The organism is Arthrobacter sp. MSA 4-2, from assembly GCF_016405885.1.
Taxonomy (GTDB): Bacteria; Actinomycetota; Actinomycetes; order Actinomycetales; family Micrococcaceae; genus Arthrobacter_D.
Genome location: NZ_JAEKGC010000004.1, coordinates 110562 through 166099, shown reverse-complemented (window position 1 = coordinate 166099; position 55538 = coordinate 110562). Strand labels below are relative to the sequence as shown.

General features: G+C 67.3%; 58 protein-coding genes and 1 pseudogene (2 of these 59 cut by a window edge). 18 read left to right on the top strand and 41 right to left on the bottom strand.

The annotated features are described in order from the left end of the window. Positions 1–64, bottom strand: a pseudogene (locus I6N91_RS06045) (DUF4386 family protein); its annotated part reaches 245 nt to the left of the window's first position; the annotation flags it as partial. A gap of 281 nt (positions 65–345) precedes the next feature. Between I6N91_RS06045 and I6N91_RS06040 the strand changes: the two are divergent. Next, complete coding sequence (locus I6N91_RS06040) at positions 346–1023, top strand: TetR/AcrR family transcriptional regulator (RefSeq protein WP_198811580.1); 678 nt, start codon at positions 346–348, stop codon at positions 1021–1023. Positions 1024–1104: 81 nt separating this feature from the next. On the opposite strand, the gene I6N91_RS06035 is transcribed toward I6N91_RS06040, so the two are convergent. From I6N91_RS06035 to I6N91_RS06025, 3 genes are read right to left on the bottom strand one after another with little or no spacing between them, the layout of a single operon-like run. Next, positions 1105–2250 (bottom strand): mannitol-1-phosphate 5-dehydrogenase, encoded by a 1146-nt coding sequence (locus I6N91_RS06035; protein ID WP_198811578.1) that lies wholly within the window; start codon positions 2248–2250, stop codon positions 1105–1107. Further along, the gene (locus I6N91_RS06030) at positions 2250–4223 is read right to left on the bottom strand and encodes a PTS mannitol transporter subunit IICBA (RefSeq protein ID WP_198811576.1); all 1974 of its coding nucleotides are present in this window, start codon (positions 4221–4223) and stop codon (positions 2250–2252) included. Before I6N91_RS06030 ends, I6N91_RS06035 begins: the two co-directional genes overlap by 1 nt. 58 nt (positions 4224–4281) lie before the next feature. Further along, the gene (locus tag I6N91_RS06025) at positions 4282–5007 is read right to left on the bottom strand and encodes a TetR/AcrR family transcriptional regulator (protein ID WP_198811574.1); all 726 of its coding nucleotides are present in this window, start codon (positions 5005–5007) and stop codon (positions 4282–4284) included. A gap of 124 nt (positions 5008–5131) precedes the next feature. Between I6N91_RS06025 and ptsP the strand changes: the two genes are divergently transcribed. After that, the gene (ptsP, locus tag I6N91_RS06020; RefSeq protein WP_198811572.1) at positions 5132–6817 is read left to right on the top strand and encodes a phosphoenolpyruvate--protein phosphotransferase; all 1686 of its coding nucleotides are present in this window, start codon (positions 5132–5134) and stop codon (positions 6815–6817) included. Between the two features lie 23 nt (positions 6818–6840). On the opposite strand, the gene tsaD is transcribed toward ptsP, so the two are convergent. From tsaD to I6N91_RS05990, 6 genes are read right to left on the bottom strand one after another with little or no spacing between them, the layout of a single operon-like run. Beyond that, positions 6841–7917, bottom strand: a complete 1077-nt coding sequence (gene tsaD, locus I6N91_RS06015; protein ID WP_198811570.1) for a tRNA (adenosine(37)-N6)-threonylcarbamoyltransferase complex transferase subunit TsaD — start codon at positions 7915–7917, stop codon at positions 6841–6843. Next, positions 7914–8489, bottom strand: a complete 576-nt coding sequence (rimI, locus tag I6N91_RS06010; RefSeq protein ID WP_198811568.1) for a ribosomal protein S18-alanine N-acetyltransferase — start codon at positions 8487–8489, stop codon at positions 7914–7916. The genes tsaD and rimI overlap by 4 nt, the downstream gene beginning before the upstream one ends. After that, a complete protein-coding gene (gene tsaB / locus I6N91_RS06005; protein WP_198811566.1) occupies positions 8486–9157 on the bottom strand; it encodes a tRNA (adenosine(37)-N6)-threonylcarbamoyltransferase complex dimerization subunit type 1 TsaB in 672 nt (223 codons plus the stop codon). Before tsaB ends, rimI begins: the two co-directional genes overlap by 4 nt. Positions 9158–9166: 9 nt before the next feature. After that, positions 9167–9712 carry a tRNA (adenosine(37)-N6)-threonylcarbamoyltransferase complex ATPase subunit type 1 TsaE gene (tsaE, locus tag I6N91_RS06000; RefSeq protein WP_307843254.1) on the bottom strand — a complete coding sequence of 182 codons (546 nt, stop codon included), beginning with the start codon at positions 9710–9712 and terminating at the stop codon, positions 9167–9169. Beyond that, positions 9705–10910: an alanine racemase gene (gene alr, locus I6N91_RS05995; RefSeq protein ID WP_198811555.1), complete on the bottom strand. Its 1206-nt coding sequence runs from the start codon at positions 10908–10910 to the stop codon at positions 9705–9707. Before alr ends, tsaE begins: the two co-directional genes overlap by 8 nt. After that, entirely contained in the window at positions 10903–11988 is a 1086-nt protein-coding gene (locus I6N91_RS05990) for a carbohydrate kinase family protein (protein WP_198811553.1), read from the bottom strand. The genes alr and I6N91_RS05990 overlap by 8 nt, the downstream gene beginning before the upstream one ends. Before the next feature lie 136 nt (positions 11989–12124). Here I6N91_RS05990 and I6N91_RS05985 point away from each other — a divergent pair, with 136 nt between their 5' ends. Next, positions 12125–13483 (top strand): 6-phospho-beta-glucosidase, encoded by a 1359-nt coding sequence (locus tag I6N91_RS05985; protein ID WP_198811551.1) that lies wholly within the window; start codon positions 12125–12127, stop codon positions 13481–13483. A gap of 86 nt (positions 13484–13569) precedes the next feature. Here the strand turns inward: I6N91_RS05985 and mgrA are convergent, their stop codons facing one another. The 8 genes from mgrA to glmS all read right to left on the bottom strand — a co-directional run bounded on the left by mgrA (position 13570) and on the right by glmS (position 26669). Next, a complete protein-coding gene (gene mgrA / locus I6N91_RS05980; protein WP_198811549.1) occupies positions 13570–14616 on the bottom strand; it encodes an L-glyceraldehyde 3-phosphate reductase in 1047 nt (348 codons plus the stop codon). 47 nt (positions 14617–14663) lie between these two features. Next, positions 14664–16214, bottom strand: a complete 1551-nt coding sequence (locus I6N91_RS05975; RefSeq protein WP_198811547.1) for an FAD-dependent monooxygenase — start codon at positions 16212–16214, stop codon at positions 14664–14666. Positions 16215–16216: 2 nt separating this feature from the next. Then, positions 16217–17968 carry a malto-oligosyltrehalose trehalohydrolase gene (gene treZ / locus I6N91_RS05970; protein WP_198811545.1) on the bottom strand — a complete coding sequence of 584 codons (1752 nt, stop codon included), beginning with the start codon at positions 17966–17968 and terminating at the stop codon, positions 16217–16219. Next, positions 17965–20283 (bottom strand): malto-oligosyltrehalose synthase, encoded by a 2319-nt coding sequence (treY, locus tag I6N91_RS05965; RefSeq protein WP_198811543.1) that lies wholly within the window; start codon positions 20281–20283, stop codon positions 17965–17967. The genes treZ and treY overlap by 4 nt, the downstream gene beginning before the upstream one ends. Positions 20284–20376: 93 nt before the next feature. Further along, positions 20377–22563 (bottom strand): glycogen debranching protein GlgX, encoded by a 2187-nt coding sequence (gene glgX, locus I6N91_RS05960; RefSeq protein ID WP_198811541.1) that lies wholly within the window; start codon positions 22561–22563, stop codon positions 20377–20379. A 185-nt stretch (positions 22564–22748) separates the two neighbouring features. Next, positions 22749–24299, bottom strand: a complete 1551-nt coding sequence (locus I6N91_RS05955) for an NAD(P)H-hydrate epimerase (RefSeq protein WP_198811539.1) — start codon at positions 24297–24299, stop codon at positions 22749–22751. A gap of 48 nt (positions 24300–24347) precedes the next feature. After that, positions 24348–24704 carry a holo-ACP synthase gene (locus I6N91_RS05950; protein WP_198811537.1) on the bottom strand — a complete coding sequence of 119 codons (357 nt, stop codon included), beginning with the start codon at positions 24702–24704 and terminating at the stop codon, positions 24348–24350. Between the two features lie 21 nt (positions 24705–24725). After that, entirely contained in the window at positions 24726–26669 is a 1944-nt protein-coding gene (gene glmS / locus I6N91_RS05945; protein WP_198811535.1) for a glutamine--fructose-6-phosphate transaminase (isomerizing), read from the bottom strand. 63 nt (positions 26670–26732) lie between these two features. Here glmS and coaA point away from each other — a divergent pair, with 63 nt between their 5' ends. The 4 genes from coaA (at position 26733) to I6N91_RS05925 (ending at position 30001) form a co-directional block, all read left to right on the top strand. After that, positions 26733–27710, top strand: a complete 978-nt coding sequence (gene coaA / locus I6N91_RS05940; protein ID WP_198811533.1) for a type I pantothenate kinase — start codon at positions 26733–26735, stop codon at positions 27708–27710. Beyond that, complete coding sequence (locus I6N91_RS05935) at positions 27707–28564, top strand: M15 family metallopeptidase (protein WP_307843252.1); 858 nt, start codon at positions 27707–27709, stop codon at positions 28562–28564. The genes coaA and I6N91_RS05935 overlap by 4 nt, the downstream gene beginning before the upstream one ends. 104 nt (positions 28565–28668) lie before the next feature. Then, the gene (locus I6N91_RS05930; protein ID WP_198811531.1) at positions 28669–29526 is read left to right on the top strand and encodes a hypothetical protein; all 858 of its coding nucleotides are present in this window, start codon (positions 28669–28671) and stop codon (positions 29524–29526) included. A gap of 79 nt (positions 29527–29605) precedes the next feature. Further along, positions 29606–30001: a hypothetical protein gene (locus I6N91_RS05925; protein ID WP_198811529.1), complete on the top strand. Its 396-nt coding sequence runs from the start codon at positions 29606–29608 to the stop codon at positions 29999–30001. Positions 30002–30127: 126 nt separating this feature from the next. Here I6N91_RS05925 and glmM read toward each other — a convergent pair whose 3' ends face one another. The 3 genes from glmM to rplM form a co-directional block, all read right to left on the bottom strand. Then, entirely contained in the window at positions 30128–31492 is a 1365-nt protein-coding gene (gene glmM / locus I6N91_RS05920; protein ID WP_198811527.1) for a phosphoglucosamine mutase, read from the bottom strand. Between the two features lie 125 nt (positions 31493–31617). Continuing rightward, positions 31618–32115 (bottom strand): 30S ribosomal protein S9, encoded by a 498-nt coding sequence (rpsI, locus tag I6N91_RS05915; protein WP_159801003.1) that lies wholly within the window; start codon positions 32113–32115, stop codon positions 31618–31620. A 41-nt stretch (positions 32116–32156) separates the two neighbouring features. Next, entirely contained in the window at positions 32157–32600 is a 444-nt protein-coding gene (gene rplM, locus I6N91_RS05910; RefSeq protein WP_159617642.1) for a 50S ribosomal protein L13, read from the bottom strand. Positions 32601–33098: 498 nt separating this feature from the next. Here rplM and I6N91_RS05905 point away from each other — a divergent pair, with 498 nt between their 5' ends. The 10 genes from I6N91_RS05905 (at position 33099) to I6N91_RS05860 (ending at position 41959) form a co-directional block, all read left to right on the top strand. Then, positions 33099–33293 carry a Flp family type IVb pilin gene (locus I6N91_RS05905; RefSeq protein ID WP_198811525.1) on the top strand — a complete coding sequence of 65 codons (195 nt, stop codon included), beginning with the start codon at positions 33099–33101 and terminating at the stop codon, positions 33291–33293. Positions 33294–33373: 80 nt separating this feature from the next. Then, positions 33374–33787: a pilus assembly protein gene (locus I6N91_RS05900; protein ID WP_307843251.1), complete on the top strand. Its 414-nt coding sequence runs from the start codon at positions 33374–33376 to the stop codon at positions 33785–33787. Continuing rightward, positions 33775–34842, top strand: a complete 1068-nt coding sequence (locus I6N91_RS05895) for a TadE/TadG family type IV pilus assembly protein (RefSeq protein ID WP_198811521.1) — start codon at positions 33775–33777, stop codon at positions 34840–34842. The genes I6N91_RS05900 and I6N91_RS05895 overlap by 13 nt, the downstream gene beginning before the upstream one ends. 67 nt (positions 34843–34909) lie before the next feature. Then, positions 34910–35674, top strand: coding sequence for a Flp pilus assembly protein CpaB (locus I6N91_RS05890; RefSeq protein WP_198811520.1), 765 nt, complete (start codon positions 34910–34912; stop codon positions 35672–35674). Further along, positions 35671–36870: an AAA family ATPase gene (locus tag I6N91_RS05885; protein WP_198811518.1), complete on the top strand. Its 1200-nt coding sequence runs from the start codon at positions 35671–35673 to the stop codon at positions 36868–36870. The genes I6N91_RS05890 and I6N91_RS05885 overlap by 4 nt, the downstream gene beginning before the upstream one ends. Positions 36871–36920: 50 nt before the next feature. Further along, entirely contained in the window at positions 36921–38339 is a 1419-nt protein-coding gene (locus I6N91_RS05880; RefSeq protein ID WP_198811799.1) for a CpaF family protein, read from the top strand. Positions 38340–38341: 2 nt separating this feature from the next. After that, positions 38342–39298: a type II secretion system F family protein gene (locus I6N91_RS05875; protein ID WP_307843250.1), complete on the top strand. Its 957-nt coding sequence runs from the start codon at positions 38342–38344 to the stop codon at positions 39296–39298. A gap of 7 nt (positions 39299–39305) precedes the next feature. Then, entirely contained in the window at positions 39306–40184 is an 879-nt protein-coding gene (locus tag I6N91_RS05870) for a type II secretion system F family protein (RefSeq protein ID WP_198811516.1), read from the top strand. Between the two features lie 110 nt (positions 40185–40294). After that, positions 40295–40753 (top strand): Hpt domain-containing protein, encoded by a 459-nt coding sequence (locus I6N91_RS05865; protein WP_198811514.1) that lies wholly within the window; start codon positions 40295–40297, stop codon positions 40751–40753. 183 nt (positions 40754–40936) lie between these two features. Beyond that, on the top strand, positions 40937–41959 hold the full coding sequence (locus tag I6N91_RS05860; protein WP_198811511.1) for a DUF808 domain-containing protein: 1023 nt from the start codon (positions 40937–40939) through the stop codon (positions 41957–41959). An 88-nt stretch (positions 41960–42047) separates the two neighbouring features. Here the strand turns inward: I6N91_RS05860 and I6N91_RS05855 are convergent, their stop codons facing one another. Both I6N91_RS05855 and I6N91_RS05850 read right to left on the bottom strand, forming a co-directional pair. After that, positions 42048–42629, bottom strand: a complete 582-nt coding sequence (locus I6N91_RS05855; RefSeq protein WP_198811509.1) for a dihydrofolate reductase family protein — start codon at positions 42627–42629, stop codon at positions 42048–42050. A 75-nt stretch (positions 42630–42704) separates the two neighbouring features. After that, positions 42705–43496 carry a response regulator transcription factor gene (locus I6N91_RS05850; protein WP_198811507.1) on the bottom strand — a complete coding sequence of 264 codons (792 nt, stop codon included), beginning with the start codon at positions 43494–43496 and terminating at the stop codon, positions 42705–42707. A 223-nt stretch (positions 43497–43719) separates the two neighbouring features. Between I6N91_RS05850 and I6N91_RS05845 the strand changes: the two genes are divergently transcribed. Continuing rightward, entirely contained in the window at positions 43720–44388 is a 669-nt protein-coding gene (locus I6N91_RS05845) for an A24 family peptidase (protein WP_198811505.1), read from the top strand. Here I6N91_RS05845 and truA read toward each other — a convergent pair. The 18 genes from truA to rplX all read right to left on the bottom strand — a co-directional run. Continuing rightward, positions 44385–45338 carry a tRNA pseudouridine(38-40) synthase TruA gene (truA, locus tag I6N91_RS05840; RefSeq protein WP_198811503.1) on the bottom strand — a complete coding sequence of 318 codons (954 nt, stop codon included), beginning with the start codon at positions 45336–45338 and terminating at the stop codon, positions 44385–44387. The genes I6N91_RS05845 and truA overlap by 4 nt on opposite strands. Before the next feature lie 27 nt (positions 45339–45365). Continuing rightward, a complete protein-coding gene (gene rplQ / locus I6N91_RS05835; protein ID WP_198811501.1) occupies positions 45366–46034 on the bottom strand; it encodes a 50S ribosomal protein L17 in 669 nt (222 codons plus the stop codon). Between the two features lie 60 nt (positions 46035–46094). Further along, entirely contained in the window at positions 46095–47105 is a 1011-nt protein-coding gene (locus tag I6N91_RS05830; RefSeq protein WP_120165531.1) for a DNA-directed RNA polymerase subunit alpha, read from the bottom strand. A gap of 155 nt (positions 47106–47260) precedes the next feature. Beyond that, positions 47261–47662 (bottom strand): 30S ribosomal protein S11, encoded by a 402-nt coding sequence (rpsK, locus tag I6N91_RS05825; protein WP_120164773.1) that lies wholly within the window; start codon positions 47660–47662, stop codon positions 47261–47263. A gap of 119 nt (positions 47663–47781) precedes the next feature. After that, positions 47782–48159, bottom strand: a complete 378-nt coding sequence (rpsM, locus tag I6N91_RS05820; protein WP_120164771.1) for a 30S ribosomal protein S13 — start codon at positions 48157–48159, stop codon at positions 47782–47784. Positions 48160–48324: 165 nt separating this feature from the next. Further along, entirely contained in the window at positions 48325–48438 is a 114-nt protein-coding gene (gene rpmJ, locus I6N91_RS05815) for a 50S ribosomal protein L36 (protein ID WP_043440658.1), read from the bottom strand. Positions 48439–48459: 21 nt separating this feature from the next. Beyond that, positions 48460–48681, bottom strand: a complete 222-nt coding sequence (gene infA, locus I6N91_RS05810) for a translation initiation factor IF-1 (protein ID WP_019481515.1) — start codon at positions 48679–48681, stop codon at positions 48460–48462. 206 nt (positions 48682–48887) lie between these two features. Then, a complete protein-coding gene (gene map / locus I6N91_RS05805; protein WP_269823059.1) occupies positions 48888–49712 on the bottom strand; it encodes a type I methionyl aminopeptidase in 825 nt (274 codons plus the stop codon). A gap of 13 nt (positions 49713–49725) precedes the next feature. Further along, entirely contained in the window at positions 49726–50298 is a 573-nt protein-coding gene (locus I6N91_RS05800) for an adenylate kinase (RefSeq protein WP_198811499.1), read from the bottom strand. Next, positions 50295–51608, bottom strand: a complete 1314-nt coding sequence (secY, locus tag I6N91_RS05795) for a preprotein translocase subunit SecY (protein WP_120164766.1) — start codon at positions 51606–51608, stop codon at positions 50295–50297. Before secY ends, I6N91_RS05800 begins: the two co-directional genes overlap by 4 nt. A 202-nt stretch (positions 51609–51810) precedes the next feature. After that, positions 51811–52302: a 50S ribosomal protein L15 gene (gene rplO / locus I6N91_RS05790; protein WP_120164765.1), complete on the bottom strand. Its 492-nt coding sequence runs from the start codon at positions 52300–52302 to the stop codon at positions 51811–51813. Next, complete coding sequence (gene rpmD, locus I6N91_RS05785) at positions 52302–52520, bottom strand: 50S ribosomal protein L30 (RefSeq protein ID WP_120164763.1); 219 nt, start codon at positions 52518–52520, stop codon at positions 52302–52304. Before rpmD ends, rplO begins: the two co-directional genes overlap by 1 nt. After that, positions 52520–53257, bottom strand: coding sequence for a 30S ribosomal protein S5 (gene rpsE / locus I6N91_RS05780; protein ID WP_120164761.1), 738 nt, complete (start codon positions 53255–53257; stop codon positions 52520–52522). Before rpsE ends, rpmD begins: the two co-directional genes overlap by 1 nt. Beyond that, positions 53254–53637: a 50S ribosomal protein L18 gene (rplR, locus tag I6N91_RS05775; protein WP_198811497.1), complete on the bottom strand. Its 384-nt coding sequence runs from the start codon at positions 53635–53637 to the stop codon at positions 53254–53256. Before rplR ends, rpsE begins: the two co-directional genes overlap by 4 nt. A 2-nt stretch (positions 53638–53639) precedes the next feature. Then, a complete protein-coding gene (rplF, locus tag I6N91_RS05770) occupies positions 53640–54176 on the bottom strand; it encodes a 50S ribosomal protein L6 (protein ID WP_198811496.1) in 537 nt (178 codons plus the stop codon). A gap of 17 nt (positions 54177–54193) precedes the next feature. Next, positions 54194–54592: a 30S ribosomal protein S8 gene (gene rpsH / locus I6N91_RS05765; protein ID WP_043440638.1), complete on the bottom strand. Its 399-nt coding sequence runs from the start codon at positions 54590–54592 to the stop codon at positions 54194–54196. A 96-nt stretch (positions 54593–54688) separates the two neighbouring features. Beyond that, positions 54689–55264, bottom strand: a complete 576-nt coding sequence (rplE, locus tag I6N91_RS05760) for a 50S ribosomal protein L5 (RefSeq protein ID WP_120164756.1) — start codon at positions 55262–55264, stop codon at positions 54689–54691. Beyond that, on the bottom strand, positions 55264–55538 hold the 3' portion of the coding sequence (rplX, locus tag I6N91_RS05755) for a 50S ribosomal protein L24 (protein WP_120164755.1). 103 nt of this gene lie beyond the right edge of the window; the window shows 275 of its 378 coding nt (coding positions 104–378); the start codon falls outside the window, past its right edge — the gene reads right to left on this strand; it ends in the stop codon at positions 55264–55266. The genes rplE and rplX overlap by 1 nt, the downstream gene beginning before the upstream one ends.

Below are 55538 nucleotides of genomic sequence, written 5' to 3'. Positions count from 1 at the left end.
AGACGCTGCCGAGCCCCAGTCCGGCCATCGCCACCTGGTAGGAGAGGAAGCTGCCGTTGACCGCGAGGGCTGCAAGCGTCCCGTAGTAGCCGGCATCGAGGGTGCCTGCTGCCCTTCACCGGGCCACGGCGCGGCCTCCAACCTGCCTCAGGACTCCGGCCGGCACCCCGGCAGTACTGCAGGGGAGGCCCCGGAGAGTGTGCCCTCTTAGGAGGAGGGGTTCTTTAGTGGCCGCGCCGCCGTACCTAACGGTGTAAGGTACGAAACTGCCTTCACCATACGCCGTAAGGTAGGCTTTGGGAAGAGCGGCGAAAACCGGCTGCAGGAATTCACGGAGGGACAGCGATGGCATCGACACGAGGGCCGGAGGCCCCCCGGGATCCCGTCTCCCGGGACCGGGCGGTCCGCGTGGCCGTGGACCTCGCCGATGCCGGCGGCCTCGAGTCCCTGAGCATGCGCAGGCTCGCCCAGGCGCTGGGGGTGGAGGCCATGTCGCTCTACTACCACGTGAAGAACAAGGACGACATCATCGACGGCATGGTCGATCTGGTGTTCGACGAAATTGCCCTGCCCTCGACGGATACCCCCTGGCGGACGGCGATGGAGGACCGCGCGCACTCCGCCCGCGCCGCCTGGGCCCGGCACCCGTGGGCGATCAGCCTGATGCGCTCCACACCGGGCGCTGCAACGCTGAGGCACCTCGACGCCGTGATCGCCTGCCTGCGCGGCGCCGGATTCTCAATGACGCTCACCGCGCACGCAATGTCGCTGCTCGACAGCTACGTCGACGGCTTCGCCCTCCAGGAGGCCTCCCTGCCGCTCAGCGAGGCCGGGGACGTCAACACGGCAACCGAAAGCTTTCTGGCCCAGCAGCACATGATGTCCGGTGCCTTCCCCCACCTCGCCGAAATGGCGCAGACCCATATCCTCCAGCCCGGGTACGCCTACGGGGATGAATTCGCGTTCGGGCTCGGACTCATCCTCGACGGAATCGAGGCCGCTCACCGGGGCGCTTCCGGCTGATCCCTGCGCCCCAACGCGGAAGTGCTCCCCCTCCGGCCCGGAGAGGGAGCACTTCCGCGTCAGTCTGCCTGCCGACCCTGCCTACACCGTTGCGCGGGCCTTCACGAGGTCAAGGACCGAGGGGAACAGTACGTGCCCCGCGTCCAGGCCCGTGATCCGGGTGACGGCCTCCTCCGCCGGGTTGCTACCGATGATGCGGGCGAGTTCCTCGACTTCGGGATCTGCCGGATCATCGAAGGCCAGGGCTGCTTCCATCGCCGCCAGCAGGGCGGCCGGATGGGTGCCGCCCTCGGCGAGTTCTGCCGCGGGGCCGACGAAGCGTTCGTGGCGTCCCAGCTTTCGCAGCGGTGCCCGTCCGACCCGCACCACCGTGTCCGGCAGGTGCGGGTTGGAGAACCGGCGCAGGATCTTCTGCACGTACGCCTCCTGCTCGTCGGCGGCGAAACCGTGCTTGGTGACCAGCAGCTGCTTCGTCTCCTCCAGCACGGCCCGCACCCGGCGCGCCACTTCGGAATCCGCCATGGCATCGGAGATCTTTTCGGCCCCGGCCGCGTAGCCGAAGTAGGCGCAGGCGGCGTGCCCGGTGTTGACCGTGAACAGCTTGCGCTCGATGTACGGGGCGAGGTCGTCCACGTAGGTGGCCCCGGGAATCCGCGGCTCGCTGCCCCCGAACGGGGTCCGGTCGATGACCCACTCATAGAAGGTCTCCACCGTTACGTCGAGGCCCTGCCCGGGCGCCTGGTTCGGCACGATCCGGTCAACCGCGGTATTCGCGAAGACCGCCCGTGTGTCCAGCCCGCTCCGGTCCCCCGAGTACGCGTCCACCACGGCCAGTCGGAGCAGGTCGGTGGCGTTGATCGCGTTCTCGCACGCCATCACCTGCAGCGGCTGTGCCTCCGGTGACCGCTGCGCGATGGCCGACGCGATCACTGGAGCCAGGAACTTCAGCACCCCCGGTCCGACGGCGGTGGTGACCATGTCGGCGGTGGTGATTTCCTCGATCACCGCACCTTCCTCGGCGCGCGAGTTCAGGGCCCGGTAGTTGTCCACGGTCTTGTCGGTGGGCTCCTCTCCGACCTCGTGGACCGTATAGGAGGGCGTGGCGGCGAGCTGGTCGATCAGCGCCTCGGCCACATCGGCGAACACCACCTCGTAGCCGGCTTCGTGGAGCAGCAACCCCACGAAGCCGCGGCCGATGTTCCCCGCCCCGAAGTGCACGGCCTTCACTAGGCATTCACCTTCCCGAAGAGCCCGAGAACCTCGTCGACGGTTTCGGCCCGGTCGAGGCGCGCCACCTGCTCCTTGTCCGAGAAGACGCGGGCGATGGCCGAAAGGATCGAGAGGTGCTCGTTGTTTACCCCGGCCACGCCGACGACGAACTTCACCTGCTTGCCGTTCCAGTCGATGCCCTCGGGGTAGCGCACGATCGAGACGGCCGAGCGCTTGATGTATTCCTTGGCGGCGTTTGTGCCGTGCGGAATGGCGAGGAAGTTGCCCATGTAGGTCGGCACCGACTGCTCGCGTTCATGCATGGCCGCGATGTAGCTCGGGTCGACGGCGCCGCGGTCGACCAGGAGTTGGCCGGCCTCGTTGATGGCATCGGCCTGGTTGGTCGCGCTTCCCTGCAGGACGACGCTCCTCTCAGCGAGCACTTCCCCGCCGGCGGGCTGGGCCTGCTCCGAGATGTCGGGCGCCCCGCTGTCGGGTGCCGGTGTGCCGTCCCCTTCGCGCTGGCTGCGGGCCAGGTCGACGATCTCGTCGTACCGCGGGCTGTTCATGAAGTTGTCCACGGAGACGTGCGTTGCTGCGGCGGTCAGCGGCCGGGCCCGCTCCGTCAGGTCCTGGTGAGTGACCACCAGGTCGTAGGAGTCGGTGAGGTTCGCAATCGAGGAGTTCGTGACCGTGACATCCGTCAGGCCGGCTGCCTTGAACTTGTTCCGCAGCACTGAGGCTCCCATGGCGCTTGAGCCCATGCCGGCGTCGCAGGCGAAGACAACATTGCGGATCGGGCCGGCGGGCGCCTCTCCCTTGGCACCGATCAGACCGGAGACCGAGCTCTTGCGGCCTTTGAGGCCTTCCATGCGGGCGGTGGCGTTGCTGAGGCTGCCGTCGTCGTCGGCCGGGTTCCGGGTGGTCTTGAGGATCACCGAACCGATCAGGAAGGACACTGCGGTGGCGAGCAGCACCGAGAGGGTGACCCCGATGTAGCTGTCGGAGGCCGTCGCGGCGTAGACGGCGATGATGCTGCCCGGGGCGGCCGGCGAGCGCAGCCCGGCTCCGGTGATCACGAGGGTGAGGATGCCGGCCATGCCGCCGCCGATCGCGGCGAGGATCATGATGGGCTTCATCAGCACGTAGGGGAAGTAGATTTCGTGGATGCCGCCGACGAAGTGGATGAGCGCTGCGCCGGGAGCGGACGCCTTGGCGATGCCCCGGCCAAACAGCATGTACGCGAGGAGAATTCCGAAGCCGGGGCCGGGGTTGGCCTCGAGGAGGAACAGGATCGACTTGCCGTTCTCAAGGGACTGCTCGGTGGCCAGCGGCGTGAGGATGCCGTGGTTGATGGCGTTGTTGAGGAACAGCACCTTGGCCGGTTCGATCAGGATGCTCGTGAAGGGCAGCAGTCCGTTGGTGACGAGGAAGTCGACGACGGCGCCGGCCGCGTTGCTGAAGGCGGTCACCAGGGGTCCGACGGCGAGCAGGCCGAAGATCGCCATGGCGGCGGCGACGATACCGGCGGAGAAGTTGTCGACGAGCATCTCGAAGCCGGGCTTGATCTTTCCGGCCCAGAGTCCGTCGAGCTTCTTCATGATGAGGGCGGTGAGGGGGCCCATGATCATCGCGCCGATGAACATGGGGATGTCGGTTCCGACAATCACGCCCATCGTGGCCGCCGCTCCCACGACGCCGCCGCGGAGCCCGTGGACCATGCGCCCGCCGGTGTAGCCGATGAGCAGCGGGAGCAGGTAGGTGATCATCGGACCGACGAGCCCGACGTTCGGCTCTCCTGCCGCGTTCTCACCGAAACCGCCAAGGACGCCCACCGGGGTGAATCCCTTCTCGATGAAGAGCGCGGTGATGATGCCCCATGCAATGAAGGCCCCGATGTTGGGCATGATCATTCCGGACAGGAAGGTCCCGAATTTTTGGACGCGGACCCGCGCACTGGTGCGGGGCGCCGCTTCTGCTTGTGTTGCCACGTGCGTTCCTAACCGTTGTCCCTGCGTCAGTGCGGGGAATGGATAAATTGGTTGCGTGTCAGCCCGTCCGGGTGGAAATCCGTTGGAGCCACTCGAGGAAGAGCTTCAGCTCGGAGCTGGAGAGCTGGTCGGGGTGCGATGCCTGCAGCGCGGCATTCAGCGCAATGGCCGCGACCACCACCGAAGGGGTGCCCTCGGTGTCGATGACCGGGTCCGAGTCGGAATCGGTCGCGATGGCGGAGATGACAGCCTCGCGTGTCATCACTGACAGTTCGAGGCTGCGGTTGGAGGCGGGCTCGGCGATCAGCATGAGGGTCACGCCGATGTTCGCCGCGAGCAGGCTTCGGGCCGCCTCGGCAGGCGGCACGACCAGGCGGGCCGCTGCGGCCGCCCGCTTCAGGACTTCTCCAAGGAATGCCTCGGCCTCGGCCACCATCGAGGGCCGGCGTTCCGGACGGATATTGCCGAACATGACCAGGTACAGGTGGGGATGGTCGAGACCGAACTGCACATGGTTGTCCCAATGACGGCGCAGGTCCTCCACCGGCTGCCCCGAGCTGGGGAGATTGCGCTCCCCCTCGAGGTATTCAGTGAAACCCTCGGCCACGACGGCGTCAAAAAGGCCCTCCTTGTCCCCAAAGTGGTGGTACAGGGTGGGAGCGGTGACCCGGGCAAGCCGGGTCACCTGGCGCGTTGATACGGGTGACCCGCCGGACTCGGCCAGCAGCGATGCGGCTGCCCTGAGCAGCCTGATCTTCGGCGCGGGCTCGCCAGCGGTATCCATGCCTGCTACCGTAACACCTATAGCGCTGATATATGAAGTGGGTCACACACTTCGATGCCGCACCCCGGCCCGGGCGGGTACGGTGGAAGTCTCTGCGCACACGGCAAGGAAACGAGGACGTTCAATGCGGAATTTCTCAGGAGTAGGCGTCAGCCCGGGGCGGGTCATCGGAACCATCCGCCAGATGCCGAAGCCCGTGAGCGAGCCCCCCAACGGCGAGCGGCTCCGGGAGGGCGTAACCCCCGAGGATGCCGCAGCGGCCCTGCGGTCGGCGACGAAGGCCGTCCAGTCCGAGTTGAAGCAGCGCTCGGAGACGGCCAGCGGCGACGCGCGTGCCGTGCTCGAGGCGACCGCCATGATGGCCACCGACCCCATGCTTGTCAAGAACGCCGTCAAACTCATCAATGCCGGCAGCTCCGCCGAGCGCGCGGCCTGGGACGCCGGCGCCTCGGTCGCCGAAATGCTCCACAACCTCGGCGGGTACATGGCCGAACGCGCCACCGACGTCCTCGATGTCCGGGCCCGGATCGTGGCCGAACTGCGCGGGCTGTCCGCGCCGGGCATCCCCTCCTCGGAGGCCCCGTTCATCCTGATCGCCGAGGACCTCGCACCCGCCGACACCGCCACCCTCGACCCCGAGAAGGTCCTGGCCCTGGTCACCTCCGGCGGCGGACCGCAGTCCCACACCGCCATCATCGCCCGCTCCCTGGGCCTGCCGGCCGTGGTCGCCGCGGTGGGCGTCGACGAGCTCGAATCCGGTGCACGCGTCTACGTCGACGGCGCCGCCGGAACCATCAGCGTGGACCCCGGCGCCGAGGAGGAAGCCGCGGCCGAGGCCTATGCCGCCGCCGCGGCGGCCCTCACCGAATTCGACGGCACCGGCAGGACCTCGGACGGCCACGAGGTGCCGCTGCTGGCCAATGTCGGAGGGGCCAAGGACGCCCGCGGAGCGGCGGAGGCCCGGGCGCAGGGCGTGGGCCTCCTTCGTACCGAATTCTGTTTCCTGGGCCGGGACAGCGAACCGACGCACGACGAGCAGGTCGAGGCCTACAAGGGGGTGTTCGACGCGTTCCCCGGCAAGAAGGTCGTGGTCCGGACCCTCGACGCCGGCGCGGACAAGCCCCTTCCCTTCCTCACCGACACCACCGAGCCGAACCCCGCCCTCGGCGTCCGCGGCTACCGTACGGACCTCACCAGCCCCGGCGTGCTGGCACGGCAGCTGAAGGCCATCGCCGACGCCGAAGCCCAGTCCTCCGCCGAGGTCTGGGTGATGGCGCCGATGATCTCCACCGCCGAGGAGGCCGCCGACTTCGCGGCAATGACCACCGAGGCGGGCCTGAAGAAGCCCGGGGTGATGGTCGAGGTGCCCTCGGCCGCGCTGATGAGCGAATCGATCCTCACCGAAGTGGGGTTCGCCAGCATCGGCACCAACGACCTCACCCAGTACGCCATGGCCGCCGACCGGCAGCTCGGCTCCCTCGCGGCGCTGAACAACGCCTGGCAGCCGGCCGTCCTGCGCCTGATCGGGCTCACGGTGGAGGGCTCGGTCGCCGAGGGCAATGCCAAGCCCGTGGGGGTGTGCGGGGAGGCCGCCGCCGACCCCGCGCTCGCCGTCGTGCTCGTCGGCCTGGGCGTCTCCACGCTGTCAATGACCCCCCGGGCGCTGGCCGGCGTCGGGGCGGTGCTGAACAGCGTCAGCCTCGACGAGGCGCGCAAGCTTGCCGAGATCGCGGTGAAGGCGCCCAGCGCGGTGGAGGCCCGCGCACGCGTCCGCGCGGAGCTGCCCGTCCTTGAGTCCCTCGGCCTCTGAGCCTCCCGGCGCCCGCCGGGGTCCTAGAGGAGGATGCTCGAGACCGGCAGCGCCGAGTCCGTGGCGAAGGAGAGGCCGCTGGGCGTTCCGCCATTGAGGACGATCTGCGCGCCCAGCGAGGCGACCATCGCCCCGTTGTCGGTACACAGCGACGGCGGCGGCACGGTGAGCTCGATGCCCGCCGCGGCGCACCGCTCGGCGGTCAGGGTGCGCAGGCGCGAGTTCGCTGCCACTCCCCCGCCCAGCAGCAGGCTGGTGATGCCGTTCTCCGTGCACGCCAGGGCGGCCTTGGCGGTGATGACGTCGACGACCGCCTCCTGGAAGGACGCGGCGATGTCGGCCACTGGGACCGGCTCCCCGTTGGCCTCGAACTGTTCGACGCTGCGCGCCACCGCCGTCTTCAGTCCGCTGAAGGACCAGTCGTAGCGGTGCGGTCCGGGCTTCTCGGCGGTTCCCATGTACTTGGGCTGGGTCAGGCCGCGGGGGAACCGGAAGGCCCGCGGGTCGCCCTGCGCGGCGATGCGGTCGATGGCCGGACCGCCGGGGTAGCCGAGGCCGAGGATGCGCGCCGTCTTGTCGTACGCCTCCCCGGCGGCGTCGTCGATGGTCGAGCCCAGCAGCGTCACGTCCGAGGCGATGCTTCCCACCTTGAGGATTTCGGTGTGGCCGCCGGATACGAGCAGCGCGCCCAGGTCCGCGGGGATCCCGTCGGCGAACGTGCCTCCGAGCATGCCGACGCCCACGTGGGCCACCAGGTGGTTCACCGCGTAGAGGGGCTTCCCGGTGGCCACGGCCAGCGCCTTGGCCGCGGCTACCCCCACCATGAGCGCCCCGGACAGTCCGGGCCCGGTGGTGACGGCGATCGCGTCGATGTCCTCGAGGCCCACCCCCGCCTCGGTGAGGGCCTGCTGCAGGGTGGGCACGAACGCGTCGAGGTGGGCGCGGGAGGCGATCTCGGGGATCACCCCGCCGAAGCGCACGTGTTCGTCCATGGAGGAGGAGACGACATTGGCGAGCAGCCGGGTGCCCGCGACGACGCCGACGCCGGTCTCGTCGCAGGAGGATTCGATGCCGAGCACCAGCGGTGCGCTGCGGTTCATGGCCGGTCTCCTTCGGTGCCGCTGCTGTTCTCGGCGGTGTGTTCGACGACGTTCTTGTCGGTCTTTTCGGTGCCGTCGCCGCCCTTCGGGCCGGATTCCGGGCCGGCGTCCGCGGGGGCGCCTTCGGGCGGCAGTTCCAGTCGCATCACCCAGGCGTCGACGCCGTCGCGGTAATACCGGCGGCGGGTCGAGATTTTCGTGAACCCGGTGCGGGTATAGAGCAGCTGGGCGCGGGGGTTGTCCGCGCGGACCTCCAGTAGGACCTCCCGGGCGCCGCGCCGGGCGCCCTCGGCCAGCAGCTCGTGCAGCAGAGCCGTGCCGATGCCGCGGCCCTCGTGGTCCGGGAGGACGGCGATGGTCTGGATGTCGGCCGTGGTGTCGATGATCATCACCCCGGCATAGCCGACGATCGCCCCGTCAACCTCGGCCACGATGTAGCGGCGGGTGTCGGGGCGGAAGAACTCCTCGTAGAACATCTGCAGGGGCCAGGCGTCGACGGGGAAGAGCTCCTGCTCCAGAGCGCCGACGGTCTTGATGTCCTCGTAGTCGAGGTCCCGCAGGCTGAAGCTCATGACCCGACCTTCTTCCGGGCCCCGGGAACCTTCGCGTCGGATTCCCTCAGGTACAGCGGGGTGGTGTCCAGCAGCGCCATGCCGGCGGCGAGCCGTGCCGAGGCGGTCCGGCCCAGCGCCGCAGCGTGCGGCAGTGCCGAGGAGAAGGCGTCGACGGCGTTCAGCTCCTCCCGGTACAGCCCGGCCCCTGCGCCGAAGACCGGAAGCTCCGGCAGCTGGGCCGCCGGGCCCACGTGCGGGCCGTCGACCAGGACCGGAAGCCCGTGCGGGGCCTCCGGGCCCCGGAAGCGGGCCCAGTACACCTCGTGCCGGCGGGCGTCGGTGGCGACGAGGAACTCGCCCTCGGCCGCAGGATCCCCAGCGGCCTCAAAGGCGAGGGCATCGAGGCTCATGACCCCGTGCAGTGGCACGCCCCAGACGAACGCGAGGGTGCGTGCGGTGGCCAGGCCGGCCCGCAGGCCGGTGAACGGTCCGGGACCGACTCCGGCGGCGATGGCTCCGAGATCCGTGCCGGCCACGTGGGCATCGCGGAGCAGGTTCTGGACCGCGGGCGCGAGGACCTCCGAGTGGGAGCGCGTGTCGGCGCTCGCGAACCGGCCGATGACGGTGTCCCCGTCAAGGAGCGCGGCGCTGGCGGCGGCTGAGGTGTCCAGGGCAAGAAGAAGCACCGTAACAGCCTAGTCGAGCAGCCCGGGAGGCGGCCCTGCCGACCAGCGGGGGCCGAAGCCGGCGACACGCACTTCCCGCTCTTCGTCCACGTCGTCGCTGAAGTCGGTGGTGATCCCCGCGCCCCCCGCCGCGGCTCCGGCGCCGATGGGCCGGGTGATGGTGATCTCAAGCCGGCTGTCGGAGAGGTGTTCGGCGCGCCCTGCCCCCCATTCGATGACCGTCACGCTGGAGTCGAGGGAGGCCTCAAGGTCGAGGTCGTCGACTTCCTCCGTCCCTTCCAGCCGGTACGCGTCGACGTGCACCAGGCCCGGGCCGCCGGTGAGGGAGGGGTGATTGCGGACCAGGATGAAGGTGGGGGAAATCACGGTGCCGCGCACCCCGAGGCCCCGGCCCAGGCCCTGGGTGAACGTCGTCTTTCCCGCACCGAGCCCGCCGGTGAGGATCAGCAGGTCCCCTCCCTGCAGCGCCGGCCCCAGATCCTTGGCCACGGCCTGGAGCTCGGCGGCGGAATGGACGAACCGGCTGCGCAGCCAGTGGTGAGCCGGCTCAGTCACCGGCCGGATCCTCATTGAGGTAGGTCCGCGGAACGCGGCCGCTGATGCGGGTGACGATTTCGTAGTTGATCGTCCCGGAGGCGGCAGCCCATTCCTCGACGGGCGGGTCGCCGGCGCCCCCGAAGAGGACCGCACGGCGGCCCAGCGGGCTGCGTTCGGTACCGACCAGGCCCTGCGTGCCGAAGTCGACGACCAGTTGGTCCATCGCAATCCGGCCGACGGCGGGATAGGTGCGCCCGTCGATGCGCACCGGTCCCCCGGTGGCGATGCGCGGAACGCCGTCGCCGTAGCCGGTGGGGATCAGGCCGAGCGTGGTGGGCCGCTCCGTGCGGTAGGACAGCCCGTAGGAGACCCCCTGACCGGCGGGGACCTCCTTGCAGCCCGCGACGACGGTGGCGAAGGTCATGGCCGGGCGCAGGCCAAGGTCCTCCGCGCTCTGGTCGGAGAAGGGTGAGAGCCCGTACATGCCCAGGCCCACCCGCACCATGTCGAAGTGGCAGTCGGGGCGGGAGAGGGTGCCCGGCGTGTTGGCCAGGTGGCGCACCTCGAGGTCCGCGCCGGCGTCCTCGGCGACGGCCACGGCGTCCCGGAAGCGGCGCAGCTGCTCGTCGGTCTCGGGGCGGTGCGGTTCGTCGGCGACGGCGAGGTGGGAGAACACCCCCACCACCCGCAGCAGGCCCTCCTCCTGGTGTTCGAGCGCCCGGTCCAGCAGGTCTTCCCACAACTCCGGGGGGCAGCCGTTGCGGCCCAGCCCGGTGTCGATCTTCAGGTGCACGCGTGCGGGCCGCTCGAGCCGGCGGGCCGCCGCCACCACGTGGTCGAGTTCCCAGCCGGAAATCCCGATGTCGATGCCTTGCTCGACGCCTCCCTCGAAATCACTCTCCGGGGTGTGGAGCCAGGCCAGCACCGGGGCGTCAAGGCCTGCGCGCCTCAGGTCCAGCGCCTCCGAGATGTGTGCCGTGCCCAGCCAGGAGGCTCCTGCCTCAAGCGCCGCCTTCGCGACGGCGACCGCGCCGTGGCCGTATCCGTCCGCTTTGACGACCGCCATGACCCGTGCCGGACTGGCCACCTCGAGCAGGTGACGGAGGTTGTGCCGGATAGCCTCAAGGTCAACTTCAACGGTGCGTTCGGTGGGGGCGGAAGAAAAACTCACTTGCCCTATTCTGCCACCGTCGCCGGTAGGGTCCCCCTCAGGCATCGGAATGCCGGGCGATGGTCGCCGACGCGCGGCGCACCGCCTCCACGGGCACATCGGAGACGAGGTGCTCCAGGAACCCGTAGCGGCGCACCCACTGGCGGCGGACGCCGTCGCGGCTTGAACTGGTCCGGTGCCACCAGTCGGCAATGTCGCCCCAGCCGGGGGCCGCGAGGGAGCCGCCGACCTCCTGCACCGACAGGGACGCGCACAGGTTGGCGAAGCTCAGCCGGTCCGCCAGGGAGAATCCGGCGAGGTCGGCCATGACGAACGCCGCACCGAAACAGTCACCGGCGCCGGTCGGATCGTAGGCGGTGACCGGCAGTGCGGGCACCCACTCCTCCTCGCCGGTGAGGGAGTCGATGGCCATGGCGCCCTGCTGCCCCACGGTGACGACGGCCACCGGAACATGGTCGGCGAGCGCGTAGAGGGCCGCCCAGGGGTCCTCGGTGCGCGTGTACGCCATCGCTTCGACGTCGTTGGGCATGAACGCGTAGAAGTGGCCGAGCGTGGCGAGGACCTGCGGGGCCCATTCTCCGCGGGGATCCCAGCCCACATCCCCGTAGAGCCGGGTGCCGTTGGCCGTCGCGGCAGCCGCCCACGGCTCAAGCTCCCCGCCGACGCTGACGATGGCTGCCCGGCAGCTCGGTGGGACACCGATGAGTTCGGAGGCGCTCAGCGGCGGGGCGTGCCCGTGGGTCACCAGCGAGCGGTCCCGCTCCACCGAGAGGGAGACGGTCACCGGGGAGTGCCAGTTCTTGAAGACCTGGGAGCGTGAGAGGTCGACGTGCTCCTGGTCCTTGAGGATGTCCCAGTTGAACTGTCCGTAGCCGTCGTCGGAGAATGCGGCGGCGAGGGTGGTGTGGAGGCCGAGGCGGGCCGCGGCGATGGCCTGGTTGGCGATCCCGCCGGGGCTGGAGCCCATCCCGTCGGTCCACACCTCGGTGCCGGGGCGCGGGAGCTGATCCAGCCCGGTGAAGGTGATGTCGAAGAAGACCTGGCCGGCCAGCAGGAGGTCGAATTCGGGGTCATCCGGTGACCGCCGCCCGGCGAGGGGGTCGAAGCGGTGCTGCTTAGCCATGTAGGGCACAATACTCGCTGCCCCCGACCGATAGGAGCCGATGTCGGTGAACGGCGGGCCAGAGCCGAGCGCGGTGTGCTTGAATCTGCGTAGTGGCGCCGTCCCGTCTGGGACCGACGGGATGTTGAGGAGGACCATGAAGCTTGTGATTGTCGGCGGCGGGGGCTTCCGCGTTCCCCTGGTCTACCGCGCGCTGGGCTCCGGCCGGTTCGCGGGCCTTATCGACTCCCTCACCCTCGTCGACGCCGAACCCGGACGGGCCCGCGCGGTGGTCAGGGTCCTGGCGGCCATGCCCTCCGGGGCCGAAGGCCCCACCCGGTCCCCCGCCGTCACCGTCGAGCCCGACCTCGACACGGCCCTGCGGGGGGCCGACATTGTCTTTGCCGCGATCCGAAGCGGCGGCACGGCCGGGCGGGTCCTCGATGAGCGGGTCGCGCTGGCCGAAGGGCTGCTGGGCCAGGAGACCGTCGGGGCGGGTGGGATCTCCTACGGGCTGCGGTCCATTCCGGCCATGTTGGACCTGGCGCGGAGGATGGCCGGGAAGTGCCCGCAGGCGTGGCTGGTCAACTTCACCAATCCCGCCGGCATGGTGACCGAGGCGCTGCAGCCGGTGCTGGGCCACCGGGTGATCGGCATCTGCGACTCCGCCTCGGGGCTGGTGGCCCGGGCCGCGGCCGCCGCCGGGGTCCCCGCCGTCCCCGGCTCGCTGGCCGGCGTCGACTACCTCGGGCTGAACCACCTCGGCTGGCTGCGGGGCCTGCACGCCGGCGGCGAGGACCGCCTGCCCGCCCTGCTGGCCGATCCGGTGCGCCTTTCCTCCTTCGAGGAAGGGCGGATCTTCGGTCCGGACCTGCTGCGGGTCCTCGGTGCCCTGCCCAACGAGTACCTCTTCTACTACTACTTCCACCGGGAGGCCCTGCGGGCCGTACGCTCGGCGGACCGGACCCGCGGCGAGGTGCTCCTCGACCAGCAGCAACGGCTCTACGCGGACCTCGGGGGGTCCGGGGACCCCTATCGGGTGTGGGAGGCGGCCCGGCTCGAGCGGGAAAGCGGCTACCTCGCGGAGGCGCGGGGCGCCGGAGAGGAACGCGACGAGGCCGACCTCGCCGGAGGAGGCTACGAGCGCATCGCCCTGCACCTGATGCATGCCCTGTTGACGGGGAATCCGGCCGAACTGATCCTCAACGTCCGCAACGGCGGCACGGTGCAGGGCCTGCCCGCGGACGCCGTCGTCGAAGTGCCGGCCCGGGTGTCTGCGGCCGGGGCCGAGCCGCTCCCCGCGGCCGGCCCGCCGACCGGGCACCAGCTGGGCCTGATGAGCGCCGTTAAGGCGGTCGAGCAGGAGACGGTGCGGGCCGCCGTGCACGGGGACCGCGACGCCGCGCTGCGCGCGTTCAGCCTGCACCCGCTGGTCGACTCGGCGCACGCCGCGGCTGCGGTGCTCGCCGGCTACGAGCAGGTGTTTCCCGCCCTGCCGGCCGGCTGGCGGAGCTGACCGGCCCGGCTACCGTCCCCGGCCGGAAACGGCGGAGCCCGCGTCCCGCCGGAGCGGCACGCGGGCTCCGGCCCGGCGGAACGGTGTCAGTCCTGCAGGGCCTCGGCCCACAGGTTGATCTCGGACTCGACGGCGAACTCGTCGATCGCGCGCAGTTCCTCGTTCGTGAACTCGAGGTTGGCAACCGCGCCGACGCTGCTCTCGAGCTGGGCGACGCTTGAGGCGCCGACCAGGGCAGAGGTGATCGGGGTGCCCTTTGCCTGCGGCCGCAGGATCCACGCGATCGCCATCTGGGCCAGGCTCTGCCCGCGGTTTGCCGCGATCTCGTTGAGTCCCCGGACCCGGCGCAGGTTGTCCTCGGAGAGGTGTTCACCGGAGAGCGACTTGTCCGCGGCGGCCCGCGAATCCGAGGGAACCCCGTTGAGGTAGCGGTCGGTCAGCAGGCCCTGGGCCAGCGGCGAGAACGCGATGGAACCGGCGCCCACCGTCTCGAGGGCCTCCGGGAGGTTCGGGCTGCCGTTCTCGACCCAGCGGTTGAGCATCGAGTAGGAGGGCTGGTGGATCAGCAGCGGCGTGCCGAGGTCGCGCAGGATCGCGGCGGCCTCGATCGTCTTCTCGGGCGAGTAGGAGGAGATGCCCGCGTAGAGCGCACGGCCGGAGCGCACGGCGGTGTCCAGGGCGCCCATGGTCTCCTCGAGCGGGGTTTCCGGGTCGGGGCGGTGGCTGTAGAAGATGTCGACGTAGTCGAGGCCCATGCGGTTCAGGGACTGGTCGAGGCTGGCCAGCAGGTACTTGCGGGAGCCGAAGTTGCCGTAGGGCCCGGGCCACATGTCGTAGCCGGCCTTGCTGGAGATGATGAGCTCGTCCCGGAACGGCCGAAAGTCGTCGGCGAAGTGGCGCCCGAAGTTGGTCTCGGCGCTGCCGTAGGGGGGCCCGTAGTTGTTCGCCAGGTCGAAGTGGGTGATGCCAAGGTCGAAGGCGCGCCGCAGGATGGCACGCTGCGTGTCGAAGGGCTTGTCGTCCCCGAAGTTGTGCCACAGCCCGAGGGACACGGCCGGCAGGTGCAGCCCGCTGCGGCCGACGCGGCGGTAGGGCATGGAGTCGTAACGGTCTTCTGCGGGGGAATAGGTCATGAAACCATCCTATGCGGACGCCCCGGCGCGGCCCCGCGCCCGGGCGGTCAGGCGCGGGCTTCGGGGGTGGGCGTCCACCCCGCCGGAAGGGCCTCCCGGATCGCGGAGACTCCGCGGTGGGCGGGGGCCTCGGCGGCGACGAACCCGTCGGGGCGCACCAGGTAGAACCGGTCCGGGCGCAGGCCCGCGGCTGGCGCCGCGGGAAACTGATGCACCGGCAGGCCGAGGGCCTGGCCGAGTGCGTCGGCGAGCTCGGCGTCGGTGTCGCCGTAGCTGTGGACCTGCCAGACGGCGTCGGCGAGCGGGGCGAAATTGGGGCCCGTCCACGGCAGGCGGCGCCCGACCACCCGGCCCCTGCGGCCGCGGGCCGCGGCCTTGGCCCCTTCGCTCATCCAGTAGTGGATGCGGATCTGCCCGAGGTACCCGGCGAACCGGGGGGCGATGGGCGCGGCCGGCAGCAGGCGGACGGCGACCGGCCCGGCGAGGCGCGGAAGGATCCGCCGCAGCGTCCGGGCGGTGGTGACACCGGAGGTGACGCCGGCGAAGACCCGATCGGTGACGCTGACCAGGCGCAGGGCGACGGGGCGCCGCTCCGCGTTGTAGCGGTCGAGCAGTTCCTCGCCCACCCGTCCGGCGAGGACGTCGGCCAGCTTGAACGCAAGGTTGTGGGCGTCCTGGAGCCCGGTGTTCATGCCCTGGGCGCCCACGGGTGAGTGGATATGACCGGCGTCACCGGCCAGGAACACGGGGCCGGCGCGGAAGGCCGCAGCCACCCGGTGGTGCACCCGGTAGGTGGAGAACCAGCGCGACGTGCCGTAGGTGACGCCGAAGAGCTCGCTCAGCCGCCCCCGTGCCACGTCCTCGACGATGTCGGCGGTGCCGGTGCTGCGCAGCACCCCGATCAGCCGGTGGTTCGTCTGTCCCTCCTCCGTCGCCTTCAGCGGGAAGGCGAGCAGGAAGTCGTCGCCGCTGAGCCGCAGTTCAACCGTGGCCGCCGAGAGGCCCTGGACGTCGAGGGCATCGGCCACGTAGAAGACGTATTCGTTGGTGACCCCCTCGAAGGGGATGCCGCTCATGGTCCGCACCGCGGAGGACCCGCCGTCGCAGCCCACCACGTAGCGTGCCGTGACGGTGAGGGGTCCCTCGGGGCCGGAGAACTCCGCCGTGGCACCGCCGGGGCGGGCGCTGAGCCCGGTCAGCCGCCGGTTCCACAGCACGTCCCCTCCCCTGCGCTGCAGTTCGGCCAGGAGGATCCGCTCGTTCTTGCTCTGTTCGAGGAAGTGAAGCCCCGGATGCGGGGTCAGTCCCTCCCCGAGGACCGCCAGGGGAATCTCCCCGAAGGACCGCCGGCCGTAGCCGGGCTTGATGCTGAAGGCCTTCTGGGCCTGGTCGAGCACCGGGCCGATCACCCCCAGCTGGTCGTAGATCTCCATGGTGCGCGACTGGATCCCGAGCGCCCGGGACTCCCGGGTGGGTTCGCCCTTGCCGTCGGCGAGGACAGCGTCCACGCCGAGCCTGCGCAGCCAGGCAGCGAGCATCAGTCCGGTGGGTCCGGCACCGACGATCAGGACGTCGGTGCTCACCTCGGAGGCGGCCATGGTCAGCCGGCCGCGAGCGAGAGGATGAGGGACGCGTGGCCCGGCAGGGTCACCGCGTCGGTCCCGGTGCGGACGCCGTCAACCGTGGAGAGAAGCACCTGCGCCCCGTCGGCGGCCAGCGGGACCTCGCACTCGGCGGCGCCGAAGTTCAGGAGCACCGCGGTTCGTCCGCGTCGAAGCAGCAGCCAGCGGGCCGCCTCGTCGAACTCCACCTCGATCGAGCGGAAGTCGCGGGTGTTCAGGTCCGGTTCGGTGGCCCGCAGCCGGATCAGCTCCCGGTAGGTGTCAAGCAGCTGCCGGTGTTCGGGCTTTTCGCTTTCGGCCCAGTCGAGCTTGGCCGACTCGAAGGTCGCCGGATCCTGCGGGTTGGGCACCGTATCAGGGTCCCACCCCATGCGCTCGAACTCGCGAAGCCGTCCCTCGGCCGTGGCCTTGCCCAGTTCCGGCTCGGGATGGGAGGTGAAGAACGGCCACGGCGTGGTGGCGCCGTACTCCTCGCCCATGAACAGCATCGGAGTGAAGGGCCCGGCGATGGTCAGCACCGCGGCCTGCGCGAGCTGGGCGGGGTTCAGGGCGGCGCTGATCCGGTCACCGGCGGCCCGGTTGCCGATCTGGTCGTGGTTCTGGGCGCAGACGACCAGCTGGAGCGGGGACACCCGGTCGGCGTCGAGGCGCCGGCCGTGGCTGCGCTCCCGGAAGGAGGAGTGGGTCCCGTTGTGAAAGAACCCCTCCTTCAGGACCTTGGCGAGGGCACCGACGGAGTTGAAGTCGGCGTAGTAGCCCTCGGTCTCGCCGGTGAGGTTCACATGCACGGCGTGGTGGAAGTCGTCGCTCCACTGCCCGGCGAGCCCGTAGCCGTTCACGCTGCGGGCCTCGATGAGGCGCGGATTGTTGAGGTCGGACTCAGCGATGAGGAACAGGGGCTTGCCGAGTTCCGCCGCGCACGCGTCGGTCTCGGCGGCGAATTCCTCGAGGATGTGCACGGCGCGTTCGTCGTGCAGCGCGTGGACGGCATCCAGCCGCAGCCCGTCGACGTGGTAGTCGCGGAACCACATGAGCAGGTTCTCGACGACGTAGCGCCGGACCTCGTCGGAGGCCGGGCCGTCGAGGTTCAGGGAGTCTCCCCAGGTGTTGCTCAGGCCCTCGGTGAGGTAGGGGCCGAACTGGCCGAGGTAGTTGCCGCTGGGCCCCAGGTGGTTGTAGACGACGTCCTGGATGACGCCGAGGCCGCGCTGGTGGGCGGCGTCGACGAAGCGCTGGTATGCCGCCGGGCCGCCGTAGGTTTCCTGGACGGCGTACCAGAGCACCCCGTCGTAGCCCCAGTTGTGCGTTCCGTTGAACGCGTTGACCGGGAGGAGCTCGACGTACCGGACGCCGAGGTCGACGAGGTAGTCGAGCCGTTCGATGGCGGCGTCGAGGGTCCCTTCCCGGGTGAAGGTGCCAAGGTGCATCTCATAGATCACCCCGCCGTCCATCCCGGGTGAGGACCAGCCAGCGTCCTGCCAGTCGTGCGCGGCCGGGTCGAAGGTCCGGGACAGGGCGTGGACGCCGTCGGGCTGGCGGCGCGAGCGCGGGTCCGGCACGGCGGTGGATGACCCGTTCACCTTGTACCCGTAGTCGATACCGGGCCCGGAGGGGGCGTCCGCCGGGGCGCTCCACCAGCCGCCGGTGGAGGCGCTCATGGGGTAGTCGGTGCCGTTAATGGTCAGGACCAGGGACTCCGCGCGGGGGGCCCAGACGTCGAACGTGCTCATGCTGCATCCTCCTTGGTGAGAAGCGCTACGGGTAGGGCTGAGAAGAGGTCGGCGACCGGGACGGTGCCGCCGTCGAACGTTTCGCCGGTGAGGGCGGAGGTGTAGCGGCCTTCGGGAAGCTCAATGCTGGTGCCGTTCCAGCCACCGGCCTGCTCGAGTCCGGCGGGCAGGCGGGTGACGAATGTCAGGGCGCCGCCGCGGTCGAAGGCAAAGAGGTGGTCCGCTGCGGGCCCGGAGGCGTGGACCGCCTCGTAGCCGGCGAACAGCTCCGGCCGGTCCCGCCGGAGCCGCAGCGCGCGGGAGACGACGAGCAGCTTGGCCCGCCCGTCCTCGCCCACCGCGGGCTGGGCGCCGAAGTCGAGGTCGGTGAGTGCCTGTTTCCGGGCCCCGTAGTCGACCTCGCGGCGGTTGTCGGGGTCGACGAGGGAGGCGTCCCAGAACTCGGTGCCCTGGTAGACGTCCGGCACGCCGGGCATGGTGAGCTGCAGCAGCTTCATCGCCAGCGAGTTGGACCAGCCGGGGCGCTGGAGGCGCTCCACCAGCGCGGTGATGATGCCGATCACGCGCTCGTCGTCGAAGGCGGCATCGACGGCGGCGTGCATCGCCGTTTCGAACTCCTCGTCCGGGGCGGTCCAGTGGGTGCTGGCGTCGGCCTCGCGGGCGGCCTTTTCGGCGTAGGCGTGGGCGCGTTCCCGGCTGAGCGGCCAGGCCCCGATGAGGGACTGCCACAGCAGCGGCGCGAACGAGGCGTCGCCGATCGGCGCGGCCTCGTCGAGAGCGGCCAGGGCCGAGGCCCACTCCCCGGGCAGTTCGGAGAGGACGGTGATGCGCGCCCGGGTGTCCTCGCTGCGCTTGGTGTCGTGGGTGCTGAGCGTGGTCATCGACAGCGGGTTGCCGGTGGAGCGTCCGAGCAGGCGCCGGTGCATCTCCAGCGGGTCGAGCGCGAAGATCGACGGGTCCGCGCCCACCTCGTTGAGCGAGACGAGCCGGTTGTAGCGGTAGAAGGCGGTGTCCTCGACGCCCTTGGCCATCACCATGCCGGAGGTCTGCTGGAACCTGCGGGCCAGTTCGGTGAGTGCGGCGTCGGGCCCGCCCTCGAGGAAGGGGTCGAGGAGCGGGTGGAGGGTCTTGACGGCGGCGGCCAGGTCGGGGCGGCGCACCGAGGCGTCCCGCACGGCGTCGGCGAGGTAGTCGGCGCCGTCGGGCAGGTAGCTGCGGTAGACGGGGAAGCAGGTCAGCAGCTCGGCCAGGGCGTCGGCGGCCTCGGCCGGGTCGAGGCCGGCGTCGCCGGGGACGAGCCGGGCCAGCCGCAGCACCTCCGAGCGCAGGATCCCGTCGGTGATCCCCCGCTTGGTGCCGTGGATCATCTCGTGGAACGGCTCGACGGGCACCAGGGAGGTGAGCTCGTGTTCCCCGGCCGGGTCGGTGAACAGCCGGTCAATTTCGGCGAGCGCGTCGTAGCCGGTGGTACCCTCGCAGGCCCAGCCCTCCGGGAGCTCCTCCCCGGGTTCGAGGATCTTCTCCACCAGGACGTAGGCGCCGCCGGTGAGCCGGCGCAGGTCCGCCAGGTAGCCGACGGGGTCGGCGAGTCCGTCGGGGTGGTCGATGCGCAGCCCGTCCACGAGCGCGTCATCAAACCAGCTGCGGACCTGGCTGTGGCTTTCCTCGAAGACCCAGGGCTCCTCGACGCGCAGGCCGGCGAGGGTGTTCACGGCGAAGAAGCGCCGGTAGTTCAGTTCGCTGTCGGCGCGGCGCCAATTCACCAGCTCGTAGTGCTGGCGGGCGTGGACCTCGGCCGCGGTGTCACCGGGCCCGAAGGACCCCTCGGCGAGGGGGAAGCGGTGGTCGTAGTAGCGAAGTTCGCCGTCGACGACCTCCAGGGCGGACTCCTCGTCCGGGCCGTCCCCGAGCACCGGGATCCGGACCCGGCCCCCACCGGCGTCCCAGTCGACGTCGAACGCCTCCGCCATGCGCGAGTCCATGCCCCCGCGCAGCAGTTCCCACCACCAGGGGTTGTCGGCAGGCGTCTCGATGCCCATGTGGTTCGGGACGATGTCAACGAGCACGCCCATGCCGGCTGCCCGGGCGGCGGCGGAAAGCTCGGTGAGAGCCTCCCGTCCGCCGCGGGCCGGGTCGACCGTGGCGGGGTCGGTGACGTCGTACCCGTGGCCGGAGCCCTTCTCCGCCGTCAGGATCGGCGACAGGTACACCCAGTCCACTCCGAGGTCGTGCAGGTACGGCACCAGGGCCGCGGCTTCGCGCAGGTCGAACTCGCTTCGAATCTGCAGCCGGTAGGTCGATTTCGGTGTCTTCACGCATTTCCTCCTGGAGGGCTGGGGTGCTGCTGGCCGCCGGGCCCGGATGGGCCCGGCGAACCGGATGATGCAGTGCTGCGAACGCGGTGCCGTTTAGGCGGTACCGGTCTTCGACGTAACCTCGTTGGCGAGAATCGCCAGCGACGCCGCCACCGAGTGGTCGTGGTCCTCGGCTTCGGTGTGCGACCTCAGCACGACCATCGACTTGGCCTCGACGGAGATCGTCGTTCCGGCCGGAATGGCCTCGGTGTCCGCGTACTTGCCCGCGGTGTCGATGACCTCGTCCCATGACGGCGCGTACTCCTCGGCCGGGATGGTGAAGTCGACGGCCTCGTCGTGGGCGTTGAAGTACATCAGGAAGTTGGCGTCGGTGATGCGCTGGCCGCGCGCGTCACGTCCCCGGATTCCCTGCCCGTTGAGGAAGACTCCGATCGAGCGGCCGAAGCCGCTGTCCCAGTCCTCGGGCGCCATGAGCTCGCCGGAAGTGTCGAGCCACACGATGTCCGGCAGCGCCTCGCCCTCGCCCCGGCGGACCGGACGGCCGTCGAAGAAGCGGCGGCGGCGGAAGGTCGGGTGCTCCGACCGCAGACGGTTCACGGCGGCGGTGAACTCGAGCAGGGGCTGGTCCATCTTGTCCCAGTGCACCCAGGCAATCTCGGAGTCCTGGGCGTAGGTGTTGTTGTTGCCGTCCTGGGTGCGCCCGAGTTCGTCGCCGTGCAGGAGCATGGGGACGCCCTGGGAGAGCAGGAGGGTGGCGATGAAGTTGCGCTGCTGGCGGGCGCGCAGCCCCAGCACATTCGGGTCGTCGGTGGGACCTTCGACGCCGCTATTCCAGGACCGGTTGTGCGATTCGCCGTCGTTGTTGTTCTCGCCGTTGGCCTCGTTGTGCTTCTCGTTGTAGGAGACGAGGTCGCGCAGGGTGAAGCCGTCGTGGGCGGTGACGAAGTTGATCGAGGCCACGGGCCGGCGGGCGGAGTGCTCGTAGAGGTCGGCCGAGCCGGTGAGGCGCGAGGCGAACTCGCCGATGCTCGAGGGCTCGCCGCGCCAGAAGTCGCGCACGGTATCGCGGTACTTGCCGTTCCACTCGGTCCACTGCGGCGGGAAGTTGCCCACCTGGTAACCGCCGGGTCCGACGTCCCACGGCTCGGCGATCAGCTTCACCTGGGAGACCACCGGGTCCTGCTGGACGAGTTCGAAGAACGCCGAGAGCCGGTCGACCTCGTAGAACTCGCGGGCCAGGGCGGAGGCGAGGTCGAAGCGGAAGCCGTCGACGTGCATCTCGGTCACCCAGTAGCGCAGGGAGTCCATGAGCAGCTGCAGCGAGTGGGGGTTGCCGACGTTCAGGGAGTTGCCCGTGCCCGTGTAGTCCATGTAGTACTGCTTGTCGTCTTCAACCAGCCGGTAGTAGGCCGAGTTGTCGATGCCGCGCATGGAGAGGGTCGGGCCGAGGTGGTTGCCCTCCGCCGTGTGGTTGTAGACGACGTCGAGGATCACTTCGATGCCGGCGAGGTGGAGTTCCTTGACCATCGCCTTGAACTCCTGGACCTGCTCGCCCTGGTCTCCTGCGGAGCCGTAGCTGTTGTGCGGGGCGAAGAACCCAATGGTGTTGTAGCCCCAGTAGTTGGAGAGCCCCTTTTCCTGCAGGGTGCTGTCGTTGACGAACTGGTGCACCGGCATGAGCTCGATGGCGGTGACGCCGAGCTTCTGCAGGTGGGCCACCACGGCCGGGTGCGCCACGCCGGCGTAGGTGCCGCGCTGCTCCTCGGGGATCTCGGGGTGCAGCTGGGTCAGGCCCTTGACGTGCGCCTCGTAGATGACCGACTGGTGGTAGGGGGTGCGCGGCATGCGGTCACCATCCCAGTCGAAGAAGGGGTTGACCACGACGCCGAGCATCATGTGCGGGGCGGAGTCGTCGTTGTTGACCGAGTTCTCGTCCCCGAAGTTGTAGCCGAAGAGCGCCTGGTCCCAGTCGATCTGTCCGTGGACGGCCTTGGCGTACGGGTCGAGCAGCAGCTTGTTCGGGTTGCAGCGGTGCCCCTCGGCGGGGTTGTTCGGGCCGTGGACCCGGTAGCCGTACTTCTGTCCCGGGGCGACCTGCGGCAGGTAGCCGTGCCAGACGTAGCCGTCGACTTCCTTCAGAGGGATCTGCGTCTCGGTGCCGTCATCGTTAAACAGGCAGAGCACGACGGACTCCGCAATTTCACTGTATAGCGCGAAGTTCGTCCCCGTACCGTCATAGGTCGCCCCCAGGGGATACGCTTCGCCGGGCCATAGTTCCATGTTTGTGCTCCTTGGTGTGTTCATCGAAAGTTCGTTGGTGGGGGAAAAAGATCAGGGTGGGCCGGGGCTGCCGGTGCGGGGCCCGGGATCGGCGGTCCGTGCCGGCAGGCGGCGCGGACGGCAGCCGGCGCCGGGGCGCCTTCCCTTGGTGTACCTCACGCGGGTAACGGGCACGTGAACACCGGTCAATCCGGTACCGCCAGCAGGCCGGCGACAACCGCGCCGATCTCCCCCGGGAGTTCCGAGACGATCACGGGACCCCGCCGCGCCGCCCGCTGCCCGGCCCGGCCGTGGATCAGCGCCGCGGCCGCGGCCACGGCGGCCCACTTCGCGCCCTCGGGCACGCCGGCCCGCGCGGCGGCAGGGCCGTCCTCGGCGGCAGCGGCGGCGAGGGCGCCGAGGATGCCCGCGAGGGTGTCCCCCGCCCCTGCGGTCGCCAGCCACGGGGTGGCGTCGGCCTGGCTGAAGACCTCCCCGGTCGGCGCTGCGGTCACCGTGGTGTAGCCCTTGAGCAGCACGGTGGCCCCGGTGAGGCGCGCCGTCTCCAGCGCGTACTCGGCCGGCGACGCCTCGATGGCTTCGCGGGTGACCTGGCGGCCGCGGCCGGCGAGGAAGGCGACGAGCTCGCCGGCGTGCGGGGTGAGGATGACCTGGGGGCCCACCGTCCGGGGCACCTCGGCGAGCGCTCCGGCGTCGACGACGACGGGCAGCCCGCTGGTGATCGCGTCCCGCGCGCGGCGAGCCTGCTCGGGGTCCCCGACCGCTCCGGGCCCGACGAGCCAGGCCTGGGACCGCGCCTCGGCGACGCCCCCGGTGGAGCACACCGCCTCGGGGTGAACGCTGTTGATGAGGGAGCCGACGCTGCGCGGCCCGAGGTAGCGGACCATGCCGACGCCAGTGGCGAGGGCGGCGCCGGTGGCCAGGACCGCGGCCCCCGGGTACTGCTCGGAGCCGGCGGCAATGCCGAGGACCCCGCGGGTGTACTTGTGGTCGGTGGTCCGGGGCCTGCGGTAGAGCGCGGCGGCGTCGGCGAGTTCGAGGCGGCGGACCGCAGGTGCGGGCGCGGCGCCGTTGGCGAGCCCCAGGCCGATGTCGATGACGTTGAGTTCTCCGGCCGCGTGTGCTCCGGCTCCGGTGAGCAGCCCGGCCTTGGCGGCACCGAAGGTTGCCGTGGCGTCGGCGCGCAGAACCGGGCCCTCGACCCGCCCGGAGTCCAGGTCGACCCCGCTGGGTCCGTCACAGGCCAGCACGTGCGGCCTGCGGTCACCCCGCGGGCCGGCCTTGGCGTTGACGGCGTCGATCAGGTCCGCCACCGGGCCGCGGAGGGCTCCGCTGGCTCCGGTGCCGATGACGCCGTCGATGATCAGGTCCGCTGCGGCGCACCGTGCGGCCAGCGCGTCCGTGGTGTCGGCGGTGAGCCGCTCGAGGCGGCCACCGGCCGCGGTGAAGGCGGCTAGGGCGTCGGGGTGGATCCGTTCGGAAACGGCGACGGCGGTGGCGCCCATGCCGCGCCGGGCCAGCCGGGCCGCGGCGTAGAGGGCGTCGCCGCCGTTGTTGCCGGCGCCGGCCAGCACCACGACCGTCCGCCCGTACAGGCCTCCGGAGTCCCGGAGCATTCCGGCCGCCACAGCGAAGAGCCCGTGCGCGGCCTTCTGCATCAGCGCAGCGCCCTGCCCGGCAGCGAGGAGGGGTTCCTCGGCTGCGCGGACCTGGCCGGCGGTGAAGGCTTGAAGCATATGTACGAGCTTAGCGGCCAGCTCCAAATTAGTCAGTCTGGTTACTATTTACCCCGGCGCCTCGGCGACGACCATGGCGCTCGCCAGGCCCCCGTCGTGGCTCATCGACAGGTGCCAGGAGGCGATGCCCTTTCGCCGGGCGGCCTCGTCCACGGTGCCCGTGAGCACAATGGACGGCGCGCCGGCCTCGTCGACGCGCACCTCGCAGTCCTGCCAGTTCATGCCGGCGGGTGCCCCGAGGGCCTTCGCCACGGCCTCCTTGGCGGCGAACCGCGCGGCCAGGGAGCGGATGTGCAGCCCGCGCTCCGCGGGGACGAACAGCCGCTCGATCAGCCCCGGGGTGCGCTCGACCTGACGCCGGAACCGGTCGACGTCGACGACGTCGACCCCGATTCCGACGATCACGGCCGGGCCCGTCCCGGGGTGCTACTCAACGGTGACCGACTTGGCCAGGTTGCGCGGCTGGTCGACGTCGTAGCCCTTCGCCGAGGCCAGGGCCAGGGCGAAGATCTGCAGCGGGACGGTGGTCAGCAGCGGTGCCAGCAGGGTGGGGCTGGCCGGCACGTAGAACACGTGCTCGGAGTACGCCTCGACCGAGGTGTCACCCTCCTCGGCGATCACGATGGTGATGGCGCCGCGGGCGCGGATTTCCTGGACGTTGGAGACCACCTTGGCGTGGAGCGAGTTCGGCGCCGAGGACGAGGGCATGACGACGACGACCGGCTGGCCCTCCTCGATCAGGGCGATCGGGCCGTGCTTCAGCTCGCCGGCGGCGAAGCCTTCGGCGTGGATGTAGGCCAGTTCCTTGAGCTTCAGGGCGCCTTCCATGGCGACCGGGAACCCGACGTGGCGGCCCAGGAAGAGCACCGACTTGGCCCCGGACATGTCCCGGCCGAGCTGCTTGATCTTGTCGGCGTCGTCGAGGATGGCCTGGATCTTCGCCGGCACCGCGGCGAGGTCCTCCATCACTTCGGCGATCTCGTCGCGGAACTTGTTGCCGCGCAGCTGCGCCAGGTACAGGCCCAGCAGGTAGGCGGCGGTGATCTGCGCCAGGAACGCCTTGGTCGAGGCGACAGCGATCTCGGGCCCGGCATGGGTATAGAGCACGGCGTCGGACTCACGCGGGATGGTCGAACCGTTGGTGTTGCAGATGGCCACCACCTTGGCGCCCTGCTCGCGGGCGTAACGCACCGCCATCAGGGTGTCCATGGTCTCCCCCGACTGGGAGATGGCCACGACGAGGGTCTTCTCGTTCACGATGGGGTCGCGGTAGCGGAACTCGTGGGACAGTTCGACCTCGGTGGGGATCCGGCACCAGTGTTCGATGGCGTACTTGGCGACTTGGCCGGCGTAGGCGGAGGTGCCGCACGCCAGGACGACGATCTTGTCCACGGTGCGCAGGATGGACTCGCTGATCCGCAGCTCGTCGAGCACCAGGTTGCCGGCGGCGTCGGAGCGGCCCAGCAGGGTCTGGCCCACGGCGTCGGGCTGGTCGTTGATCTCCTTCTCCATGAAGGAGTCGTAGCCGCCCTTTTCGGCCGCGGCGGCGTCCCAGTTGACGTGGAACTCGCGGCCTTCGGCGGGTGCGCCGAAGAAGTCGGTGATGGTGACCTCGTCGGGGGTGATGGTGACGATCTGGTCCTGGCCGAGTTCGACGGCGCGGCGGGTGAAGTCGATGAAGCCCGAGACGTCCGAGCCGAGGAAGTTCTCGCCGTCGCCGAGTCCGACGACGAGCGGGGAGTTCCGGCGGCCGGCGACGACGACGCCGGGCTGGTCCTCGTGGATGGCGAGCAGGGTGAAGGCGCCCTCGAGGCGCTGGCAGGCCTCCTGCATGGCCTGCGTCAGCAGGTCGCCGGAGGCGCCGCTGTCCACCAGCCCGCGGTAGATGGAGCCGATCAGGCCGGCGGCCACCTCGGTGTCGGTGTCGGAGAGGAATTCGATGCCGGTGGCTGACAGTTCGGCCTTGAGCTCGGCGAAGTTTTCGATGATGCCGTTGTGGATCACGGCGAGCCGGCCCTTGTCGGCGAGGTGCGGGTGGGCGTTCTGGTCGTTGGGGCCGCCGTGGGTGGCCCAGCGGGTGTGGCCGATGCCGGTCAGCGAGCGCGGCAGCGGGGCGGCGGCGAGTTCGTCGACGAGATTGGTGAGCTTCCCGGCCTTCTTGCGCGACTCGATGCCCGCCGGCGTGAGCACGGCCACCCCGGCGGAGTCATAGCCGCGGTATTCGAGGCGGCGGAGCCCTTCCATGACGACGTCGAGCGCTCCGTGCTGGCCGTCAGCGCCGGCCCCACCATTGACTGCAGGCACACTGGTGTCCAGTGCCTGATTTCCCTGGCCGTGGTCCCGGCCTACATAACCTACGATTCCACACATGCCCCCAAGCCTACCGGCACGGTGCGTTTGTTAATGTAAGGGCCACGGGGCAGAATCCTAAGGGTGAGCGAACGAAGCCCCGGCACCCAGCAGGCGAACGGCGCCGAAACCTTCACCCCGTTCGTCGAGCTCGACCGGCCGATGTGGTCGCGCCTCTCGATGGAGATGCAGTCACCGCTCACCGTCGAGGATGCCCAGCGGCTCCGCGGCCTGGGCGATGTCCTCAGCCTCGACGAGATCCGCGAGGTGTATCTTCCCTTGTCACGGCTGCTGAACCTGTATGTGGCTGCCGCCGGGGAACTGCATGCCGCAACCACCACCTTCCTCGGGGAGAAGACCACCCGCACCCCCTTCGTAATCGGGGTGGCCGGCTCAGTGGCGGTGGGCAAGTCCACCACGGCCCGGGTGCTGCAGGAGCTGCTGCGGCGCTGGCCCGACACGCCCAATGTGGAGTTGGTCACTACCGACGGCTTCCTCTACCCCAATGCGGAGCTGGAGCGCCGCGGCCTGATGCAGCGCAAGGGCTTTCCGGAGTCCTACGACCGCCGCCGGCTGCTGCGCTTCGTCAGCGAGGTCAAGAGCGGCGCCGAGGAGGTCCGCGCCCCCTGGTACTCGCACCTGTCCTATGACATCGTTCCGGGCCGGGAGGTCGTGGTGCGCCGCCCCGACGTGCTGATCGTTGAGGGGCTCAACGTCCTGGCTCCAGCACGGCCCCGGGCGGACGGGCGCACCGGGCTGGCGGTGAGCGACTTCTTCGACTTCTCCATCTATGTCGACGCGAAGACCGCCCACATCGAGGAGTGGTACATCCAGCGGTTCCAGTCGCTGCGCAGCGGCGCGTTCGCCGACCCCGAGTCCTATTTCCACCGCTACGCGGACCTGACGGACGATGAGGCCCACACCACTGCCCGGGGCATCTGGAAGCGCATCAACGAACCGAACCTGATCATGAACGTCCTGCCCACCCGCGGCCGGGCGCAGCTCGTGCTCACCAAGGAAGCCGATCACTCGATCCGGCGGATGCTGCTGCGGAAGACGTGAGGGCGACCGGTCTGCGGCGCCTAGGGGCCGGCCCGGTGGCCGCCGCCGTCGTCGTCGCCGCCCTCCTCGCCGGCTGTGCAGGAGGGCCCGACGGCTCCGCGGCAGGGGCGCCGGCGTCAACCGCGGCTGAGCTTCCCGCACCCGCGCAGCGCAGCCCCGCCGGGGCCCCCGCGAAGGAGGGCACGCAGGCCGCCGCCGCGGCGCCGGCCGAAGCCGGTTCGGACAAGGCCGATTCAGACAAAGCCAAGTCGGACAAGGCGCATTCCGACCCGGCCTCCCCCGGCGTCGTGGTGAACAAGCGCCGCCCGCTGTCGCCGCAGGACTTCGTTCCGCCGAAGCTTGTGGTGCCCCGGGTCGAGCGCACCGTGGCCGCCGAGCGGGTGCGCCTGCGTCCCGACGCGGCGGCGGCAGTGGAGAAGATGTTCGCGGCCGCGGCTGCCGACGGCGTGGGGCTCACCCTGGTCAGCGGGTACCGCTCGTTCGACGAGCAGGCGGCGACCTATAACCACTGGGTGGGCCAGTACGGCGACAAGGCGCAGGCGGACGAGGTGTCGGCGCGCGCCGGCCATTCGGAGCACCAGACCGGGCTGGCCTTCGACATCGGCCAGGCCGACGGCACCTGCACGCTGGTGCTGTGCTTCCGGGACACCGAGGCGGCCCGGTGGACCGCAAAGCACGCCGCCCTGTATGGCTTCATCCTGCGCTACCCGCAGGGACACCACGAAGTCACCGGGTTCTCGGCCGAGTCCTGGCACTTCCGCTATGTGGGGCCGGAGATCGCTGCGGCGATGAAGGCGGCGGGCACCGCGACCCTCGAGGAGCATTTCGGCCTCCCGCCCGCGCCGGGATACTGACGAAGTACACACAGGGCCGGGATACTGGGCCCCTTCGCTCATCGCGCGACACCCGCGCCGGGCTTGTCCGTCAGTGCCTCCGCGGCCTCCCCTAGTCTTGGATCATGGGGAACGACGGCCGCAAGGCAGAAATAATGACCGAACTTGCCGACCGCGCACGACGCGATTTTCAAGTCCGTATCAGCATGAACGCAGCGGCCGAAGAGGAACGGCGTGCGGCCATCCCTGCGGAACGACGCGCGGAACTGGGACTCACCGAGGAGCGGTACCGGCAGCACCAGAGCTGGATGCGCCAGTCACAGGCTGCAGAACGAGAGAAGCTCGAGAAGGGGATCAGCTACTTTTCGACGTTTCAACTGGACGTCGTCGAGGCGTTCTTCACCGACCTGAACCAGGACGGGCCATTCGCCGGGGCGCACGGCCTCGAAAGTGGTCTTGGCTCGCCAGGGTTTACTCCGCCCACGTACTCGCACGGCTTGCAGGGATTCCTCACGACCTACCGGCACTACCACTCGGACGAGCGTTACATCCGCGACTACTTGAACTTCCGGCCTTCCAGCACCGGCATCATTCGCCTCGCATGGGAGGCCTTGGGGCTGGAGGCACCTACCGGTCTAACTGAGCTCGCCGAAAGCGTGTCGCGTGAAAGGGTCAGACGGCTACTGCTCGTCAGTCTCGCGCTGCACTCGACCCAGTATGAACACGCCATACGCAATCTCAAGACGACCGGGTACGCGCAGGGCGACGAGATCGCAGACCGCACCGAGCATCTGAGATGGATGTCCCCCGGCTTCGCCAAGTACCTGCTCCAGCGTGATCCCGACGATCGGACACTGGCCCGCAAGCTGACAGGCCACCAAAAGGATCTCTTCAAACTCACCCTTGAAGGGGTTTCACAGAGACGCTTTCTGTACTTTCTCGACCGCCATACCTCCAAGGCGCGAGCTGACCGAGGTAATTGAGCGGTGGCCTCCACAACCGCACGAGCGGTTGGAATTTCGGAGTATGCAGTGGACAACCGAGTCGCATCTACTATGAACCATGCACACATGGGGGACCGCCCGGTCGGATATGTGGTCCATCGCTGCGACTACCGCACTGCTCTGCGGCAGCATTCTCTGCTTCCTCTCGCTCGGGGTGTACGTGCACAAGCCGGAAGACTCGGCATCCCATCTCTGCCACGGGGCCCACGGCCCGGCCACTGCGGGGCTTGACGTTCCGTCGTCGGAGTTCAACGAAGGCTCCATCGTCCACGGGGAGTGGACCATCTGGCCCATGGGACTCGAGTGCACCTGGACCTCGAGGGAAACCGGCAGGAAGATCAACTACCAATCCGGAGGCTGGGCATTGACCTGGGTTATGGTCACTGGACTTTCTCTGAATGCGGTGGGGATCGGCGCCGCGTTGCGCTCGAAAGTCCTGCGGAAAACCGAATAAACCGACGCTCAGGAACCCAAGAGAAATCCAATAACCGGTGGAGGTCCGCCGCCTGCTATCAGTCGACCTGCGAAGCAGGAGCGGCGGTACCGTATTGAGCCTGCCAGCCGCCGCCGCGGCCCGCTCCTAGACCGCCGGGGCCGGCTGCAGGGCAAGCCGGGTGCGGACCGTCTCGGCCAGTTCCCCGGCGATGCGCTGCGCGGTGTCCATGTCGGCCGCTTCGACCATCACCCGCACTACCGGTTCGGTGCCGGAGGGGCGCAGCAGCACCCGGCCGGTCTCACCGAGCACCTCCTGGGCCTCGCGCACGGCCTGCTGTACGCCGGCGTCGGTCTTCACTGCGGCCCGGTCGACGCCCTTGACGTTGGTCAGCACCTGCGGAAGCTTGTTCATCACCCCGGCGAGGTCCTTCAGGCTCCGCCCGGTGGCGGCCACCTGCGCGGCGAGCTGGAGCCCGGTCAGGACGCCGTCGCCGGTGGTGGCGTACTCCGCGAAGATGACGTGGCCCGACTGCTCGCCGCCGAGGCTGTAGCCGCCGTCGCGCATCTCCTCGAGGACGTACCGGTCCCCCACCCCAGTCTCGCGGATGGTGATGCCGGCGTCACGCAGGGCCAGCTTGAGCCCGAGGTTGCTCATCACGGTGGCCACGAGGGTGTTGTCGGCCAGCCGGCCGGCCTCGTTCATGGCGATTGCCATGACGGCCATGATCTGGTCGCCGTCCACCACCGTGCCTTCGTGGTCCACCGCGAGGCAGCGGTCGGCGTCACCGTCGTGGGCGATGCCGAGGTCCGCACCGTGTTCGAGCACGGCGGCCTGGAGGCGTTCCATGTGGGTGGAGCCGTAGCCGTCGTTGATGTTGTTGCCGTCCGGGTCGGCCCCGATGACGACGATTTCCGCGCCGGCGTTGGAGAAGACCTCCGGGGAGCAGCCGCTGGCCGCGCCGTGGGCGCAGTCGAGAACCACCTTGAGCCCGTCGAGGCGGTGCGGGAGGGTCTGGAGCAGGTGCACGATGTAGCGGTCCTCCGCGTCGGCGAAGCGCCGGATCCGCCCGACGTCGGCGCCCACCGGCCGCGGCTGGGGCTTGGCCAGCTCCGCTTCGATGGCGTCCTCGAGCGCGTCGTCGAGCTTCTGCCCACCGCGGGCGAGGAACTTGATGCCGTTGTCCGGCGCGGGGTTGTGCGAGGCGGAGATCATGACGCCGAAGTCGGCGTCGAGGTCGGCCACGAGGAAGGCCGCGGCCGGCGTCGGGAGCACCCCGGCGTCGTAGACGTCGATGCCGGAGCTGGCGAGCCCGGCCTCAATGGCCGCGGCAATGAAATCCCCGCTGATCCGAGGGTCCCGGGCGATGACCGCAGTGGGCCTGCGCCCGCCTTCGACCGCGTTGTGGCCGAGCACCACGGCAGCCGCCTGGGCAAGCTGCAGGGAGAGTTCCGCCGTAATCAAGCCGTTGGCCAGTCCACGGACGCCGTCGGTACCAAATAATGTGCTCATCGCTGTACATCCTAGGTGAGAAACGGTGGCAGCGGCCCGCAGGCTTGCCCACGCTGGGGTTAAAGCGCAGCGCCCGCCCGGCAGGCCGGACGGGCGCTGGTGATGCTTGGAACGAAGCGGAAAGACTAGCGCTTCGAGTACTGCGGAGCCTTGCGGGCCTTCTTGAGACCAGCCTTCTTGCGCTCGATCACGCGGGCGTCGCGGGTCAGGAAGCCGGCCTTCTTCAGAGCCGGGCGGTTGTTCTCCCGGTCGATCTCGTTCAGGGTGCGGGCGACGCCGAGGCGCAGTGCGCCGGCCTGGCCGGAGGGGCCGCCGCCGTGGATGCGGGCGATGACGTCATAGGCGCCGTCCAGCTCGAGGAGCTTGAACGGGTCGTTGACTTCCTGCTGGTGCAGCTTGTTCGGGAAGTAATCGGCGAGCTCGCGCCCGTTGACGATCCACTTGCCGGTGCCGGGGACGAGGCGCACGCGGGCGACTGCTTCCTTGCGTCGTCCAACAGCGCCGCCGCCGACGGTGAGCGCGGGGCGCTCTTTCGTCGCGGTTTCGCTGGCTTCGGTGGACTCTGAGGTGTAGCTCGTGAGCTCCTCAGTTGAATCATTCAGCTCTTCAGGGTTCTGAGCCACGGTTCTCCTTGAATTAATTTCTTAGTGTGTGGTGGCCAGGACTACTGGGCGACCTGGGTGATTTCGTAAGTCTTAGGCTGCTGGGCACCGTGGGGGTGCTCGGCGCCGCGGTAGACCTTGAGCTTGCCGATCTGCTGGGCAGCCAGCGAGTTCTTGGGGAGCATGCCCTTGATGGCCTTCTCCACCGCGCGCTCCGGGTTCTTCTCCAGGAGTTCGGCGTAGTTGGTGGACTTCAGGCCGCCCGGGAAACCCGAGTGGCGGTAGGCGCGCTTCTGCTCGAGCTTGGCGCCGGTGAGGGCAACCTTGTCGGCGTTGATGATGATGACGAAATCGCCCATATCCATATGGGGTGCAAAGGTCGGCTTGTGCTTTCCGCGCAGCAGGATGGCGGTCTGGCTGGCAAGACGGCCTAGGACAACGTCGGTTGCGTCAATGACGTGCCACTGGCGGGTGATGTCGCCTGGCTTCGGGGTGTACGTGCGCACGGTTATGGCCTTCGTTTCTTATTCGGTGTCGCCCACACCACGGATATTTCCGCAGACGCGGGCTCAGCTTATTCATGCGTTACCGGAACTTCAGGTGAGGGCTGAAATGCAACCAGTTATCCCGGAAAACCTCGGCTGCTCCCCCGGGCCAGGTGGCTCTGCAACTGAGCCGCTCCGAAGGCGCAGACGTATCGAGTTGGGATACGCACAACGACTACCAAGGTTAGCGCGCGCTGGGGCCTCAGGTCAAAAGCGGCCGGCCGCCACTCCCGGAGCCGCCACATTGGGCCCAACCGCACCTTTGGCGCAGGGCCCGCGCACTGTTCCCGCAGGAAACCCGCAGGACATGCACAGGAGTATCAGGGTTCCCACAGGATCGGCTCAGATCCCACTATAAGGGCGCTTTTCGTTGCTAGCTTGTGATCAGAGCTGGCGCTGGGCCAGCCGCAGCCACGGGCAGTCCGTCCACGGCTCGTCCCGAATTCCAAGGAGTTAGTCATGCTCGCACTCTTCGCAACTGTCCAGTCCGTGCTTCACACCGCTAAGGCCCGCCTCGTCCGCGAGGAGAAGGGCGCGACCATGGTTGAGTACGGCATCATGGTCGCCTTCATCGCCATCGTCGTGCTGGCTGTTGTGATCCTTCTCGGCCCCGAGATCGCCGCGCTGTTCCAGCGAGTCCGCGACGCCATCTAGTTCCAAGCGGCGCCCTCGGTGACGGCTCGGCCTCACCGGGGGCGCTGGCACATTCGGCGGCATTTCTGGCGAACGGAGGAGTGATCTTGAAAAGATTAGGCACAGAAAGCGGAGCCGTGGCCCTCGAGACTGCGATCATATTGCCGATTCTCCTGATCCTTCTCGTCGGAATGCTGGAGTTCGGACGCGTATACAACGTTCAAATTTCCCTCACGCATTCCGCCCGCGAAGGCGCGCGTCATGCAGCAATCCACTCGGGGCGGCCCACCCTCGACACAACCAGAACAGCCCTGGACGCTTCCCCCTCCCTTGCCGGTCTTCCAGTAACGGTGGTCCCTACGGGCACCTGCGCTAATCCGGGTGAGAGCGTCAGGGTAGAGACCAGAGTCAGGCTGAGGTCGATGACCGGTCTCCTTGAGGCGCAATTTTTCGACCTTCCTCCCTTGTTTCCGCTGAACCTGCGAGGGATCGGGGTTATGCGATGCGGCGGTTGACGGCGTCCTCCCAACTCTCCAGGACAGACAAGCTGGGTTTTGAGAAGAACGAACGGGGTGCCTCCACCGTTATCGTGGCGGTCCTGATGGTCGTTCTGCTCGGGTTCGCTGCACTCGTCGTGGATGTCGGCGGCATGTACGCCGAAAAAGCGCAGCTTCAGAGTGGCGCCGATTCTGCGGCCCTCGCCATCGCCGGCGACTGCGCTCGCGCTGGTGGTATCTGCCCGCCCGGAGTTGCTGACACCGGCACAGCGATGGCCAACGGAAACGCCAACGACGGCTCAAGCGGCGTCACCTCGATTACCTTCCCGGCACCGAGGACCGTGCGCGTGGAAACCAACGCGCGGAACGCAGCAACCGGGGCAAACGTCCTGCCCCTGCGGTTCGCGCAGATTTTTGGGATTAGCACCTCGGACATCCGAGCGTCGGCCGAGGCGGCTTGGGGCCCACCCTCCGGTGGATCCTCTTTTCCCTGGACTGTCAGCGAATGCGTTTTCCGCCAGTTCCTTTCCTCGAGCCAACGGGCGGAACTGGACGCAACAGGCAACTTCACAGGTGATCCCAGCTCTGCTCCAGTGCTGCTGCGGTATGACGAAGGCACACCTGAATACCCAGGGTGTAGGACACAGAACGGCTACATGCCCGGAGGATTCGGGTGGCTCGAGACCACAGGCCCCGGATGCACCACAACCATCACAACCATCGGCACTGCTGCAACCGTGAATGGGCAGCCGGGCAACAACTACCCCAACGCCGATGCGTGCCGGAGCATGGTGCCCACTCTTTTGAACGAGCCGATCCTCATACCTCTCTTTCGATCGGCAACCGGAAACGGAAGAAACGCAACCTATACCCTCATCGGGTTTGCGGCGCTTGAGATCACAGCCTTCAAACTCGGAGGCGGCGTGGCCAGCAACCCCGCGCCCGCCGATTGCGAAGGAAACTGCCGCGCGATAGCGGGCCGTTTCACCCGATTTGTTTCTCTGGACGACGGAATGCCGGTCGCGCCGGGGTTGCCCAACTACGGGGCGTCAGTTGTAAGTCTGACGCGGTGATCGCGGTGAATGACAATCGACCCTTGCCTTCGAGCCTATGGCTCAGCAGCTATCTAGGAGCAGCACATTGAAAACACGCCTTCTCGGGGGTATCGCAGCGCTACTACTTGGCATTATCGGCACTGGGCTGCTTGTTCTCTACGTGCAGGGCGCAGAGGCCCGTGCACAGGAAGGGCTGAAGCCAGTCGACGTCCTGGTCGTTGTCGAGCGCATACCTGCTGGAACCCCTGCTGAGGAGATTGGAGCGAGCGTCCAGCGGAAGTCGCTTGCAAAGTCCGCGGTCCCGGAAACTGCGGTGGCGGACATAGCCAGCCAGACCGGCAAAGTCACTGCAGCCGATCTTGAACCGGGTGAACAGGTTCTTTCCACAAAGCTCGTCAACCCCGAACAATATTCCCCCGGTACCGTCCCCGTCCCTGACGGGCTTGAGGAAGTAACAATCCTGCTTGCACCCGAGCGCATCCTCGGTGCCCGCCTCCAGGCCGGCGACGAGGTTGCGGTGTACGCATCCTTTGAAACCGAGGACGAGATCCCGGCGGAAGCTCCGGTGCCACCAGAACTTGTTGGGTGGAAGCAGTCAACCAAGGTGCTGTTCCATGACGTGCTGATCACCGCCGTACAGCAGGCGGCTCCAGATACAGAGAGCTCGGCGGGCGACGAGAACGTCGCGCTGCCCGGTGGGTCCGCGTTCATTACTGTTGCGCGCACGGACGTCGACGCGGCGAAGCTAATTTTCGCAGCCGAGTACGGAAGCCTTTGGCTGTCCAAGGAGTCCGAACTGTCCAAGAACAACAACCCGCCGGTTACAACCTTGAGGAAGATTTGGGAATGACCCGTTTCGTAGCAATTACAGGCGTCCGGGATTTCGAGAGTCGCGTTCGACAAGCCATCGCCGGTGCGCTCCATGGCGACCTTGAGGCTTTTCCACCCGAAGTGCTCGCTGAAGGGCCGGACGAGCTACTGCGACGCCTGACTGGTGCACCCGCCGAAGTACTTATCCTTGGTCCCGGCGTTAGCATCGAGGACGCCTTGAAGCTCGCGACGGTATTGGATCTCCAGCATCCGGAAATAAGCCTACTTCTGGTTACCGACCCGAGCCCTGACCTCCTACTCCGAGCAATGCACTCCGGTATCCGGGACGTCGTCAGTCCGGAAATCCAAGTCAACGACCTGAGGCTACTGCTCGAACGGGCTTGCTTATCTTCCGCCAGCCGCAGACGTAATCTTGCACCCGCGCCTGAGATGGAGCAGCACCGGGGTCGCGTCATCGCGGTCATGTCGCCCAAAGGCGGAGTCGGCAAGACCACGGTCGCCACCAACCTCGCAATTGGGTTGGGTCGCGTGGCGCCAATGGGCGTCGTCCTCGTTGATCTTGACCTCCAGTTCGGAGACGTTGCCTCAGGATTGCTGCTGGAACCCGAGCACTCGATCAGTGAAGCAGTCCGCGGAGCCGCAGCCCAGGATTCCATGGTGCTCAAAGCCTTCCTCACTCCACATCCGGCCGGCATTTACACCTTGTGCGCCCCAAGGACGCCGGCCGAGTCGGACTACATCACGGCAGAACATGTCACCCGTCTCCTCGATCAGCTGGCGAGCCAGTTCAAATACGTTGTAGTAGACACGGCACCGGGACTTGGCGAACATTGCCTCGCAACGCTTGAGCAAGCGACCGACGGCGTATGGGTGTGCGGGATGGACGTGCCGAGCGTCCGCGGACTGAACAAGTCATTTGCTGTCCTTAAGGCGCTACAGCTCATGCCACAAGGACGCCATGTCGTGTTGAACTTCGCTGATAGGAAAAGCGGACTTTCGGTACAGGACGTTGAAGCAACGATCAACGCGCCTATCGATGTCGTGATCCCGAGGTCCCGCACACTTCCATTTTCGACGAACTGCGGCGTTCCGGTCCTTCAGTCGAAGACGAAGGACGTTGCAACGGGTGGCCTACAGAAACTTGTGGATCGTTTCGATCCCAGTTGGGTTCCGCCGAAGAGGATCAAAATGCACAGACGTGAGGTGGTTTCGTGAAGCTTTCGGAAAGAATGTCGAACCTCCGGCGGGATGAAACCCCTGGGGGAATGGAGCCGGAACCCGCCGAAGCCGGGCCCTCCCCATCGGTCGTTGAGGCGGAAGTCCAGCCACCTCTCCGCCCGTCCAATGCTCCGTCAGCATTGTCCGTGCTGGCGCCGAACCGTCCTGACACTCCCGTGGATGCGCTCGCGGGGCTGAAGCAAAGGGCTGCTAAGGCGCTCTTCGACCGTATGGGTACCAGGTTCAGTGATTCCTCGATCTCAGAGGAGGACCTCCGGGCTAGTGCGCGGGATGAACTGTCGGCGGTCATCGATGAAGAACAGGTACCACTTTCGCCGGAGGAACGCCGCCGGTTGATTCGGGAGATCGCCGACGAGGTGATGGGCTATGGCCCGTTGCAACGCATGTTGGAGGATCCTTCAATCACCGAGATTATGGTCAACCGGTTTGATCAGATCTATGTGGAACGCCAAGGGCACCTAACGCTGTCCGAAGCTCGATTCAACTCGGACATCCATCTGCGAAAGGTGATTGAGCAGATCGTCTCGCGCGTCGGCCGGCGGATCGATGAATCATCACCGCTCGTGGACGCACGCCTCGAGGACGGGTCCCGAGTGAACGCCATTATCCCGCCGCTTGCAGTCAACGGTTCTTCGCTGACCATCCGGAAGTTCAGCAAGGTTCCTCTCACCGTGCAGAACCTTATCGACTGGGGATCCCTCACCCCAGAGATGGCCGAGCTGCTCGACGCCTGCGTGAAGGCAAAGCTCAACATAATCGTCTCTGGGGGCACCGGCACCGGAAAGACAACGATGTTGAACGTGGTTTCGTCGTTCATCCCCGAGGACGATCGGATCATCACCATTGAAGACGCTGTCGAACTTCAGCTTCAACAGCAACACGTCGTGAGGCTCGAAAGCCGCCCCGCAAACATTGAGGGGAAGGGCGCGATCGGAATCCGCGAATTGCTTCGAAACTCCCTGCGTATGCGCCCCGACCGCATCATCGTGGGCGAGGTGCGTGGCGGTGAATCGCTCGACATGTTGCAGGCAATGAACACTGGACACGACGGCTCACTGTCAACGGTGCATGCTAACTCGCCGCGTGACGCTATAGCCCGCCTCGAAACCCTCGTCCTGATGGCAGGAATGGATCTCCCTCTGCGCGCGATCCGCGAACAAATATCCTCGGCCGTCGATTTGATCATCCAGCTCACGCGTATGCGCGACGGTAGCAGGCGGGTCACCCATGTCACTGAGGTTCAGGGTATGGAGGGGGAAATCGTCACTCTTCAGGATGCGTTCTTGTTCGACTACGCCGCCGGCATAGACAATCAGGGGCGCTTCCTTGGCCGCCCAATGGCTACCGGTATACGGCCGCGCTTCCTTGACCGGTTCGCGGACTTGGGCATCTCGGTTTCCCCCGCCGTCTTCGCCGTGCCCGGACCGCATCCAGGGCGGAGATAGTCGTGGAGAGTGCCGCATGGGGGACTCCCGTTGTTGCTGCGGCGGCAATGGTGATGTGTGTAACCGCAGTATTCATCACCATGACAGTCGTATTCCGTCCCCGTCAACGAGCAATTCCGTTGGAGCGCCGCCGCCCTAACGGCCATCCGGAGTTGTCGGTCTTCAGCCGGGTAACAGAATCCACCGTTTCTGCCGTCGATGGGGCCTTGGGCGCCTCCGGCGGACTGTACAGCCCGGCAGCGCTGTACAACGCCGGCCTGAAAACGAAACCGGCGGACTTCACAGTCCTCGTTCTCGTGGCCACACTCGTGCTCGGCATAGTCGGAACGCTGCTGACCAATCTCCTGCTCGGCATAGTCCTTGCTGCGATCACGCCCCTACTCGCGAAAATCATGTTGGCGTTCCTCACCGATAAGCGCCGATCCAAGTTCGATGCGCAACTCAGCGACACCATTCAAATGCTGATTGGCGGTCTCCGCGTGGGACACAGCATGATGCGCTCGATCGACGCGGCAGCGAAAGAAGCCGACGCCCCGACCTCTGAGGAACTTGCGAGGATTGTCAACGAGACCCGGATTGGGAAGGACTCGCATCAGGCGATTGAAGAATCCGCGGCGCGAATGCGCAGCGAAGACTTCAAATGGATCGCACAGGCGATTCAGATAAACCGAGAGGTTGGTGGTGACCTGGCGGGAGTTCTTGAAGAAGTGGCGGGAACCATTCGCGAGCGGAGCGAAATCAAGGGCCAAATCAAGTCGTTGAGCGCTGAAGGAAAGATGTCCGCCTATGTCCTAATGGGGCTACCAGTCGGCGTGGCGATTGCCTTTTCGTTCATTAACCCCGGATATTTGAACGTATTTGTGGAGGACGTGAGAGGAATTGCCATGCTTGTTGGCAGCCTTCTCATGTTTGCACTCGGCGGCTTCTGGTTGAGCCGAATCGTCAAGGTAAGATTTTAGGAGGATCATGACTCCGATAGCCTGGATTTACATCTCGACGGTTATCCTGCCCGTAACCTACCTCACTTGGGCCCTCCTGACGAATAATCGTAGGGCAGTCGCCGCCATACGGACTAACCTCGGAACGGGACTTGAAAACTCCACATCCGAACTGGTGTTGAGAAAGCCAGCCCTCACAGAAATCGCTAGGCGGCTCACGCCGCGGGGATATGTGATTCGCCTAGATCGATGGCTGGCGCTCGCAGGACGCCCCGCCTCCCTGCCACTGGATCGACTGCTTGTGGCCAAGCCGGCACTGGGATTGATCGGCGCCACCCTAGGGTTCCTTTTCTTCAGTAAGAATCCCTCAACAATGATAATCTTTTTTGCGATATTTCTTTGTCTTTTCTTTTATTTTGTGCCCGACCTGTTTGTTTTCAACAGCGGCACGAAGCGTCAGCAAGAAATTGAATTAGAATTGCCCAATACTCTCGATCAAATGCTCATCTCAGTTGAGGCCGGGCTTGGCTTTGAGGCAGCAATGGCGCGTGCCGGTCAAAATGGAAAGGGGCCTCTCGCGGAGGAGATCGTCCGCACCCTGCAGGACATCCAGGTGGGTAGGCCACGTGTTGAGGCCTACAAAGCCCTCGCCGACCGTTCGTCAGTTCCAGATCTTCGGAGCTTTGTGCGAGCTGTTGTTCAAGCGGACCGGTACGGCATCGGCATTGCAACTGTCCTCCGAACTCAGGCAAAGCAGTCCAGGGTGAAGCGTCGGCAGCGTGCAGAGGAAAAGGCAATGCAACTTCCGGTGAAGGTCCTGTTCCCCCTTCTCCTCCTGATTTTTCCTGTCCTATTTATTGTCATCCTGGGCCCGGCCGCCATAAACGTTATGGAATCTTTCAGCTAGACCGAGATCTTTTACACGAGACGCTCCATAATCCACAGTAATGACGCAGTTTTTCCGAAGTATCGGCTTTTTACACACTCACCCATGGACTTCGAAAGTAGCCTTAGAGAGTGCCAACAACACCGTACGATTCCAGCCAGGACAGCCAAGGCGCTGCCCGCTCCGAGCAGACCTCCGCCGTCTGCCCCGACGCGGGTAATGCCGGCGCTGCGCCTCTGCTGGATCCAACGGTTCTGGAAGAGCTCGAGCAGGAACTCGAGGATGTTGGTACCGTACGGGCCTTCGTGAGCGACTACGTGGCGTTCTGGGACGAACGCATCCACCGCCTCTCCTCGTCCCTGGCCGAGGAGGATGCCAAAGCAGCCCTTGAGGCCGTGGTCAACCTTCGGGCCGCCTCCACCATGGTCGGCGCGCCCCGGCTGTCCGCTCGGGCCTCCCGGATCGAAGGCTTCCTCCGCCGCTTCCAGCTCCGCGAGGCGCTCGGCGCCCTGCCGGCCCTGGAGCGGTGCGGACGGGATACCGTCGTGGAACTGCGCACCACCTACCTGCTCACCAGCGACTGCCTGTAGCGGCGCGACGGCCGGACACCACACCAGATCCCCGCAACCGACACGCCCAGTCGCAGCTTCGCAAACCGGCGGAGGTAGATCGAGAGGCCGCGTGCCACCTTATACTCTAAGCATGCTGATCACGCGCCTCCACCGTGGCCTCTCCGCCCAGCCGTCCACCTCCAAGCAGTGCGGAGGCCCCCTGTGAGCGGCGGTCTCTTCGCCCTGTTCGACGACGTCGCAGCCATTGCGCGCATTGCGGCCGCCTCGGTGGACGACGTCGCTGCCGGGGCCGCCAAGGCCGGGGCCAAGGCCGCCGGCGTGGTGATCGACGACGCCGCCGTCACCCCTCAGTACGTCTCCGGGTCGGACCCATCGCGCGAACTGCCGATGATCAAGCGGATCTTCTGGGGCTCGCTGCGGAACAAACTGTTGATCATCCTGCCGGCGCTGCTACTGATCAGCACCTTCATCCCGGCAGTCATCCCCTTCATCCTCATGCTGGGCGGAACCTACCTGTGCTACGAGGGCGCCGAAAAGGTCTGGCACAAGATCCGCGGCCACCACGAGGCCAAAGAGGCGCCGGTGGTGGAACGGGGCCCCGAAGCGGAGGCCAAGGTCACCAAGGGCGCCATCACCACCGACTTCATCCTCTCCTGCGAGATCATGGTCATCTCACTGAACGAGGTGGCCAGTGAATCGTTGTGGGCCCGGGCGATCATCCTGGTCGTAGTGGCCCTGGCGATCACCGTGCTCGTGTACGGCGCCGTCGCACTCATCGTCAAGATGGACGACATCGGCCTGCACCTGACCAAAAAGGACTCCGCGGGCGCCAGGCGCATCGGCGAGCTGCTCGTCAAGGGCATGCCTGCAGTGCTGGCCGCGATCACCTTCATCGGGACGATTGCCATGCTCTGGGTCGGCGGCCACATCATGCTGCAGGGGGCCTACGAACTCGGCTGGCACGCCCCGTACGACCTGGTTCACGCCCTTGAGCACCCGTTCGCGGAAATCGCGGTGGTCGGCAGCTTCCTGGTCTGGCTGGTGAACACCCTCTGCTCGGCCGTCCTTGGACTCGCCTGGGGCCTTGTGGTCATGGCGGTCGTGCACCCGCTGATGAAGGTGCTGCCGTTCGGCAAGAAGAAGGGCGGGCACGAAGAGGGCGACGTCCGCGCCGCCCTCTCCGGCTACCGGCCGGACAAGCACGACGCCGATTCGGCCTCCTAGGTCCCACCCGGCGGGTGGCATCCCTTGATGCCACCACTTCCAAAGATCCCCTGCTTCAGGGGCGCTTTACCCGCGAGGATGTAACCGGTCAGCGGCGCACCCGATAGCGCACATGAAGCACCCGGTTGCCCTGAATCACCTCGTCAGGTCCCTCCAACAGGTGCTGCGCGTCGACCGGCCCAAAGTAGCGCTTGCCGGACCCGAACACGACGGGTACGACATCCATGCGCACCTCGTCGATCAGGCCCGCGGCAAGCGCCTGGCCACCGACGTCGCCGGCGGCCACCTCGACGATACGGTTCCCCGCAAGCTCCTGCGCCCTGGCCACGGCCGCCTCGATGCCGTCGACGAAGAGAAATGGCGCCCCGGGGTCCCAGCCCTCGGGCGCGGGCCGGTGCGTCACGACGACCACGTGGTCGATCCCGCTCGGGGGCTTCCCGCCCCAGCCGTCCGTCATGTCGAAGACCCGGCGGCCGGCGACAGTCACGCCGATCTGGTCCCAGTACGCCCGGGTGTAGTCGTAGGACGTCTGGGACACCTTCAGCTCGCCGCTCTCGTCCAGCGGCACGTCACCGCTGAGCAGCCAGTCGAACAGCGGTCCGGGCTGGTCGTTCCCGTCCGCGATGAAGCCGTCTACCGACACCGAGCTGTACATAACTACTTTGCCCATGGGCGCTCCTTTGCTTCCGCCCACAGTATCGCCGACGCTCCGCCCCGCGTACACCCTGCGTTGCGAAGATCCGCTTCAGGGCTGCTCGGGCGTCAGCCGGTACCCCACACCACGCACCGTCTGGAACCACCGGGGGTTCCGGGGGTCTTCGCACAGCTTCCGCCGGATGTTCCCCATGTGGACCTCGATGGCCCGCTCGTCGGAATCGCTGATGTACGTCGAGGCTCCGGGGGCCTCTCCCCGGACCACCTTGACCAGGTCGGCCTTCGTCCGAACAGCGCCACGGCCCAACAGGAGCGCGTGGAGGAGGTCGAACTCGCTGCGGGTCAGGGACAGCTCGGCGCCGTCCACGGAGACGGTCCGCGCATGGTGGTCAAGCACCAGCCCGTTGTGCCTCAGCACATTGATGGTGCTGGTCCGCGCACTCCTCGCGTCGCCGGGGCCTGGAACGGGTCCGGCCGACCCATTGCCCATCAGGGGTACGCCGGCCGATCCGGACCGGGGCCTGCGCATCATCGCCGCAATGCGGGCCCGCAGCTCGCGGGGCCGGAACGGCTTGGTGAGGTAGTCATCGGCCCCGGCTTGAAGGCCCATGAGGGCATCGAGTTCATCGGCGCGCGAGGTCAGGATGACGACGTAGCAGTCGCTGAAGGCCCGGACCCTGCGCAGCACCTCGTAGCCGTCGATGTCCGGCAGGCCAAGGTCGACTGTGACGACGATCGGCTCCACCTCGCGGACCAGGCGGACGCCGTCGCGGCCCGTGGGCGCGGCATGGACCTCGAACCCTGATTGCCGCAGGACGGCGCTCAGCAGGTTCCGGACGTCGTCGTCGTCCTCGATAACGACCGCCACCCCAGGATCGTTCATAACGCCTTCCGCCTTCAGTCCAGTTATGCGCCTCGCATTCGGGTCTTACCGCGGCCCACACCTCGCAGGACCCCCGCTGAATAGGACAATAGTAACCCTCGTCACTCCTGTACCAACAGGAGTGATAATGATGGTTGATCCAACCACAGGGGAAAGTTGATTTACCTACGGATTTCCACGATTCAGGGCAGTTCCGACGGGCTCTGCCGGCAGGTGTCGACCCATGCCTGACGCCGCACCGGGGGCCGTCCTCGCGCTCGTATGCGCCGTCGCCGGCGGGCTCACCGCCTACCGGATGTTCCCGCTGGCGGCACGGGACCCACGGACCGTACTTCCAGGCCGCTGGCGGTGGCCCATCGCCATCCTCACCGGTCTGTTCGGCGCCCTCGGCGCGCTCACGGCCGAAGCACCGACGGAGGTCCTGCTGTACCTGGTGCTCCCCGTCTTCGGGGTGCTGCTCGCGGCGATCGACCTGCGCTCCAAGCTCCTGCCCAACGCGCTGCTGCTCCCGTTCCTCGCCGTCACGGGAATAGCCCTGCTGGTCGCGGCCTTCGAGGGCGGCTGGCGGCCGCTGGTTGGGGCGCTGCTCGGCGGCGCAGTGATGTTCCTGTTCTACCTCCTGCTGGCCTTCATCTCCCCCGCCGGCATGGGAATGGGTGACGTGAAGCTTGCGGGAGTCCTTGGCCTCTACGGCGGCTATGTCGGCGTCGGGGCGTGGCTGGCGGCGCTGCTGGGCGGGTTCATCTTCGGGGGACTGGCGGGCATCGCCCTGTTGCTTTCGGGCCGCGGCACCCGCAACACCAGCTTTCCCTTCGGCCCCGGCATGATCCTGGCGGCCGTCCTGGCGGTGCTGTTCCTCGACGGAAGCCCTGAGGCCTCCTTACCGGGCTAAGCCCCTCCAGCGGCTTCGCGTGGCCCCTCAGCGGCCCGGCGGGCGCGGGTCAGCTCCGCGCGCAGGCCAAGCTCCTCAACGCCGGGGTAGGCCACTTCCTCAAGCACCAGCGGGTGCGGGGGTGCCAGCACGGACCGGGCGTCCTTCACCCGGGCGGCAAGGCGTTCGGCGATCCAGGCGACCGGCAGTTCGCCGCTTCCCACCCGCAGGGTGGAGCCGACGAGGGCGCGCACCATGTTGTGGCAGAACGCGTCGGCCTGGATGGTCACCTCGATCATCCCGTCGGTCCGACGCCGGTAGGCATAGCGCTGCAGTTCGCGCACCGTGGTGGCGCCCTCGCGCGGCTTGCAGAACGCCCGGAAGTCCTGGAGGCCGGTCAGCTGCGCGGCGCCGGCGTTGAGCAGCTCCACGTCCAGCTCCCCCGGGTACCAGAGCACAGTGCGGCGGGCGAGCGGGTCGCGTTCGACGCGGGCGTCGGCGATGGTGTAGCTGTAGCGGCGCCACAGCGCCGAAAAGCGGGCGTCGAAGCCCGCCGGCGCCAGGTCGGCCTTCTTCACGACGACGGCCGGGATGGAGTTCTTGATCGAGCGTCCCCGCCCGGTGAGCTGATCGGAGAGCACCCGGTTCACGGTGCCGCCCAGGCGCCGTGTCAGGGCCTCACCCGGCGGCACGTCCTTCCCCCGGCCGATGCCGTGCCACTCGGCCGGCGTCAGGTCGACGTGGGCCACCTGGCCGCGCGCGTGGACGCCGGCGTCGGTGCGGCCGGCCACCGTGAGGCGGGCGGTGCGCCGCAGCAGCGTGAACAGGGCCTCCTCGAGCACCCCCTGCACGGTGACGTGACCCGGCTGCAGGGCCCAGCCGGCGAAGGGCGCGCCGTCGTAGGCGATATCGAGCCGGACACGCAGAAGCCCGCCGGACCCCTCGGGTCCGGCGGGCAACTGATCATTCACGAACTTATTCAACCAGCTTCGGCGAAGTTACTTCTTGGCCTCGGGGGCTTCGGCGTCGTCGGACGCTGCGGCCTCGTCGGTGGAGGAAGCGGTGTCGGCGGGCTCTGCAGCCTCGGTCGACTCTTCGGTCTCGGAGGGTTCAGCGGTCTCGGTCGCCTCGACGGTCTCGGAGGGTTCAGCGGTCTCGGTCGCCTCGACGGTCTCGGCGGACTCGACCGGCGCTGCGGTCTCCTCGACGGTCTCGGCGGACTCGACCGGCGCTGCGGTCTCCTCGGCCGGAGCGGCGGGGGCTGCCTTGGCCTGCTCGGCCTCGGCTACGACTGCCTGCTTGGCGGACAGCGGCTCCAGGACCAGCTCAATGACAGCCATGGGAGCGTTGTCGCCCTTGCGGTTGCCGATCTTGGTGATGCGGGTGTAGCCGCCCTCGCGGTTGGCGACGGCCGGTGCGATCTCAGTGAAGAGCTCGTGAACGATGCTCTTGCTGCTGATGACGCCCAGGACGCGGCGGCGCGAGGCGAGGTCGCCCTTCTTGGCGAAGGTGACGAGACGCTCGGCGTAGGGGCGGAGCCGCTTCGCCTTGGTGACGGTGGTGGTGATGCGCTTGTGCTCGAACAGCGAGGCGGCCAGGTTGGCGAGCATCAGGCGTTCGTGCGCCGGACCGCCTCCGAGGCGTGGGCCCTTAGTGGGTGTGGGCATGGTTATTTCTCCTCATAGTGGACCTGACCGCCGCCGGGCGGCGGTCAGGCAGTTAGCGTATTAGAGCTCTTCGTCGCCGTAGGCGGCGTCGTCCTCTTCGATGGCAGCGGCGCGGGCGGCAAGGTCGAACCCGGGAGGGGAATCCTTCAGGGACAGACCGAGCTCAACGAGCTTCGCCTTGACCTCGTCGATAGACTTCGCGCCGAAGTTGCGGATGTCCATCAGGTCGGCCTCGGAGCGGGCAACGAGTTCACCCACGGAGTGGATGCCCTCACGCTTGAGGCAGTTGTAGGAGCGGACCGTCAGCTCGAGATCCTCGATCGGCAGCGCCATGTCGGCGGCCAGGGCCGCGTCCGTAGGCGAAGGACCGATTTCGATGCCTTCGGCCGCGATGTTCAGTTCGCGGGCCAGCCCGAACAGCTCAACCAGGGTGGTGCCTGCCGAAGCGACGGCGTCGCGCGGGGCGATGGCGTCCTTGGTTTCGACGTCGACGATCAGGCGGTCGAAGTCGGTGCGCTGCTCAACACGGGTCGCCTCGACGCGGAAGGTGACCTTCAGGACCGGCGAGTAGATGGAGTCGACCGGGATGCGGCCGATCTCCGAGTCGCCGGACTTGTTCTGGGAGGCCGAGACATAGCCGCGCCCGCGCTCGATGGTCAGCTCGAGCTCGAACTTGCCCTTCGAGTTCAGGGTGGCGATGTGCAGGTCGGGGTTGTGGAACTCCACACCGGCCGGCGGTGCGATGTCTGCCGCGGTCACGACGCCGGGGCCCTGCTTGCGCAGGTACGCCACGACGGGCTCGTCGTGCTCGGAGGAGACCGCGAGGTTCTTGATGTTCAGGATGATCTCGGTGACGTCTTCCTTGACACCGGGAACCGTCGTGAATTCGTGAAGGACTCCATCGATGCGGATGCTTGTGACAGCTGCACCGGGGATGGAGGACAGGAGGGTACGGCGGAGGGAGTTGCCGAGGGTGTAGCCGAAGCCAGGCTCGAGGGGCTCGATCACGAACCGCGAGCGGTTGTCGGCGACTACTTCTTCAGTCAGGGTGGGGCGCTGTGCAATAAGCACGTACATTTCCTTTCAGGGTGCATCCGCTATATGACGCAACACAAATGGTGGAAAGGGATAGCTGATGAGCCGGCTCAAAAGCTTTGGATAACGGCACCGAACCGCCCTGCGGCAGCCGGGGCTGCTGCAAGGCGGTACGGTGGCCGAAAAGCCGATTAGACGCGGCGGCGCTTCGGGGGGCGGCAGCCGTTGTGGGCGCTGGGGGTGACGTCCGAGATGGAGCCGACCTCCAGGCCGGTGGCCTGCAGCGAGCGAATTGCGGTTTCGCGTCCGGATCCCGGGCCCTTGACGAAGACGTCGACCTTGCGGACGCCGTGCTCCTGAGCGCGCTTCGCGGCGGCTTCAGCAGCCAGCTGCGCAGCGAACGGGGTGGACTTGCGTGAGCCCTTGAACCCAACCTCACCGGCGGAGGCCCAGGAGATGACTGCTCCGCTGGGGTCCGTGATCGAGACGATGGTGTTGTTGAAGGTGCTCTTGATGTGCGCCTGGCCGAGCGCGATATTCTTCTTATCCTTGCGACGCGGCTTGCGCACCGCTCCACGAGTCTTGGGGGGCATTACTTCTCCTACGAAGGTTTTGGTTTTAGAAAGGGGGACCGCTGAACAGAGGTCTCCACTGGCGAAGATTCCCTGGTGTGACGAGCGCTAGCGCGTCACGTTAGGGAGCCAGCGGGGATTTAGCGGCCGGCCTTCTTCTTGCCTGCGACGGTGCGCTTCGGGCCCTTGCGGGTACGAGCGTTGGTCTTCGTGCGCTGTCCACGCACGGGAAGGCCGCGGCGGTGCCGAATGCCTTCGTAGCTGCCGATTTCGACCTTGCGGCGGATGTCGGCTGCGACCTCGCGCCGGAGGTCACCCTCAACCTTGAAGTTTCCTTCAACGTAGTCGCGGAGCTGGACGAGCTCTGCATCGGTGAGGTCCTTCACGCGGGTGTTGGGGCTGATGCCCGTATCCGCGATCGTCTTCTCTGCACGGGTCTTGCCCACGCCGTAGATGTAAGTAAGCGCGATGACTACCCGCTTTTCGCGGGGGATGTCTACGCCAGCGAGACGTGCCATAGAGGCTGTTCTCCTTTGGTGATACCGGAGGTCTGAGCCAAAGCGTACCCGGAAGGTTTTCCGGTCCCCGGCCTCCGTACCGGGGGTGTGCACTGCGCTGATGCGCGGTGCTGCTTTGCCTTAATGAACTGAACTACGCGTGGGGTCGACCTCTAAAGAGGCTGATTAACCCTGGCGCTGCTTGTGGCGCGGGTTTTCGCAGATGACAAGAACGTTGCCCTTGCGGCGAACCACCTGGCACTTTTCACAGATCCGCTTCACGCTCGGGTTGACCTTCATGGTTTTCCTTCGAGTTGATTCTTATTTGTAGCGGTAGACAATACGGCCCCGGGTGAGGTCGTACGGGCTGAGTTCCACTACTACCCGGTCCTCAGGAAGGATTCGAATGTAGTGCTGGCGCATCTTTCCCGAGATGTGGGCGAGAACAATGTGACCGTTGGCCAACTCAACGCGGAACATCGCGTTGGGCAGCGCCTCGTTCACAGTGCCTTCAATCTCAATGACACCGTCTTTCTTGGCCATATCCTCCGCTAACGTCGATGCCCACCGCTTGCACGGTGGACGGGTTTGGGTTTTGATTGTCTGACCTCGGGGCGGCGACGGCTCGTAAGCCGGCGGGCCGCCCGGCCCGAAATGGGCACAAAAAGCAGAGACAACCAACAGACAACACTACGCCATGGGCGCGGAGAAGTTAAATCGGCGTTCCGCGGAAGCGGCCGGACGGGGGCTCAGGCGCGGACGGGAACCGGGACGACGCCGAGCGGTTCGAGCTTCGACGCTCCGCCGTCCTCGGCGCTGAGCACCCAGATGCCGCCGTTGTGGACGGCCACGGTGTGCTCCCACTGCGAGGCGCGCTTGCCGTCGGTGGTGACCACCGTCCAGTCGTCGTCGAGCACCTTCGTCTCGAGTCCCCCCAGGACCAGCATCGGCTCGATGGCCAGGCAGAGCCCGGGGCGGACCTTCGGCCCGCGGTGCGAGCTGCGGTAGTTCAGGACGTCGGGCTCCTGGTGCATCCGGGTGCCGATGCCGTGACCCACGTAGTCCTCGAGGATGCCGAGCCGCTGGCCCGGGAGCTCCGAGACGTAGTCGTCGATGGCGGCCCCGATATCGCCCACGTGCTTGGCCCCGGCGAGGGCGGCGATCCCCCGCCACATCGCCTCCTCGGTGACCTGCGACAGGCGCACGTCCTCCTCCCGCGGCGTCCCCACGATGGTGGTGCGTGCAGAGTCGGCGTGCCAGCCGTTCACGACCGCGCCGGCGTCGATGGAGATGATGTCCCCGTCCCGCAGCACGTAGTCCCCGGGGATGCCGTGGACCACCTCCTCGTTGACCGAGGTGCAGATGCTGGCGGGGAAGCCGTGGTAGCCCAGGAAGTTCGAGGTGGCCCCGGCCTCCCGGAGCACCTCCTCGAACACGGCATTCAGCTCGCGGGTGCTCACCCCCACCCGGGCGGCCGAGACCGCTGCGTCGAGGCCGCGGGACAGCACCAGGCCGGCCTCGCGCATGCTCAGGATCTGGCGGGGTGTCTTGTACTCAATCTTGGGCTGACGCAAAGTGTCCGGCGGCCTAGCTGGCGACCTTGAGCGCGTTCATGACCCGCTCGGTGACCTCGTCGATGCTGCCGATCCCGTTCACCTGGGTGACGATGCCGCGCTCGGCGTACTGCGAGACGACCGGCGTGGTCTGCTCGTGGTACAGGCGCAGCCGGTGCCGGATGACGTCCTGGTTGTCGTCGCTGCGCCCGTCGAGGGACGCACGGCCCAGCAGCCGGCGCACCAGCTCCTCGTCCTCGGCGGTGAGCTGAAGCACCACGTCGAGGCTCAGGGAGTTCTCGGCGAGGATGTCGTCGAGCTCGGCCACCTGGGCGGCCGTGCGCGGGTAGCCGTCGAGCAGGAAGCCGTCCTGCACGTCGTCGGCCTTCAGCCGGTCGCGCACCATGCTGTTGGTGACGCTGTCGGGCACGAAGTCCCCCGCATCCATGTACTTCTTCGCCTCGACACCCAGGGGCGTCTCGCGCTTGACGTTGTCGCGGAAGATATCCCCGGTGGAGATGGCGACCACGCCCAGGCGCTCGGAGATGCGCGCTGCCTGCGTTCCCTTGCCCGAACCCGGAGGGCCGATAATCAGCATTCTTGTCATCGGAGGAGCCCTTCGTAGTTGCGCTGCTGCAGCTGCGCGTCGATCTGCTTTACGGTTTCCAGCCCCACGCCCACCATGATCAGGATCGACGTGCCGCCGAACGGGAAGTTCTGGTTGGCGCCGATCGCCACCAGGGCGATCAGTGGGATCAGGGCGACGAGGCCCAGGTAGATCGCGCCCGGCAGGGTGATGCGGGAGAGCACGTACTGCAGGTACTCCGCCGTGGGGCGGCCGGCCCGGATGCCCGGGATGAAGCCGCCGTACTTCTTCATGTTCTCGGAGACCTCGTCCGGGTTGAACGTGATCGCCACGTAGAAGTACGTGAAGAACACGATCATGAAGAAGTACACCGCCATGTACAGCGGGTGGTCACCGGTCGCGAGGTAGGTGGTGATCCAGTTGACCCACTCCGGCGGCGGCGTCTGGCCGTCCGTGGGGGTGTTGAACTGCGCGATCAGGGTCGGCAGGTACAGCATGGAGGACGCGAAGATCACGGGGATCACGCCGGCCATGTTGACCTTGATCGGGATGTAGGTGCTGCTGCCGCCGAGGGTGCGGCGCCCGATCATCCGCTTGGCGTACTGCACGGGGATGCGGCGCTGGGACTGCTCGACGAAGATGACGAGCGCCACGACCACCACGCCCATAAGCATCACGCCCAGGAAGACTGTCCAGCCCTGGGTGCGCAGGATTTCGCCGAGGGAGGTGGGGAAGCTTGCCACGATGGCGGTGAAGATCAGCAGGGACATGCCGTTGCCGACACCCCGCTCGGTGATCAGCTCGCCCATCCACATGATGAGGCCGGTGCCCGCGGTGAGGGTGATGATCAGCAGGATGATGGTGATCAGGGAGTCGTCCGGGATCAGCGGCACCGGGCAGTCGCCCAGCAGTGCCCCGGAGCGCGCGAGCGACACCAGCGTCGTCGCGTTGAGCAGGCCGAGGGCGATCGTGAGGTAGCGCGTGTACTGGGTCAGCCGTGACTGGCCCTGGGCGCCTTCCTCATGGAGTTCCTGGAAGCGGGGGATCACGACGCGCAGCAGCTGCGTGATGATGCTCGCGGTGATGTAGGGGGTGATTCCCAGGGCGAAGACCGACACCTGCAGCAGGGCACCGCCGCTGAACAGGTTGACGAACTCATAGAGGCCGCCCTGCGTGTTGCCAAGGCTCAGGCACTGCTGGACGTTGCCGTAGTCGACTCCGGGGGCCGGGATGAAGGCGCCGAGCCGGAAGATGGTGATGATGCCCAGCGTGAACAACAGCTTGCGCCGCAAGTCTGGCGTCCGGAATGCCCGGCCAATAGCGCTTAGCAAGCGTCCTCCTGAAGGTCTTGGATGTCCGAAGCGGACAGTACACAACAACCGAGTCTAACGGTCGAAACCCGATGTCTTGGAACCGGGCGGTGATGAGCCGGCGCTTAAGCCGGAAAACTCCTGGTGGGCCGGATTGCACCGGCCCACCAAGAGTCTAGTTCCTGGCCGTGGATGAACACAGCCGGATCACGAGCAGATCTGCCTAGAGCTGGCTGATTGAGCCGCCGGCGGCAGCGATCTTCTCGGCTGCGGTCGAGGAGAAGCGGTGAGCCTTCACATCGACTGCCACGGTGATGTCGCCGGTCCCCAGCACCTTCACGGGCTGGTTCTTGCGCACCGCACCCAGGGCGACGAGCGACTCGACGGTCACATCGCCACCGTTGGGGTAGAGCTCCGAGATCTTGTCCAGGTTCACAACCTGGAACTCGACGCGGAACGGGTTCTTGAACCCGCGCAGCTTCGGCAGACGCATGTGCAGCGGCAGCTGGCCGCCTGCGAAGCCTGCCTTCACCTGGTAGCGGGCTGCGGTTCCCTTGGTACCACGGCCTGCCGTCTTGCCCTTCGAACCTTCACCACGGCCCACGCGGGTCTTCTTGGTTTTGGCTCCGGGGGCCGGACGCAGGTGGTGGACCTTCAGAGCGTGAACGCGCTCCGTCTTTCCTTCGGCTACAGCCGTTGTCTTTTCCTCTGCCATTACTTGGCCTCCTCAACCTTCAAGAGGTGCGGAACCGTGTTGACCATGCCGACGGTCACAGCATCGGCTTCACGGACCACGGTGTGGCCGATCCGCTTCAGTCCGAGGGACCGCAGGGTGTCGCGCTGGTTCTGCTTGCCGCCAATGGCGGACTTGATCTGAGTGATCTGCAGCTTCGCCGTGCTCACCTGCACGCGCTTGGGAGTGATCGCGGTCATTACGCACCTACCTTCTGTGCTGCGATGGCGCGGAGCATCTGGTGCGAGGCAACCTCGTCCAGCGGCAGGCCACGGCGGGCAGCCACGGCCTGGGGCTCTTCGAGCCTCTGCAGCGCGTCAACGGTCGCGTGAACGATGTTGATGGCGTTGGAGGAACCGAGGGACTTCGACAGGACGTCGTGGATGCCGGCGCACTCGAGGATCGCGCGGACCGGACCACCGGCGATAACACCGGTACCCGGGGACGCGGGACGAAGGAGCACGACGCCGGCAGCGGCTTCACCCTGCACCAGGTGCGGGATGGTTCCACCGATGCGCGGAACGCGGAACATCGTCTTCTTGGCTTCCTCGACGGCCTTCTGGATGGCCGAGGGAACTTCCTTGGCCTTTCCGTAGCCGACGCCGACCATGCCGTTGCCGTCGCCTACCACCACGAGGGCGGTGAAGCTGAAGCGGCGGCCGCCCTTGACGACCTTGGCGACGCGGTTGATGGTGACGACGCGCTCAATGAACTTGTCCTTGTCGTCACGGCCGCCGTCGCGCCCGTCGCGGCCACCACGGCCGCCACGGTCGCTCTTGCCGCCACGCTCGCCGCCGCGCCCGCTTCCGCGGGAGCCACGGTCGCCTCGGCTGTCGGCCGATGCGGTCTCAGTCGAACCGGCAGCCGGGGCGTCGGTTGCTGGCTGCTCTGTAGCCGTATTCAATGGCGCTTCCTTTGCCTTGTTTTCTTCGGTCACAGTGACAGCCCACCTTCGCGTGCGCCGTCTGCGATGGCCGCAACACGGCCGTGGTACTTGTTACCGCCGCGGTCGAAAACGACAGCTTCGATACCTGCAGCCTTCGCGCGCTCTGCAACGAGCCCGCCAACACGCTTGGCCTTGGCGGTCTTGTCGCCGTCAAAGGCCCGCAGGTCCGCTTCGAGCGTCGAGGCGGAAACCACGGTGATGCCCTTGGTGTCGTCGACGACCTGCACGAATACGTGGCGGGCCGAACGGTTGACGACGAGGCGCGGACGGGCGGCGGTCCCCGAGACGCGCTTGCGGACGCGCAGGTGGCGGCGTCCGCGGGAGGCGGACTTGCTCTTGGAGGTGCGCTTCTTATTGATGCTGATTGCCATGGTTACTTACCGGCCTTTCCGACCTTGCGGCGGATGATCTCGCCTGCATAGCGGATGCCCTTGCCCTTGTACGGGTCGGGCTTGCGCAGCTTGCGGATGTTTGCAGCGACCTCGCCGACCTGCTGCTTGTTGATGCCCGACACCGAAAGCTTGGTGGGGGAATCGACAGTCAGGACAATGCCCTCGGGGGCCTTGACGGCAACCGGGTGGCTGTAGCCCAGAGCGAACTCCAGGTCGCTTCCCTTGGCCTGGACACGGTAACCCGTGCCCACGATCTCAAGGTTCTTCTTGTACCCCTCGGTGACTCCGACGATCATGTTGGAGATCAGCGTGCGGGTGAGGCCGTGCAGTGAGCGCGAAACACGCTCGTCATTGGGCCGGCTGACGGTGATGGTGGTGTCCTCAAGCGAGACCTCGATCGGGCTGGGCACGGTGTGGCTCAGCTCGCCCTTGGATCCCTTGACGGAAACTTCACTGCCGTTGACCTTGACCTCAACACCTGCAGGTACGGTGATGGGGAGACGTCCAATACGTGACATTTTTCTTTCCCTTCCCGCTACCAGACGTAGGCGAGGACTTCCCCACCCACACCCTTCTTGGATGCCTGGCGGTCCGTGAGCAGACCGGAGGACGTGGACAGGATGGCAATTCCAAGGCCGCCCAGCACGTGGGGCAGGTTGGTGGACTTCGCGTAAACGCGGAGACCCGGCTTGGAGATGCGGCGGATGCCGGCGATTGAGCGCTGGCGGTCCGGGCCGAACTTGAGGTCGATGGTCAGCTTCTTGCCGACCTCCGCTTCCTCTTCCTTCCAGCCGGCGATGTAGCCCTCGGCCTTCAGGATGTCGGCTACGCGAGCCTTGAGCTTGCTGTACGGCATCGACACTGAGTCGTGGTACGCCGAGTTTGCATTGCGCAGACGCGTGAGCATGTCTGCGACAGGATCTGTCATTGTCATGTGGGCTCTTGCCCTTCCTCGTAACGGTTTCCGGATCCCGGGTCAGGAACGGGCTTTCGCTCGCCCCGGCCGGAACGGACCTGCAACGTAGTTAGATTAATCTTCGGATTTGAACGGGAAGCCAAGCGCCTTCAGCAGCGCGCGGCCCTCGGCGTCGGTCTTGGCGGTGGTGACGACGGTGATGTCCATGCCACGCACGCGGTCGATACGGTCCTGGTCGATCTCGTGGAACATCGACTGCTCCGTGAGGCCGAAGGTGTAGTTGCCGTTGCCGTCGAACTGCTTGCCGTTGAGGCCGCGGAAGTCGCGGATACGGGGCAGGGCGAGGGACACCAGGCGGTCGACGAATTCCCACATGCGGTCGCCGCGCAGCGTCGCGTGGGCGCCGATGGGCATACCCTCACGAAGCTTGAACTGGGCGATGGACTTGCGGGCCTTGGTCACCTGGGGCTTCTGGCCGGTGATCGCGGTGAGGTCCTTGACGGCGCCGTCGATGAGCTTGGAGTCCTTGGCGGCATCTCCAACACCCATGTTCACGACAACCTTCACCAGGCGCGGAACCTGGTTGACGTTGGCGTAGCTGAACTCTTCCTGCAGGGCAGACTTGATTTCAGCGGCGTAGCGGGCCTTGAGGCGAGGGAGAACCTTGGTCTCTGCGGTTTCAACAGTCATTACAGATCCTTCCCTGATGACTTGGCCACGCGGATGCGGACGGTGCGCTGCCGGCCGTCGCGCTCGACGGTCTCGGTGCGGTAGCCCACGCGGGTCGGCTTCTTGGTCTCGGGATCAACGATGGCAACGTTGCTGATGTGCAGCGGTGCCTCGACGACCTGGATTCCGCCGCCGTGGCTGTGACCCTCGTGCTGGGTGGCCTTGGTGTGCTTGGTGATCCGGTTGATGCCCTCGACGAGCACGCGGTTGGTCTCCGGGAACACCTTGAGGACCT

Bases quoted from the DNA above. Each gene is read 5' to 3' on its own strand.
- I6N91_RS06040 (WP_198811580.1), top strand. From the start codon at position 346: ATGGCATCGACACGAGGGCCGGAGGCCCCCCGGGATCCCGTCTCCCGG.
- I6N91_RS06025 (WP_198811574.1), bottom strand. From the start codon at position 5,007: ATGGATACCGCTGGCGAGCCCGCGCCGAAGATCAGGCTGCTCAGGGCA.
- ptsP (WP_198811572.1), top strand. From the start codon at position 5,132: ATGCGGAATTTCTCAGGAGTAGGCGTCAGCCCGGGGCGGGTCATCGGA.
- tsaD (WP_198811570.1), bottom strand. From the start codon at position 7,917: ATGAACCGCAGCGCACCGCTGGTGCTCGGCATCGAATCCTCCTGCGAC.
- rimI (WP_198811568.1), bottom strand. From the start codon at position 8,489: ATGAGCTTCAGCCTGCGGGACCTCGACTACGAGGACATCAAGACCGTC.
- alr (WP_198811555.1), bottom strand. From the start codon at position 10,910: ATGCCTGAGGGGGACCCTACCGGCGACGGTGGCAGAATAGGGCAAGTG.
- I6N91_RS05990 (WP_198811553.1), bottom strand. From the start codon at position 11,988: ATGGCTAAGCAGCACCGCTTCGACCCCCTCGCCGGGCGGCGGTCACCG.
- I6N91_RS05985 (WP_198811551.1), top strand. From the start codon at position 12,125: ATGAAGCTTGTGATTGTCGGCGGCGGGGGCTTCCGCGTTCCCCTGGTC.
- mgrA (WP_198811549.1), bottom strand. From the start codon at position 14,616: ATGACCTATTCCCCCGCAGAAGACCGTTACGACTCCATGCCCTACCGC.
- I6N91_RS05975 (WP_198811547.1), bottom strand. From the start codon at position 16,214: ATGGCCGCCTCCGAGGTGAGCACCGACGTCCTGATCGTCGGTGCCGGA.
- treZ (WP_198811545.1), bottom strand. From the start codon at position 17,968: ATGAGCACGTTCGACGTCTGGGCCCCCCGCGCGGAGTCCCTGGTCCTG.
- glgX (WP_198811541.1), bottom strand. From the start codon at position 22,563: ATGGAACTATGGCCCGGCGAAGCGTATCCCCTGGGGGCGACCTATGAC.
- I6N91_RS05955 (WP_198811539.1), bottom strand. From the start codon at position 24,299: ATGCTTCAAGCCTTCACCGCCGGCCAGGTCCGCGCAGCCGAGGAACCC.
- glmS (WP_198811535.1), bottom strand. From the start codon at position 26,669: ATGTGTGGAATCGTAGGTTATGTAGGCCGGGACCACGGCCAGGGAAAT.
- I6N91_RS05930 (WP_198811531.1), top strand. From the start codon at position 28,669: ATGGGGAACGACGGCCGCAAGGCAGAAATAATGACCGAACTTGCCGAC.
- I6N91_RS05925 (WP_198811529.1), top strand. From the start codon at position 29,606: ATGCACACATGGGGGACCGCCCGGTCGGATATGTGGTCCATCGCTGCG.
- glmM (WP_198811527.1), bottom strand. From the start codon at position 31,492: ATGAGCACATTATTTGGTACCGACGGCGTCCGTGGACTGGCCAACGGC.
- I6N91_RS05905 (WP_198811525.1), top strand. From the start codon at position 33,099: ATGCTCGCACTCTTCGCAACTGTCCAGTCCGTGCTTCACACCGCTAAG.
- I6N91_RS05895 (WP_198811521.1), top strand. From the start codon at position 33,775: ATGCGGCGGTTGACGGCGTCCTCCCAACTCTCCAGGACAGACAAGCTG.
- I6N91_RS05885 (WP_198811518.1), top strand. From the start codon at position 35,671: ATGACCCGTTTCGTAGCAATTACAGGCGTCCGGGATTTCGAGAGTCGC.
- I6N91_RS05880 (WP_198811799.1), top strand. From the start codon at position 36,921: ATGGAGCCGGAACCCGCCGAAGCCGGGCCCTCCCCATCGGTCGTTGAG.
- I6N91_RS05870 (WP_198811516.1), top strand. From the start codon at position 39,306: ATGACTCCGATAGCCTGGATTTACATCTCGACGGTTATCCTGCCCGTA.
- I6N91_RS05855 (WP_198811509.1), bottom strand. From the start codon at position 42,629: ATGGGCAAAGTAGTTATGTACAGCTCGGTGTCGGTAGACGGCTTCATC.
- I6N91_RS05850 (WP_198811507.1), bottom strand. From the start codon at position 43,496: ATGAACGATCCTGGGGTGGCGGTCGTTATCGAGGACGACGACGACGTC.
- I6N91_RS05845 (WP_198811505.1), top strand. From the start codon at position 43,720: ATGCCTGACGCCGCACCGGGGGCCGTCCTCGCGCTCGTATGCGCCGTC.
- rplQ (WP_198811501.1), bottom strand. From the start codon at position 46,034: ATGCCCACACCCACTAAGGGCCCACGCCTCGGAGGCGGTCCGGCGCAC.
- rpsK (WP_120164773.1), bottom strand. From the start codon at position 47,662: ATGCCCCCCAAGACTCGTGGAGCGGTGCGCAAGCCGCGTCGCAAGGAT.
- rpsM (WP_120164771.1), bottom strand. From the start codon at position 48,159: ATGGCACGTCTCGCTGGCGTAGACATCCCCCGCGAAAAGCGGGTAGTC.
- rpmJ (WP_043440658.1), bottom strand. From the start codon at position 48,438: ATGAAGGTCAACCCGAGCGTGAAGCGGATCTGTGAAAAGTGCCAGGTG.
- infA (WP_019481515.1), bottom strand. From the start codon at position 48,681: ATGGCCAAGAAAGACGGTGTCATTGAGATTGAAGGCACTGTGAACGAG.
- I6N91_RS05800 (WP_198811499.1), bottom strand. From the start codon at position 50,298: ATGACAAGAATGCTGATTATCGGCCCTCCGGGTTCGGGCAAGGGAACG.
- rplO (WP_120164765.1), bottom strand. From the start codon at position 52,302: ATGGCAGAGGAAAAGACAACGGCTGTAGCCGAAGGAAAGACGGAGCGC.
- rpmD (WP_120164763.1), bottom strand. From the start codon at position 52,520: ATGACCGCGATCACTCCCAAGCGCGTGCAGGTGAGCACGGCGAAGCTG.
- rplR (WP_198811497.1), bottom strand. From the start codon at position 53,637: ATGGCAATCAGCATCAATAAGAAGCGCACCTCCAAGAGCAAGTCCGCC.
- rplF (WP_198811496.1), bottom strand. From the start codon at position 54,176: ATGTCACGTATTGGACGTCTCCCCATCACCGTACCTGCAGGTGTTGAG.
- rpsH (WP_043440638.1), bottom strand. From the start codon at position 54,592: ATGACAATGACAGATCCTGTCGCAGACATGCTCACGCGTCTGCGCAAT.
- rplE (WP_120164756.1), bottom strand. From the start codon at position 55,264: ATGACTGTTGAAACCGCAGAGACCAAGGTTCTCCCTCGCCTCAAGGCC.